The organism is Allofranklinella schreckenbergeri (assembly GCF_003703475.1).
GTDB lineage: Bacteria > Pseudomonadota > Gammaproteobacteria > Burkholderiales > Burkholderiaceae_C > Lampropedia > Lampropedia schreckenbergeri.
In genome coordinates this window covers 166,165-221,755 of record NZ_RDQM01000003.1, presented here as the reverse complement: position 1 = coordinate 221,755, position 55,591 = coordinate 166,165, and the positions used below count along the sequence as shown (strand labels likewise).

General features: G+C 64.3%; 52 protein-coding genes, 1 tRNA gene and 1 pseudogene (1 of these 54 cut by a window edge). 40 read left to right on the top strand and 14 right to left on the bottom strand.

The genetic code is table 11. The features are described from left to right. Nucleotides 1-137: 137 nt before the first annotated feature. The 7 genes from EBQ26_RS03725 to EBQ26_RS03695 form a co-directional block, all read right to left on the bottom strand. Nucleotides 138-909, bottom strand: a protein-coding gene (locus tag EBQ26_RS03725; RefSeq protein WP_238944119.1) for an IS5 family transposase whose coding sequence is annotated in 2 segments (ribosomal slippage) — nucleotides 138-552 and nucleotides 551-909 — 774 coding nt in all. Because the reading frame shifts where the segments join, the coding sequence is not laid out codon by codon here. A gap of 231 nt (nucleotides 910-1,140) precedes the next feature. After that, entirely contained in the window at nucleotides 1,141-1,449 is a 309-nt protein-coding gene (locus tag EBQ26_RS03720; protein WP_122237673.1) for a helix-turn-helix domain-containing protein, read from the bottom strand. A 3-nt stretch (nucleotides 1,450-1,452) separates the two neighbouring features. Beyond that, nucleotides 1,453-1,581 carry a type II toxin-antitoxin system RelE/ParE family toxin gene (locus tag EBQ26_RS03715; RefSeq protein WP_122237672.1) on the bottom strand — a complete coding sequence of 43 codons (129 nt, stop codon included), beginning with the start codon at nucleotides 1,579-1,581 and terminating at the stop codon, nucleotides 1,453-1,455. A gap of 3 nt (nucleotides 1,582-1,584) precedes the next feature. Further along, complete coding sequence (locus EBQ26_RS03710) at nucleotides 1,585-3,351, bottom strand: ABC transporter ATP-binding protein (protein WP_122237671.1); 1,767 nt, start codon at nucleotides 3,349-3,351, stop codon at nucleotides 1,585-1,587. After that, nucleotides 3,348-5,156 (bottom strand): ABC transporter ATP-binding protein, encoded by a 1,809-nt coding sequence (locus EBQ26_RS03705; RefSeq protein WP_238944117.1) that lies wholly within the window; start codon nucleotides 5,154-5,156, stop codon nucleotides 3,348-3,350. The genes EBQ26_RS03710 and EBQ26_RS03705 overlap by 4 nt, the downstream gene beginning before the upstream one ends. Nucleotides 5,157-5,158: 2 nt before the next feature. Beyond that, a complete protein-coding gene (locus tag EBQ26_RS03700) occupies nucleotides 5,159-6,433 on the bottom strand; it encodes an MFS transporter (protein ID WP_122237669.1) in 1,275 nt (424 codons plus the stop codon). Then, nucleotides 6,423-8,474, bottom strand: a complete 2,052-nt coding sequence (locus EBQ26_RS03695; RefSeq protein WP_122237668.1) for a TonB-dependent receptor — start codon at nucleotides 8,472-8,474, stop codon at nucleotides 6,423-6,425. The genes EBQ26_RS03700 and EBQ26_RS03695 overlap by 11 nt, the downstream gene beginning before the upstream one ends. A 106-nt stretch (nucleotides 8,475-8,580) precedes the next feature. Between EBQ26_RS03695 and EBQ26_RS03690 the strand changes: the two genes are divergently transcribed. Both EBQ26_RS03690 and EBQ26_RS03685 read left to right on the top strand, forming a co-directional pair. After that, nucleotides 8,581-9,495: a helix-turn-helix domain-containing protein gene (locus EBQ26_RS03690; protein WP_122237667.1), complete on the top strand. Its 915-nt coding sequence runs from the start codon at nucleotides 8,581-8,583 to the stop codon at nucleotides 9,493-9,495. Between the two features lie 86 nt (nucleotides 9,496-9,581). Beyond that, nucleotides 9,582-10,198: pseudogene (locus tag EBQ26_RS03685) on the top strand (IS5 family transposase). Between the two features lie 120 nt (nucleotides 10,199-10,318). On the opposite strand, the gene pyk reads toward EBQ26_RS03685, so the two are convergent. Next, a complete protein-coding gene (gene pyk / locus EBQ26_RS03680; protein WP_122237701.1) occupies nucleotides 10,319-11,803 on the bottom strand; it encodes a pyruvate kinase in 1,485 nt (494 codons plus the stop codon). Nucleotides 11,804-11,994: 191 nt separating this feature from the next. Between pyk and EBQ26_RS03675 the strand changes: the two genes are divergently transcribed. The 8 genes from EBQ26_RS03675 to EBQ26_RS03640 all read left to right on the top strand — a co-directional run bounded on the left by EBQ26_RS03675 (nucleotide 11,995) and on the right by EBQ26_RS03640 (nucleotide 20,543). Continuing rightward, the gene (locus tag EBQ26_RS03675; RefSeq protein WP_122237666.1) at nucleotides 11,995-14,772 is read left to right on the top strand and encodes a cation-translocating P-type ATPase; all 2,778 of its coding nucleotides are present in this window, start codon (nucleotides 11,995-11,997) and stop codon (nucleotides 14,770-14,772) included. Continuing rightward, a complete protein-coding gene (locus EBQ26_RS03670; RefSeq protein ID WP_122237665.1) occupies nucleotides 14,769-15,758 on the top strand; it encodes a calcium/sodium antiporter in 990 nt (329 codons plus the stop codon). Before EBQ26_RS03675 ends, EBQ26_RS03670 begins: the two co-directional genes overlap by 4 nt. Nucleotides 15,759-15,890: 132 nt before the next feature. Next, nucleotides 15,891-17,009, top strand: coding sequence for an NAD(P)/FAD-dependent oxidoreductase (locus EBQ26_RS03665; RefSeq protein ID WP_122237664.1), 1,119 nt, complete (start codon nucleotides 15,891-15,893; stop codon nucleotides 17,007-17,009). Nucleotides 17,010-17,173: 164 nt separating this feature from the next. Continuing rightward, complete coding sequence (gene efp, locus EBQ26_RS03660; RefSeq protein ID WP_122237663.1) at nucleotides 17,174-17,728, top strand: elongation factor P; 555 nt, start codon at nucleotides 17,174-17,176, stop codon at nucleotides 17,726-17,728. Between the two features lie 118 nt (nucleotides 17,729-17,846). Next, nucleotides 17,847-19,190, top strand: a complete 1,344-nt coding sequence (gene gdhA / locus EBQ26_RS03655) for an NADP-specific glutamate dehydrogenase (protein ID WP_122237662.1) — start codon at nucleotides 17,847-17,849, stop codon at nucleotides 19,188-19,190. A gap of 144 nt (nucleotides 19,191-19,334) precedes the next feature. Then, complete coding sequence (folK, locus tag EBQ26_RS03650) at nucleotides 19,335-19,901, top strand: 2-amino-4-hydroxy-6-hydroxymethyldihydropteridine diphosphokinase (protein WP_122237661.1); 567 nt, start codon at nucleotides 19,335-19,337, stop codon at nucleotides 19,899-19,901. Nucleotides 19,902-19,920: 19 nt separating this feature from the next. Then, on the top strand, nucleotides 19,921-20,259 hold the full coding sequence (locus EBQ26_RS03645; protein WP_122237660.1) for a type II toxin-antitoxin system RelE/ParE family toxin: 339 nt from the start codon (nucleotides 19,921-19,923) through the stop codon (nucleotides 20,257-20,259). Next, on the top strand, nucleotides 20,256-20,543 hold the full coding sequence (locus tag EBQ26_RS03640; protein ID WP_122237659.1) for a helix-turn-helix domain-containing protein: 288 nt from the start codon (nucleotides 20,256-20,258) through the stop codon (nucleotides 20,541-20,543). Before EBQ26_RS03645 ends, EBQ26_RS03640 begins: the two co-directional genes overlap by 4 nt. 42 nt (nucleotides 20,544-20,585) lie before the next feature. On the opposite strand, the gene prmC is transcribed toward EBQ26_RS03640, so the two are convergent. Then, nucleotides 20,586-21,464, bottom strand: coding sequence for a peptide chain release factor N(5)-glutamine methyltransferase (prmC, locus tag EBQ26_RS03635; RefSeq protein ID WP_122237658.1), 879 nt, complete (start codon nucleotides 21,462-21,464; stop codon nucleotides 20,586-20,588). Here prmC and EBQ26_RS12570 point away from each other — a divergent pair. From EBQ26_RS12570 to pbpC, 7 genes are all read left to right on the top strand, one after another. Further along, the gene (locus EBQ26_RS12570; protein WP_147473993.1) at nucleotides 21,463-21,744 is read left to right on the top strand and encodes a hypothetical protein; all 282 of its coding nucleotides are present in this window, start codon (nucleotides 21,463-21,465) and stop codon (nucleotides 21,742-21,744) included. The genes prmC and EBQ26_RS12570 overlap by 2 nt on opposite strands. Nucleotides 21,745-21,847: 103 nt before the next feature. Then, nucleotides 21,848-22,471 (top strand): nitroreductase family protein, encoded by a 624-nt coding sequence (locus tag EBQ26_RS03630; protein WP_122237657.1) that lies wholly within the window; start codon nucleotides 21,848-21,850, stop codon nucleotides 22,469-22,471. A 121-nt stretch (nucleotides 22,472-22,592) separates the two neighbouring features. Next, nucleotides 22,593-23,255 (top strand): Yip1 family protein, encoded by a 663-nt coding sequence (locus EBQ26_RS03625; RefSeq protein WP_238944116.1) that lies wholly within the window; start codon nucleotides 22,593-22,595, stop codon nucleotides 23,253-23,255. Between the two features lie 32 nt (nucleotides 23,256-23,287). Further along, on the top strand, nucleotides 23,288-24,094 hold the full coding sequence (locus tag EBQ26_RS03620) for a cytochrome C assembly family protein (protein WP_122237655.1): 807 nt from the start codon (nucleotides 23,288-23,290) through the stop codon (nucleotides 24,092-24,094). Next, nucleotides 24,091-24,330 carry a hypothetical protein gene (locus EBQ26_RS03615; RefSeq protein ID WP_122237654.1) on the top strand — a complete coding sequence of 80 codons (240 nt, stop codon included), beginning with the start codon at nucleotides 24,091-24,093 and terminating at the stop codon, nucleotides 24,328-24,330. The genes EBQ26_RS03620 and EBQ26_RS03615 overlap by 4 nt, the downstream gene beginning before the upstream one ends. Continuing rightward, nucleotides 24,327-26,045, top strand: coding sequence for a sensor histidine kinase (locus EBQ26_RS03610; RefSeq protein ID WP_122237653.1), 1,719 nt, complete (start codon nucleotides 24,327-24,329; stop codon nucleotides 26,043-26,045). The genes EBQ26_RS03615 and EBQ26_RS03610 overlap by 4 nt, the downstream gene beginning before the upstream one ends. A gap of 5 nt (nucleotides 26,046-26,050) precedes the next feature. After that, on the top strand, nucleotides 26,051-28,498 hold the full coding sequence (pbpC, locus tag EBQ26_RS03605; protein WP_122237652.1) for a penicillin-binding protein 1C: 2,448 nt from the start codon (nucleotides 26,051-26,053) through the stop codon (nucleotides 28,496-28,498). A 62-nt stretch (nucleotides 28,499-28,560) separates the two neighbouring features. On the opposite strand, the gene queG is transcribed toward pbpC, so the two are convergent. Beyond that, nucleotides 28,561-29,649 carry a tRNA epoxyqueuosine(34) reductase QueG gene (gene queG, locus EBQ26_RS03600; protein WP_122237700.1) on the bottom strand — a complete coding sequence of 363 codons (1,089 nt, stop codon included), beginning with the start codon at nucleotides 29,647-29,649 and terminating at the stop codon, nucleotides 28,561-28,563. A 249-nt stretch (nucleotides 29,650-29,898) separates the two neighbouring features. Here queG and tsaE point away from each other — a divergent pair, with 249 nt between their 5' ends. From tsaE to EBQ26_RS03580, 4 genes are all read left to right on the top strand, one after another. Beyond that, nucleotides 29,899-30,429 (top strand): tRNA (adenosine(37)-N6)-threonylcarbamoyltransferase complex ATPase subunit type 1 TsaE, encoded by a 531-nt coding sequence (gene tsaE, locus EBQ26_RS03595; protein WP_122237651.1) that lies wholly within the window; start codon nucleotides 29,899-29,901, stop codon nucleotides 30,427-30,429. After that, the gene (locus tag EBQ26_RS03590) at nucleotides 30,426-32,078 is read left to right on the top strand and encodes an N-acetylmuramoyl-L-alanine amidase (RefSeq protein ID WP_238944115.1); all 1,653 of its coding nucleotides are present in this window, start codon (nucleotides 30,426-30,428) and stop codon (nucleotides 32,076-32,078) included. Before tsaE ends, EBQ26_RS03590 begins: the two co-directional genes overlap by 4 nt. Nucleotides 32,079-32,187: 109 nt before the next feature. Further along, a complete protein-coding gene (locus tag EBQ26_RS03585; protein ID WP_122237650.1) occupies nucleotides 32,188-33,489 on the top strand; it encodes an aspartate kinase in 1,302 nt (433 codons plus the stop codon). A gap of 52 nt (nucleotides 33,490-33,541) precedes the next feature. Then, a tRNA-Ser gene (locus EBQ26_RS03580) sits at nucleotides 33,542-33,634 on the top strand. 102 nt (nucleotides 33,635-33,736) lie between these two features. On the opposite strand, the gene EBQ26_RS03575 is transcribed toward EBQ26_RS03580, so the two are convergent. After that, nucleotides 33,737-34,309: a helix-turn-helix domain-containing protein gene (locus EBQ26_RS03575; protein ID WP_122237649.1), complete on the bottom strand. Its 573-nt coding sequence runs from the start codon at nucleotides 34,307-34,309 to the stop codon at nucleotides 33,737-33,739. A gap of 73 nt (nucleotides 34,310-34,382) precedes the next feature. Between EBQ26_RS03575 and EBQ26_RS03570 the strand changes: the two genes are divergently transcribed. Then, entirely contained in the window at nucleotides 34,383-35,825 is a 1,443-nt protein-coding gene (locus tag EBQ26_RS03570; protein ID WP_122237648.1) for an L-lactate permease, read from the top strand. Nucleotides 35,826-36,018: 193 nt separating this feature from the next. Here EBQ26_RS03570 and EBQ26_RS03565 read toward each other — a convergent pair whose 3' ends face one another. After that, on the bottom strand, nucleotides 36,019-37,008 hold the full coding sequence (locus EBQ26_RS03565; RefSeq protein ID WP_122237647.1) for a bile acid:sodium symporter family protein: 990 nt from the start codon (nucleotides 37,006-37,008) through the stop codon (nucleotides 36,019-36,021). Between the two features lie 110 nt (nucleotides 37,009-37,118). Between EBQ26_RS03565 and EBQ26_RS03560 the strand changes: the two genes are divergently transcribed. The 6 genes from EBQ26_RS03560 (at nucleotide 37,119) to EBQ26_RS03535 (ending at nucleotide 42,416) form a co-directional block, all read left to right on the top strand. Next, on the top strand, nucleotides 37,119-37,571 hold the full coding sequence (locus EBQ26_RS03560; RefSeq protein ID WP_238944114.1) for a DNA polymerase III subunit chi: 453 nt from the start codon (nucleotides 37,119-37,121) through the stop codon (nucleotides 37,569-37,571). Continuing rightward, nucleotides 37,564-38,256: a hypothetical protein gene (locus EBQ26_RS03555; RefSeq protein ID WP_238944113.1), complete on the top strand. Its 693-nt coding sequence runs from the start codon at nucleotides 37,564-37,566 to the stop codon at nucleotides 38,254-38,256. The genes EBQ26_RS03560 and EBQ26_RS03555 overlap by 8 nt, the downstream gene beginning before the upstream one ends. Before the next feature lie 48 nt (nucleotides 38,257-38,304). Then, complete coding sequence (locus tag EBQ26_RS03550) at nucleotides 38,305-38,784, top strand: Fur family transcriptional regulator (protein WP_390614162.1); 480 nt, start codon at nucleotides 38,305-38,307, stop codon at nucleotides 38,782-38,784. A gap of 47 nt (nucleotides 38,785-38,831) precedes the next feature. Next, on the top strand, nucleotides 38,832-40,109 hold the full coding sequence (locus EBQ26_RS03545) for a phospholipase A (protein WP_122237644.1): 1,278 nt from the start codon (nucleotides 38,832-38,834) through the stop codon (nucleotides 40,107-40,109). Nucleotides 40,110-40,209: 100 nt separating this feature from the next. Continuing rightward, a complete protein-coding gene (gene hemW, locus EBQ26_RS03540) occupies nucleotides 40,210-41,484 on the top strand; it encodes a radical SAM family heme chaperone HemW (protein WP_122237643.1) in 1,275 nt (424 codons plus the stop codon). Between the two features lie 56 nt (nucleotides 41,485-41,540). Further along, a complete protein-coding gene (locus EBQ26_RS03535) occupies nucleotides 41,541-42,416 on the top strand; it encodes a LysR substrate-binding domain-containing protein (RefSeq protein WP_122237642.1) in 876 nt (291 codons plus the stop codon). Nucleotide 42,417: 1 nt separating this feature from the next. Here EBQ26_RS03535 and EBQ26_RS03530 read toward each other — a convergent pair whose 3' ends face one another. Continuing rightward, nucleotides 42,418-43,404, bottom strand: a complete 987-nt coding sequence (locus EBQ26_RS03530) for a DMT family transporter (RefSeq protein WP_147473992.1) — start codon at nucleotides 43,402-43,404, stop codon at nucleotides 42,418-42,420. 139 nt (nucleotides 43,405-43,543) lie between these two features. On the opposite strand from EBQ26_RS03530, the gene EBQ26_RS03525 reads away from it, so the two are divergent. The 9 genes from EBQ26_RS03525 (at nucleotide 43,544) to mmsB (ending at nucleotide 50,508) form a co-directional block, all read left to right on the top strand. Continuing rightward, a complete protein-coding gene (locus EBQ26_RS03525) occupies nucleotides 43,544-44,293 on the top strand; it encodes a TFIIB-type zinc ribbon-containing protein (protein ID WP_238944112.1) in 750 nt (249 codons plus the stop codon). Nucleotides 44,294-44,567: 274 nt separating this feature from the next. Then, nucleotides 44,568-46,088, top strand: coding sequence for a CoA-acylating methylmalonate-semialdehyde dehydrogenase (locus EBQ26_RS03520; protein ID WP_095542346.1), 1,521 nt, complete (start codon nucleotides 44,568-44,570; stop codon nucleotides 46,086-46,088). Nucleotides 46,089-46,221: 133 nt separating this feature from the next. Continuing rightward, nucleotides 46,222-46,533, top strand: a complete 312-nt coding sequence (locus EBQ26_RS03515; protein WP_095551668.1) for a hypothetical protein — start codon at nucleotides 46,222-46,224, stop codon at nucleotides 46,531-46,533. Between the two features lie 13 nt (nucleotides 46,534-46,546). Continuing rightward, nucleotides 46,547-46,942 (top strand): lysozyme inhibitor LprI family protein, encoded by a 396-nt coding sequence (locus EBQ26_RS03510; protein WP_122237640.1) that lies wholly within the window; start codon nucleotides 46,547-46,549, stop codon nucleotides 46,940-46,942. A gap of 40 nt (nucleotides 46,943-46,982) precedes the next feature. Beyond that, complete coding sequence (locus EBQ26_RS03505) at nucleotides 46,983-47,435, top strand: DUF441 domain-containing protein (protein ID WP_095538459.1); 453 nt, start codon at nucleotides 46,983-46,985, stop codon at nucleotides 47,433-47,435. 86 nt (nucleotides 47,436-47,521) lie between these two features. After that, nucleotides 47,522-48,682, top strand: coding sequence for an acyl-CoA dehydrogenase family protein (locus EBQ26_RS03500; RefSeq protein ID WP_122237639.1), 1,161 nt, complete (start codon nucleotides 47,522-47,524; stop codon nucleotides 48,680-48,682). A gap of 25 nt (nucleotides 48,683-48,707) precedes the next feature. After that, the gene (locus tag EBQ26_RS03495; RefSeq protein ID WP_122237638.1) at nucleotides 48,708-49,118 is read left to right on the top strand and encodes a TfoX/Sxy family protein; all 411 of its coding nucleotides are present in this window, start codon (nucleotides 48,708-48,710) and stop codon (nucleotides 49,116-49,118) included. Then, complete coding sequence (gene crcB, locus EBQ26_RS03490; RefSeq protein WP_095538456.1) at nucleotides 49,115-49,555, top strand: fluoride efflux transporter CrcB; 441 nt, start codon at nucleotides 49,115-49,117, stop codon at nucleotides 49,553-49,555. The genes EBQ26_RS03495 and crcB overlap by 4 nt, the downstream gene beginning before the upstream one ends. Nucleotides 49,556-49,611: 56 nt before the next feature. Continuing rightward, nucleotides 49,612-50,508, top strand: coding sequence for a 3-hydroxyisobutyrate dehydrogenase (gene mmsB, locus EBQ26_RS03485; RefSeq protein ID WP_122237637.1), 897 nt, complete (start codon nucleotides 49,612-49,614; stop codon nucleotides 50,506-50,508). A gap of 249 nt (nucleotides 50,509-50,757) precedes the next feature. Here the strand turns inward: mmsB and queF are convergent, their stop codons facing one another. Continuing rightward, nucleotides 50,758-51,669, bottom strand: coding sequence for an NADPH-dependent 7-cyano-7-deazaguanine reductase QueF (gene queF / locus EBQ26_RS03480; protein WP_122237636.1), 912 nt, complete (start codon nucleotides 51,667-51,669; stop codon nucleotides 50,758-50,760). 284 nt (nucleotides 51,670-51,953) lie between these two features. On the opposite strand from queF, the gene EBQ26_RS03475 reads away from it, so the two are divergent. From EBQ26_RS03475 to EBQ26_RS03465, 3 genes are all read left to right on the top strand, one after another. After that, complete coding sequence (locus EBQ26_RS03475; protein ID WP_122237696.1) at nucleotides 51,954-53,540, top strand: ABC transporter ATP-binding protein; 1,587 nt, start codon at nucleotides 51,954-51,956, stop codon at nucleotides 53,538-53,540. Between the two features lie 149 nt (nucleotides 53,541-53,689). Beyond that, nucleotides 53,690-54,841, top strand: a complete 1,152-nt coding sequence (locus EBQ26_RS03470) for an ABC transporter permease (RefSeq protein ID WP_122237695.1) — start codon at nucleotides 53,690-53,692, stop codon at nucleotides 54,839-54,841. After that, nucleotides 54,841-55,591, top strand: the 5' portion of a protein-coding gene (locus EBQ26_RS03465; protein ID WP_122237635.1) for an ABC transporter permease. It continues 170 nt past the right edge of the window; the window shows 751 of its 921 coding nt (coding positions 1-751); it begins with the start codon at nucleotides 54,841-54,843; the stop codon falls past the right edge of the window. Before EBQ26_RS03470 ends, EBQ26_RS03465 begins: the two co-directional genes overlap by 1 nt.

The following is a 55,591-nucleotide window of genomic DNA, read 5'->3' as shown; positions in this document are numbered from 1 at the left end:
CAGATAAGGTGCGACAAAGCTCCATTCTTCATCGCTGACATCACTGGGGTAAGGCTTGCGAGACATGCTGGCACTGTATCCAAGCTCAGCACCACCTCTCGGAAAAGTGCATAACACGCTCTAGGCCGAATCGACATTCACCCCACCCACAAGGGAATCGATGCGAGGTAGAGGAAGGCCAGGAAGTGGGAGGGCTTGCGGTCGAAGCGAGTGGCGATGCGGCGGAACTGTTTGAGCCTGGCAAAGCAACGCTCGATGCGATTGCGTAGCCGGTAGAGTGCCTTGTCGTAGGCGCGCGGTTGCTGGCAGCTGCGAGGCGGGATCACCGGCTGGGCGCCGAGCGAGTGGATCAGCGCCACCAGTTGCCGGCTGTCATAGCCTTTGTCGGCCAAGACGTACTTGGGCTTGAACCCGGCCAGCAGCGCCGGGGCTTGCGTGATGTCGTTACGCTGGCCACCAGTGAGGATGAATCGCACCGGTCGGCCCTGGCCATCTGTCGCCATGTGGATCTTCGTGCTCAGACCTCCTCGGCAACGCCCCAGAGCCGGGTGCGCCGCCCCCTTTTCCGGTCGCCGCCTGTGCGTGCGCCCGGACAATGCTGCTGTCGATCATCAGATACTCGTTGCTTCGATCCTGAATCAGGGACTGGAACACCAGCTCCCAGATGCCCTTGGCCGCCCAGCGGGTGAAGCGCTTGTGCACGCTCTTGTAGGCTCCGTAGCGCGTGGGCAGATCGCTCCAGCGCGCCCCGGAGCGCAATACCCACAGCACGCCATTGACAAAGCTGCGGTTGTCCGCTGCCGTACGCCCAGGGTCACCGATCTTACCTGGGAGCAGGTCTTCGATCCGCTCCCATTGGGTTTGGGTCAATTCGTAGCGGCTGGGCCGCGGATGCTTGGTCTTGGACATCCGCCGAAGATACCGGATGAATGTCGATTCGGCCTAGTGCGCTGTCCCACAGGTTACTGTGGGCTGCCCTCGCCTGAGAATGAGCGCAGCGCAAGAAGGCCCATGAGGACAATCTCAAAGACTTGGCGCAGAGCCTGCACGGAGGCACAGGCCATCATCAATGGGCAGGCCAAGCCATCGCCCCCATCCACACTGTGCACGCCAATATGATGAAGCCGCCCGATACAGCCATCAGCCCAAGCGCAACTGGGGTCGCAGCCCCGCGCGCGCAGCCAGCGTCACCAGCATGTCCAGGCTGAAATCCTCCACCTTGCCCTTGATCAGGCGCGAAACCCTGGGCTGCGTGATGCCCAAATGGCAAGCCGCTTCGGCCTGCGTCCAGCCTTTGTCCTTGAGGTGCTGCGCGGTCAGAATCATCACCTCTGCGCGCAGGCGCATCACCTCCACCTCGGCCGGGCCGAAGCCCAAGTCGAGAAACACATTGCCGCTACCCTGCGTGCGGCTGGCATCCTCCCAGCGGGCGTCTTGTGTTTTTTTCATGGCTCACACTCCTATCGTTTTGTGACGCCTGGCGGCTAGGTCGAGATCGTACTGGGCTGTCTTCTGCGTCTTCTTCTGGAAGGCGTGCAGCACATAAACCGCATCGGCGTCTGGGGGATTGGGGAGGGAGATTTTTCAAGAAGAGCGCTGCGCCGCGCCAACGCGCCAGTCCTGCGCCGCCTGCTGCCGTGACCACAGTCGCGCATACAGGCCGTCCAGCGCCAGCAGTTCGTCATGCCGCCCCTGCTCCACCACGCGTCCGTGATCCATCACCAGAATGCAGTCGGCGTGGCGCACACTTTTGAGCCGGTGTGCAATCACGACCACTGTCCGGCCTTGCGCCAGTTCGGCAATGGCGCGCTGGAGCTGCGTTTCGGCCGATGGATCGACGCTGGCTGTGGCCTCGTCCAGCAGCAGCACAGGCGCGTCTTTTAGCAGGGCGCGGGCGATGGAGATGCGCTGGCGTTCGCCGCCGGACAGCGACGCGCCGCCTTCGTCGAGCACCGTGTCGTACCCATCGGGCAATGCACTGATGAAGTCATGCGCCTGAGCGCGCCGCGCGGCGGCGATGACTTCTTCCCGGCTGGCGTCGGGCCGACCGATGCGCAGGTTGTCGAGCACCGAGCCGGAGAACAGCAGGACATCCTGGAAAACCATCGCCACGTGGCGGTGCAGCGCGTCGGTGCCGATCTCGCGCAGATCAGCGCCGCCGAGCCGAATCGCGCCCGCATCCACGTCCCACAGCCGGGCGATCAGATGCACCAGCGTGCTCTTGCCAGCGCCGCTCGGGCCAACGATTGCCGTCAGGCAGTTGGCCGCAATCTCGCATGACACATTGTCAAGAACGGCCGCGCCGCCTTGGCGATGCTCATATGCGAAGCGCACCTTGTCGAACACGATGTCATGGCCTTGCGGGACGGCCGCCTGTGCCGGTTCGGCCAAAGCCTGCTCGGCCAACACGTTTTCGATACGCGCCAGAGCGCGCCGCGCAAAGCGCAGCAGCATGGCGGCCAGCCCCACCTCGAACAATTGGCGGTACACCGGCAGCGCCAGCACCAGAAAGGCAATCAGCACCTCGGGCGAGAGCGTGCCGCCCGCAAGCCACCACGCGCCAGCCAGCGCCAGACTGACATACCCCGTTTCCAGCAGAAAACCGTAGGCCACCAGCCACGGCGCGGGTTTGGTTTCGGCTGCCAGCAGGGCCGCGTGATGTTCCTCCAGCGCGGCTTCAAGGCGTTGCCATGCATCGCCGAAGCGGCCGTAACCACGCACGACGGCGATGCCTTGCACATACTCCAGCAAGGCCGAATGCGCTGCGGCGTTGGCCGCCATCAGACGCTGGCCAGTGCGCGCCGCAACGTGCTGTGTCCAGGCCAGCGCCAACAGCGCCAACGGTATGCCAGCCAGCGCGATCAGGGCCAGCCGCCAGTCCAGCCACAGCAGAAACAGCATCAAAAAAGCGGGCATCGCCAGGCCCGAAACGAACACGCCGAGAAAGTGCGACCACAGGTTCTCGACCAGCGCCAGATCGGAAGTCAGTCGCGCGCTCAGGTCGCCGCCCCGCTGCTTGCCGAACCAGCCCATGGGCAGGCGGCGCAGGTGATCGGCAACACGCAGCCGCGCCTCGCCCATCATCGCGTAGGCGCCGCTGAACACCAGCGGCATGCCGACTGCGCCAGCGGCAATGCGCGCCAGCAGGCAGGCAGCCATCGCCGCCCCGTACCCCAGCGCAGTCGCCGATGTGATGCGGCCGGTAAACACCGCGTGCAGCAGCAGATAGAGCAATGGATATGGCGCGGCGGCGAACAGTCCTTCCACGACCGACCAGCGCAGGCCGCGCATCAGGCGCGGATCACGCGTGCCCGAGAGGCGAAAGCCCGACTGGACCAGTTCCCGGATCATGCCCCGGCCTCCCGCTGCGCCGCATCCGTGGGCATTGCCAGCGACCATTCCCTGACCTGTTCATGGTCGCGCCACAGGCGCTGGTAAGCGCTGCATTCGCGCAGCAAGGTTTCGTGCCTGCCCTGTCCTGCCACGCGGCCGGCCTCCATCACGACGATGTGGTCGGCATGCATGATCGTGTGCAGTCGATGGCCGATCATCAGCACCGTGCGATTCGCACACAGCGCATCCAGCGCTTGCTGGATCAAGGCTTCGTTCTCGGCGTCGACGCTGGCGGTTGCTTCGTCCAGCAAAAGAACGGGCGCGTCCTTGAGCAAGGCGCGGGCAATCGACAGCCGCTGGCGCTCGCCCCCCGAAAGGCGCGCGCCACGCTCGCCCAGCGGCGTGTCATAGCCCTGTGGCAAGGCCATGATGAAGTCGTGCGCGCAGGCGGCACGGGCGGCGGCCTCGATGGCCGCGTCGCTGGCTTCGGGCCGCGCGATCTTCAGGTTGTCGCGCACCGTGCCGTGAAACAAAAACACGTCCTGGAACACGATGGCCAGCTTCGCCAGCAGCGCATCGAGCGGCCATTCGCGCACATCCGCGCCGCCCACGCGCAGGCTGCCGGCGTCGAACTCATACAGCCGCGCCACCAACCGCACCAGCGTACTCTTGCCGGAGCCGCTTGCTCCCACCAGCGCGGTCAATTGCCCGGCCTTGGCCTCGAAGCTCACCTCATCGAGCGCCAGCCGCTGGCCGTAGCGGTGGCACAGCTTCTCGAAGCGGATGTCCAGTGCGCCATCGGGCGCTTTCGCCGCACGGGACTGGTCCAGCGGCGGCGCAGCCAGCACGTCGCTGATACGGCGCATCGCTTCGGCGCGCTGCATCTGCTCGCCAATGGCAAAGGTCAAACGCAGCAATGGCGCGAGGACAGCCGGGGCCACCAGCAAAAACAGCACATAGGTGGGAGCGTCGAGGCTGCCGCGCGCATGCAGCCAAGCGCCGAAAGGCGCCACCACCACCAGATTGGCCGACAGCAATCCGGTGAACCACACCCATCCGCGCGCGCTCCCCCGGGCATAGTCTTCCACCCAGCGCACCGCGCCACGCACGGCATCGGACAGCTCGCCGAACGAGCGCGCCGCAAGCCCGAAGCTCTTGACCACATGCACGCCGCGCACGTACTCCCCCACCTGGTTGGCAATGCGTTCTTGCAAGGCGCTCCACTCGCGCATGCGCTCGCCCATGCCACGCATCGACCCCCACTGCACCAGCAGAACCACCGGCAGCGGGCTGAGCGCGGCCAGCGCCATGCGCCAGTCGGCCACGAACAGCAGCACGGCCGCCGCCAGTGGCACGGCAGCGGCGGCTACCGCGTCGGGCACCATATGGGCGAAAAAGCCCTCCATGCTGTTCACATCATCGGTCAGCGTGCGGCGCATGCTGCCCGAGCCGCGCGCGGCAAAGAACGACAGCGGCACTTCTCCAAGACGTCGCGCCATCGCTATGCGCAGCCGGTGCTGGATGGCGAAAGCGCCGGTGTGCGCGAACACATGGCTGACCGCCATCAGCGCCCAGCGCAACAGCAACAACCCCATGGCCCACCAGGCCAGCCGCCGCACCGTGGCGATGTCGGGTTGCGCGCCGAACAATTCGACGCTGATGCGGTAGATGAACCAGAACGGCGCGATGCTCAATGCCGCCGAAGCGACGGCAGTGATGACCGCCGATCCGAGCAGCCATGGAGCCACGCGCATCAGGCTACCAAAGCGCACCGGCGCAGGAATGGATTTTGGACCTGGCGATTCCGTGATCGATGGCTTCATGCTCACCCCTCGGTCTGGAGAACCAGACGCGGCAGACACAGGGCGATCAGGACCAGCACAAGGCCCGCTGCGCCCCACACCAGTGCAAAAGCGTTGGCGTAGCCCAGCATCTGGCCCAGCCCGCCAATGGCGCCGACCGCCATGGCGTTGGCAATGTTTTCACCACATTGCATGGCCGTGAAATCCGTTCCTGGCGAGTGTGGCGAAGACCAGTTCATGAACACTGCCCAGACCGACACGAACAGCGCGCCCTCGAAGACCCCCTGCGTGCAAAAAGCCAGGTAGTAAGCCCATTGGGCATGAACGCCGCACCGCTCCAGCCCCCAGGCCATCCCGAGCATCAGCGCCGCCATGGCAAAGCTCGCCAGCACCGCACGCCGATTGCCCAGCCGCCGCACCAGCGGAATGCCCAGAACGACGCCCCCGCATGCGGTTGCCAGCATCACGGCCATCTGGATATACCCGATGGCATCCAGACCCAGCCCCCGATCCACCAGCCAGGGCTGGATCAGGGTGCTGACGGCCGTACTGGGAAACTTGAACAGCAGAACCAGCGCCAGCGCCCACCCAAGATCACGATGGCGCAGCAGATCGCGCAGCCGAACCTTGGCGGCTGCACCGGCGCTTGAATCGACACATGAGCGGCCACTTGATTCGGCGCTGGCCAGCGGCGCCTGCCAGCGTTTGTCCAGCCAAAGCAGCACACCGATCAAGGCAATCAGACCGGCCAGAATCGCCATCGTGGCGCTCCAGCCCAAATGATCGTGAACGATCAACAATCCGCCGCCGCCCAGCAGCATGCCGACGATGAAGCCTGCGATCTGGATCGCATTGGCCACGCCAGCGGCCTTGCCTTGCAGGCGCGATACGGCATAGGCATTGGTGGCGATATCCTGCGTGGCGCTGATGAAGTTGAGCGCAACCAGGCCAGCCAGCGCCAAGCCAAGGTGCGCGCCGATCGACAGCGGCATCAATGCCAGGCAAGTCAGCGCCGCAGCCGTCTGGCCGATGAAGATCACCCGCGGATAACGCCAACGGATGCAGGCATTGTCAATGCAACTCGCCCACAGGAACTTGAGCGCCCAGGGCAGAATGGTCAGGCCGACCAGGCCCACATGCGCCACGCTGTAGCCGCCAGCGCGGATGAGCGTCCCCAGTGCATGAAAAGCCAGCCCCGCTGGCAGGCCCTGGGTGATGTACATCAGCGCCAGCGCCCGGTACTCGCTGGCGCGCACGGCCGCCAGCGCCGCTGGCCCGCGTTCTTCCTCAGAAGTCATAGGCCAAGCGAACCCCCACGGTACGCGGCGCACCGGCAGTCACCAAAGTGCCGCCCCGGCCATCGCCAATCGCCCGGGTGAGGTATTTCGCGTCGGTCAGGTTCTTGCCGTACAGGCCCATCGTCCAGTTTCCGTGATACCAGGACAGGTGCGCATCCACCAGCGTGTAGGCCTTGTCCGCCTGATCGTTGGCTTGCAGATAGACCTTGCCGATCCGGCGGGCGGCAACGCCCAGTTCCCAGTTTTCGGCAGGCCGCCAAACGGCGGACACGCCAAAGCTGGTGCGCGGCGTTGCCGAGAACTGCCGACCCGCGTAGTCAGTGCCACCACGCACATAGTCGTCATAAACCGCCTTGACGTAACCCAAGTGGCCGCGCAGTTCCAGCGCGCGCGCAGGCCGCCAGGCGGCATCCAGTTCAATGCCCTGAATGTGCGAGCGTCCTGCGTTATCCGTCATCGTGGCGCCCCCCAGCCCCTCGATCACGACTTGCTGATTGCGCAGGCGGGAGTAGAAAGCCGCCGCACCAAATTCCCAGCGATGGTTGGCATCCTTGACCCGATAACCGATCTCGGCGTGATGGGCGTACTCGGGTTCGTAGGGGTTGCCGGCCGCTGCGGATTGGGTCGCATAGACGTTGAAACCTGCGGCCTTGTAGCCGCGCGACATCTTGAACCACGCAAACTGTTGCTCGTCGGGGCGGTATTCCAGCGCGAGCTGCGGCAACCACACCGTGTTGTTGACCTTGCGTTCCAGACTTTCGACCGAGCCGTTCTGGTTGCTGCTCCAGGCCATTTCACGGCGGTCTCGCGTCAGGCGCAGCCCAGCGCCCAGGCGCCAGCTCGGCGCGAAATGCCAGCCAGCTTCGCCAAACAGCGCCACCGTCGTGCCGTCCACCTGTGAGGCGGTGGCGCTGCGGAAGAACGGCGCGTAGTCGTACAAGTAGGGGCGATTCATGTCGGTACGCGAGGCATGAAAGCCAGCCATCCAGTCGAACGGGCTTTGTGCCGTGGCCTTGCGCTGGATGCGGGCTTCGGCGTTGTAACCCTTCAGCTTGAGATCGAAGCCGTTGGTGGCTCCGAGCAAGGAGACCGGCGTCCAGTAGCTCCACCGGGCATCGCTGGCGCCAACAGCCACGGTCAGGCGCGTATCGGCATCCAGCGGGCGGGTGTACTCGCCGCTGAACAAGGTGTAGCTGATGTCGTTGGTTCCGCTATCGCCTTCGACCGACTCCCGCTGTCCGGCGCCCGCCTGCCTGAGGAAAAAGTCGCTGCCGCCGTTGCGGTCCAAATGATGCAGACCCAACCGAAGCTCGCCGCCCGCATCGTCATGGTGCAACAGCTTCAGGCGCGCGAAATTGCTGCCCCAGCCGCTTGTGTCCTTGCGGTTCAGCGTCACGTTTCTGACATGGCCATCACTTTCATCGCGCCCGGCCGTGATGCGTACCGCAGTCCGCTCCCCGAGCGGCACATCCAGCCCCAGACCGGCGCGCCGCCGGTTGTCAGTCCCGAAGTTGAGCTGTGCAGAACCGGCGAACGTCATGCCGGGATCCCGGCTGCGAATCGCGATCAGGCCGCCGATATTGCCCTGACCGTGCAGCAGGCTCTGCGGGCCGCGGAGGATTTCAACCTGCTCCAGATCGAACAGGTTTCCGATCACGCCGGTCAGCGGCAGCGGTACGCCGTCGATTTGCACCCCGATGCTGGCGACATCCGACTCTTCGTCGCCATTGCCCATGCCCCGGATAATGATGGTGCCCAGCCCGCCAACGAAATCGGTGAAATAGACGTTGGGCAGTTGCTGCGCAGCGTCATTCAGGTGTTGCAGGTCTTCGCGCTCGACCGCATCGCCATCGATCACGCTCACGCTGGCAGGCGCGTCGAACGCGGCGGTTCCCCGCTTGGTGGCCGTGACGGTGATAGTCGCAAGCGTGGTGGCTTTCGGCTCCCCATTGGCATCGCCGGTTTGCGCCCAAGCGCTCTGCGAAGCAAGAAGGGATAGCGACAACGATAAGGCGAGCGGTGTGCGCTTGTTGGATGTCATGATGAAAACCGAGAAGAGTTAATCTATACCCCTCGACTTTAGTGATTCTCATCCGCATCTATATGCCCTCAAAGGCAGACTTCATACCCGCAGCGGGAGTTTTTTTATGTCGCGCAACTCATTCATCGACGTGGCGAGCTATCTGCCTTCCGCCAGCAAGCCATCGGTTGACGCTTGGCCGGCTGGGCCACAACAAAGCGGCGCCCATGTCACCCAATACGGCTTGTCTGCATTCGCCAGTCGCAGCGAATACCGGGAGCCCGTGCGCCTCACGGTGACGGACTCCGAGAACCGCCTGCATCTGTCGGTGTGGCTGCGCGATGGGCCGGACATCAACCTTGATGGCCGCCAATTCAGCGTATCTGGCCGCCAAACCGTGGTCGGCTATTTGCCGGATGTGCCCTGGAAAACCCAGTGGCGCGGCCGTGCGCATCAGGTTGGGCTGCTGTTGCCCCTGGACGCGCTGCCGGAGCTGGCGGGCGAACAGGGTTTTCTGTTCGCCGAGCGATTGCGCCGCGCCAGCAATCTGCGTGTCGAGTCCGCACATGCCAAGGTGTTGCGCGCCGCCCATGAGCTCGATGGCATCCTGACTTCCACGGCAAGCAGCGCCCTGCTGCGCGAAGCCAAGAGTCTTGAATTGCTGGCCCTGCTGATCGACAGCACCATCGATGACAGGCGCAACGTCTTTACCCGCGCCCAGCGCGCGCGCCTGGAACTGGCGCGCGCCTTGCTGTTGGCGCGTATCGACTGCGCCCCCACCATTGCCGAGCTGGCCCGTGCCTGCGGCATGAACACATTCCAGCTCAAACAAGACTTCAAGCGCATGTTCGGCATGTCCGTGCATGCGCTTTATCAGCAAGAACGCATGCATCATGCATGGCAACTCATCGAGTCCGGCAAAACCAGTGCAGCAGAGGCAGGCCGACAAGTCGGATACACCAACCTGAGCCATTTTGGCGCAGCGTTCCAGAAACAGTTCGGAATACTTCCCGGCGAACTCAAGCGCCGGCCCATGGTGTAGATGAAGCGCTATCGGGATTGAATCCAAGCCAATTATTGGGAAACGACATCTAGGCCGAATCGACATTCATCCGGTATCTTCGGCGGATATCCAAGACCAAGCATCCGCGGCCCAGCCGCTACGAATTGACCCAAACCCAATGGGAGCGGATCGAAGATCTGCTCCCAGGCAAGGCCAGTGACCCTGGGCGAACGGCAGTAGACAACCGCAGCTTCGTCAATGGCGTGCTGATCGACAGCAGCATTGTCCGGGCGCACGCACAGGCGGCGACCGGAAAAGGGGGGCAGCGCACCCGGCTCTGGGGCGTAGCCGAGGAGGTCTGAGCACGAAGATCCACATGGCGACAGATGGCCAGGGCCGACCGGTGCGATTCATCCTCACTGGTGGCCAGCGTAACGACATCACGCAAGCCCCGGCGCTGCTGGCCGGGTTCAAGCCCAAGTACGTCTTGGCCGACAAAGGCTATGACAGCCGGCAACTGGTGGCGCTGATCCACTCGCTCGGCGCCCAGCCGGTGATCCCGCCTCGCAGCTGCCAGCAGCCGCGTGCCTGCGGCAAGGCACGTTACCGGCTACGCAATCGCATTGAGCGTTGCTTTGCCAGGCTCAAACAGTTCCGCCGCATCGCCACTCGCTTCGACCGCAAGCCCTCCCACTTCCTGGCTTTCCTCTACCTCGCATCGATTCCCTTGTGGGTGGGGTGAATGTCGATTCGGCCTAGGGCCGCCATCGCGACATTTTTATTTCAAAGGGAAAAATCACCTCAATAACAAAATGCCGAAATTGGTTTGTTTATTTGATTATTGATTTAGAATTAACAAGCTCTAAAGCCCATTGCCACCCTCCACGCGCGCAATGCGCAGCAAATTGGTCGTGCCCGGCGTGGCAAAGGGCAGGCCGGCGGAGATGACGATGTGATCGCCCTCGCGGGCAAAGCCGCGCTCCAGCGCGACTTGTCTGGCCATGTCGGAGATCAGCTCCACGCTGACATCGGCGGCCAGCTCGGGCGAGATCACCGGGTGCACGCCCCACACCAGGGCCAGGCGGCGCGCGGTGGCCAGGTGCGGCGTCAGGCCGATGATCGGCGCGGCGGGGCGTTCGCGCGCGGCGCGGATGGCGGCAAAGCCGGAGCTGGTAAAGGCCACCGTGGCCGCGGCCTGGAGCAAGGCGATGGTGTGGCGCATGGCCAGGCCGATGGCATCGGCGGAGGTCGGTTGCGGCGGCACGTAGGCCACGTCCATGGCGTCGCGCCAGGTGGGGTCGGCCTCGCTTTGGCCGATGATGCGCTGCATCATTTCCACCGCCTGCACGGGGTAGCGCCCGGAGGCCGATTCGGCCGAGAGCATGACGGCATCGGCCCCTTCGTAGATGGCGCTGGCCACGTCGGAGGCTTCGGCCCGCGTGGGCACGGGCGAGGCGACCATGGATTCGAGCATTTGCGTGGCCACGATGACGGGCTTGCCCATGCGGCGGCAGGCGCGCACGATTTGGCGCTGGAGGGAGGGCACTTGCTCGGCGGGCATTTCCACGCCCAGATCGCCGCGCGCGACCATGACGGCGTCGGTCTCGGCCACGATGGCTTCCAGCGCGGCGATGGCGGCGGGTTTTTCCAGCTTGGCGACGATGCCGGGGCGGCTGGCGGCCTGGCTGGCTGGTTGGGCCGGGTGCGCAAAATGGGTCTGGATGAGCTGGCGCAGCTCCTGAATATCCTGCGCGCGCTGCACGAACGAGAGGGCAATCCAGTCCACCCCCAAATCCAGCGCAAAGGCCAGATCGGCGCGGTCTTTTGCCGTCAAGGCGGAAATGGGCAGCAGCACGCCGGGCACGTTCACGCCCTTGCGGTTGCTCAAGCGCCCGCCGATGACGACGGTGGTATCGGCAAAGTCCGCCCCGCAGCGCTGCACGCGCAGGCGCAAGCGCCCGTCGTCGAGCAGCAGCTCGGCCCCGGCGTGCAGGGCGGCAAAAATTTCCGGATGCGGCATGGCCACGCGCGTGGCATCGCCCAGGCGCGCCGTATCGAGATCGAGCCGGAAGTCCTGCCCGGCGTGCAGCTCCACCGCATCACCCTCGAACGCGCCCACGCGCAGCTTGGGGCCTTGCAAATCCACCAGCACGCCGATGGGCTGGCCGGTTTCGGCCTCGATTTCACGAATCCAGGCGTGGCGCTGCTGGTGGTCGGCATGCGCGCCGTGGCTGAAGTTGAGCCGGAAAACATCCGCGCCCGCCTCCCAAAGTGCGCGGATGGCGGCTTTGTCGTTGGTGGCAGGGCCAAGGGTGGCAACGATCTTGGCCTGGTTGCGCGGGGGCATGGTGAGGGTGTGCGTGGTGTTCATGGTGTGAAAAGTGGGGGAGCCAGAGCACGCTATTGTGAATCAGCCCAGCGCCGCCGCATCAGGGTAGCCACGCGCACAAACTTGCGTTTTGCAAGCGTCGGCCAGGGTTTTCCATAGGTTGCCAGCGGGCACAATGTCACACGGGTCAACCGTCTTTTTCCGCCAAGATGCCGCACGCAAGCCAACGCCCTTCGCCCTCCTCCCCGCCCGACTGGCATTTGCTGGACGCAGACGAGGCGCTGCGCGCCCAGCGCAGTGATGCCGCCTGCGGCCTCAGCGTCGATGAGGCCGCGCGCCGCCTGGCCGCGCATGGCCCCAATGCCCTGGCTACGCAGCAGGCGCGCTCCTGGCCCGCGCTGTTGCTGGCGCAGTTTCAGGATTTCATGATTGTGGTGCTGCTGGCCGCTGCGCTGGTTTCGGGCGTGCTGGGCGAGTGGGTGGACGCGCTGGTCATCGCCGTCATCGTGCTGCTCAACGCGGTGATTGGCTTTACCCAGGCGCGCCGGGCAGACCAAGCTATTGCCGCGCTGCGCCAGCTTGCGGCGGCGCAGGCCCAGGTGTTGCGCGACGGTCAGCCGCGCACGGTGCCCGCCAGCGAGCTGGCGCCGGGCGACATCGTGCTGCTGGAGGCGGGGCGGCAAATCCCCGCCGACTTGCGGCTGCTGGAGGTGGCGCAACTGAAGGTGGATGAATCGACGCTCACGGGCGAATCCGTCACCGTGGAAAAAAGCGTTGCGGCGCTGCCTGCCAATGGCGCAACGCTGGCCTTGGGCGACCGCATCAACCTGGGCTTCAAGGGCACGATGGTCACCCACGGCCGTGCACTGGGCGTGGTGGTGGCGACCGGCATGCAAACGGAGCTGGGCCGCGTCGCTGGTTTGCTGAGCGATGCCATCGATCGCCGCACGCCTTTGCAACTGCGGCTGGCCCGCTTTTCCCGCCAGCTCTCGCTGCTGGTGCTGCTGATCTGCCTGGGCCTGTTCGGCCTGGGGCTGGCGCGTGGCGAGCCACCGTTGGTGATGCTGCTGACGGCTATCAGCCTGGCCGTGGCCGCTATTCCTGAAGCGCTGCCCGCCATCGTCACCGTATTGCTGGCCGTGGGCGCGCGGCGCATGGCCGATTTCAATGCGCTGATCCGCCGCCTGCCTGCGGTGGAGACACTGGGCTCGGTCAGCGTGATTTGCTCGGATAAAACCGGCACGCTGACGCAAAACCGCATGCATGCCGAGCTGGTGCTTGCTGGCGGCCAAGCCTGGCGCCCGAATGACGTCAAAAATGACGCCCAAAACCGCACCGCAGACCACGCCGCAGCCCCTCTGCCCTCGCACCATGCCTTGCTGCGCGCCGCCGCGCTGTGCAACGACGCCACTCCCCTCAACCCAGACGAGGCCCGAAACCCCACGGGCTGGCAGGGCGACCCGACTGAAACCGCGCTGACCGCCGTGGCCACGCAAGCTGGCTGGTTCAAGCCCGAACTGGAAGCGGCCATGCCGCGCGTGCTGGAGCTGCCTTTTGATTCCGACCGCAAGCGCATGACCACCTTCCACCGCGACGGCGACCCAGGTGGCGGCCCAGGCGGCGACCAGGGCCACGGCAGCTTCATTGCCTACACCAAAGGCGCGCCTGAGAGCGTACTGCCGCGTTGCACCGGGCAATGGACGCCCGAGGGCGTGCAAGCGCTGGATGCCCGCGCGATGCTGGCCGAGGCCGAACGCCTGGCCGCGCAGGGCCTGCGCGTGATGGCCCTGGCCTGCCGCGCCTGGCCCGCGCTGCCGACCGCACCACAAAGCGTGGCCGCCACAGAAGCCATCGAAAACGAGCTGGCGTTGATCGGCCTGATCGGGCTGATCGACCCGCCGCGCGAGGAAGCCGCCGCTGCCGTGCGCGACTGCATCAGTGCCGGCATCCGACCGGTGATGATTACCGGCGACCACCCGGCCACCGCACTGGCCATCGCCCGCCGCCTGGGCATCGTGGGCACAGAGGAAGCTCAAGTGCTCACCGGCGCGGCGCTGGCCGCGCTGGATGACGTGGCGCTCCAGGCCCGCGTGCAGGACGTTCGCGTGTACGCCCGCGTCGATCCGGCGCAAAAGATCCGCATCGTGCAGGCCTTGCAAGCGCACGGCCAGTTCGTCGCCATGACCGGCGATGGCGTCAACGACGCGCCCGCGCTCAAGGCCGCCGATATCGGCGTGGCCATGGGCAAAGGCGGCACCGATGTGGCGCGCGAGGCCTCCGCCCTGGTGCTGCTGGACGACAACTTCGCCACCATCGTCGCCGCCGTGCGCGAGGGGCGGCGCATCTACGACAACATCCGCAAATTCGTGCGTTACGCCATGACGGGCAACTGGGCCGAGGTGCTCACGCTCTCGGCTGCGCCGCTGCTGGGGCTGCCCATGCCGCTGCTGCCCATCCACATCCTGTGGGTCAACCTCGTCACCGACGGCCTGCCCGGCTTGGCGCTGGCGGCCGAGCCAGCCGAGCGCGGCATCATGCGCCGCCCGCCGCGCCCGCCTGGCGAAAGCCTGTTCGCCCACGGCATGGGCTGGCACGTGCTGCTGGTGGGGGCGCTGCTGGCTGTGCTGTGCCTGGGCTTGCAGCACTGGGCCATCACCAGCGGCCAGGGGCACTGGCAAACCATGGTCTTTACCGTGCTCACCCTGGGCCAGATGGCGCATGTGCTGGCCATCCGCTCCGAAACCGAGCCGCTGTGGCGCCTGGGCCTGGGCAGCAACCGCCCCCTGCTGGGGGCCGTGGCCCTGACGTTTGCCTTGCAAATGGCGACGATTTACGTGCCCTGGCTCAACCCGGTGTTCAAAACACAACCGCTGGCCGCTCCCGAGTTGGCCCTGTGCCTGGCACTGGCGGCATTGGTCTTTGTCGCCGTCGAGCTGGAAAAAGCCTGGCGGCGGCGCGCCCGCACTTTTGCAAAGAGCTTGCCATGAGCAGTATTTCCCCCGCATGGGTGTTTCTGGGCGGCTTGGCTTTGGTCGTGCTGGGCGCCGAGCTGCTGCTCAAAAGCGCCACGCGCATCGCCAACTTGCTGCATATCAGCCCCATCGTCATCGGGCTGACGGTGGTGGCCATTGGCACGAGCCTGCCCGAGCTGGCAGTGGGCATCACCGCTGCTACCGAGGGCAAAGGCGCGCTGGCGGTGGGCAACGTCGCGGGCGCCAACATCATGGTGTTGCTGCTGGTGCTGGGCCTGAGTGCGGCCATTGCCCCTCTGCCCATCCACCCGCACAGCCTGCGGCTGGAAGTGCCCGCCATGATTGGCGCGGCCCTGGCACTGCTCATCATGTCCATCGACGGCCAGCTCACCCGCACCGAGGGCGCGCTGCTGGTGCTGGCTGCGGGCTTTTACACCGCGCTGATCGTGCAATCGAGCCGGCGCGATCGCCGCGCAGTGGCGGCGGAGTTCATCCACGAATTCGCCAATACCCCCCTGCCCCCGCAGGCGCAGCGCCGCCAGTCTTTCATCGGCCACACGGTGCTGCTGGCACTGGCGATTGGATTGACCATCGTGGGCGCCGATTGGCTGGTAGCAGGCGCCTCGGCCCTGGCCCAGGCTTTTGGCGTCTCGGACGCGGTGATCGGCCTGAGCATCGTGGCGCTGGGCACCTCCTCGCCCGAACTCATCACCACCGTGGTCGCCACGCTGCGTGGCGACCGCGACGTGGCCATCGGCAATTTGCTGGGCAGCGGCGTTTACAACATCCTGGCCATCCTGGGGGCCGTCATGCTGGCCGCGCCCCAACCCATCGACGTCAGCCGCGAGCTGCTGTTGATTGATATGCCCGTAGCTGCGGCAGTGGCGTTGGTCTGCCTGCCCGTGCTGCGCAGCGGGCACCGGATTTCACGCCTGGAAGGGCTGGGGTTTGTCATGGCTTACCTGGCCTATATGGGGTTGCTGCTGTTGACACGCACTTGAGAGCAGCGCACTGCCAGTGTGCATTGCGCAACCCGAGGTTTTTCATTTTTACAAATCAATGTAAAAACAACATCAACCGTAAATTGCCGAAACAATGCAATTTTTATCCCTTTTGAAATGGAATAAAACTCCGTGAACACCCTCCGAAAACCCCAAACCGCCCTCGTCATTGGCGCGGGCGTCATCGGCCTGGCGACGGGCCGGGCGCTGGCTCTGGCAGGCCATGAAGTCATTGTGCTGGAAACGGCCCGCGCCGCTGGCACGCAAACCAGCTCGCGCAGCAGCGAAGTCATCCACGCGGGCATTTACTACCCGCCCGGCTCGCTCAAAGCCGCGCTGTGCGTGCAAGGCAAAGAAATGCTGTACGAATACTGCGCCGCCCGCCACATCGCCTGCCAGCGCCTGGGCAAGCTCATCGTCGCTACCACGCCTGCGCAGCAGGCCCAGCTCGAAGCCATCGCCCAGCGCGCATACGCCAACGGGGTGGACGATTTGCAGCCGCTGACCCAAGCCCAGGCCCAGGCGCTGGAGCCAGCCCTGCATTGCGAAAGCGCGCTGCTCTCGCCCAGCACCGGCATCATCGACAGCCACGCCCTCATGCTCGCCCTGCGCGGCGACCTGGAGGACGCTGGCGGCATGATCGCCTTCATCTCCCCCGTGCAAAGCATCGACTGCACCCACCCCGACGGCCGCAAGCGCCTGCGCACCGAGGATGGGACGGTGATCGAGGCCGATATCGTCGTCAACGCCGCAGGCCACGGCGCCATCCCGCTGGCCCAGCGCACACAAGGGCTGGCCGCGCAGCACATCCCCAAAGCCTGGTTCGTCAAAGGCCAGTACTTCACCCTCAGCGGCCCCGCGCCCTTCTCGCGCCTGATTTATCCCGTGCCGCAAACGGGCGGGCTGGGCATCCACCTCACGCTGGATCTGGGCGGTCAGGCCCGCTTCGGCCCCGATGTGCAATGGGTGGAGCACGCCGACGATTTGCACGTGGACCCTGCCCAGCGCGAGCGCTTTGCCCAGGCCATCCGCAGCTACTGGCCTGCGCTGGATGCGCAGCGCCTGCAACCGGGCTACGCGGGCATTCGCCCCAACATCGGCGGCCCGGGCGAAGCCGCGCCGGACTTCATCATCCAGGGCGCCTCCGTCCACGGCATCGCCGGGCTGGTCAACCTCTTTGGCATCGAATCGCCTGGCCTAACCAGTTGCCTGGCCATCGCGCAGCGCTGCGCGCAGGCCGTGACCGACTGAATTTCTCCCGCCCACCAAGGGAAAACGCCTACAAAAGCCGATAGAATCCACGCCCCGGGCGTTTTGCCAAGCGGCCTTGGGCGTTTTCCCCCCGCCGCGGCCCCACACTGCCCCCTTCTTCTGCCCGCAAGGCAGGCTCCTTTGATCTCAAGACATTTCTGTTTATGAAAATCGCGCAAGAAATCCGCGCCGGCAACGTCATCATGCACGGCAAGGATCCGATGATCGTCCTCAAAACCGAATACGCCCGTGGCGGCCGCGGCGCAGCCACCGTGCGCATGAAGCTCAAAGCCTTGCTCTCCAACATGGGCACCGAAGTCGTGTTCAAGGCCGACGACAAGATCGACAACGTCATCCTCGAGAAGAAAGAGTGCACCTACTCCTACTTCGCCGATCCGATGTACGTGTGGATGGACACCGAGTTCAACCAGTACGAAGTCGAAGCCGCCAACATGGGCGATGCCCTCAACTACCTGGAAGACGGCATGACCGCCGAAGTCGTGTTCTACGACGGCAAGGCCATCTCCGTGGAGCTGCCCACCATCGTCGAGCGCGAAATCACCTGGACCGAGCCTGGTGTCAAAGGCGACACCTCGGGCAAAGTGCTCAAGCCCTCCAAAATCGCCACCGGCTTTGAAGTGGCCGTGCCGCTATTTGTCAACCAGGGCGATCGCATCGAAATCGACACCCGCACCGGCGAATACCGCAAGCGCGTCTAAGGGCCATCGACACAAGCACAGCACACCCACACCTGAAAAGCTCCATCCCTAGGGAAGGGGCTTTTTTTTGCCGTGCTTTCACTTTTTTCATTCACCCATCAGCAGTAAAGGATTGTTCATGTCTGATCTGTCTCTCCAGCAATTTCTCGACCACATCGCCCAGCGCAACCCCGGTCAGCCCGAATTCCAGCAAGCGGCCACCGAAGTGTTCGAGAGCCTCTGGCCTTTCATCAGCAAGCACCCGCAATACGCCGAACAAAACCTGCTGGAGCGCCTGGCAGAGCCTGAGCGCATCATCATGTTCCGCGTCTGCTGGGTGGACGACGCGGGCAAGGTGCAAGTCAACCGCGGCTACCGCATCCAGCACAGCATGGCCATTGGCCCCTACAAGGGCGGCCTGCGCTTTCACCCCTCGGTCAACCTCTCGGTGCTGAAATTCCTGGCCTTCGAGCAAACCTTCAAAAATGCGCTGACCACCCTGCCCATGGGTGGCGGCAAAGGCGGCTCGGACTTCGACCCCAAGGGCAAGAGCAATGGCGAAATCATGCGTTTCTGCCAGGCCTTTGCCGCCGAGCTGTACCGCCACGTCGGCGCCGACACCGATGTGCCTGCGGGCGACATCGGCGTGGGCGGGCGTGAGATCGGCTACATCGCCGGCTACATCAAAAAGCTCACCAACCGCGCCGACTGCGTGCTCACCGGCAAGCCGCTGAACCTGGGCGGCTCGCTGATCCGCCCCGAGGCCACCGGCTACGGCACCGTGTACTTTGCCGAAGCCATGCTCAACGAGGCGCGCAACTCCTTCCAGGGCATGAAAGTGGCCGTCTCCGGCTCGGGCAACGTGGCGCAATACGCCATCGAAAAAGCCATGGCACTGGGCGCCACCGTCGTCACCTGCTCGGACTCCAACGGCACCGTCTATGACCCCGCAGGCTTCTCGCCCGAGAAACTCGCCATCCTGATGGACATCAAGAACGTGCAGTACGGCCGCGTCAAGGACTACGCCGCCAAGGTCGGCGCCGAGTACATCGAAGGCAAGCGCCCCTGGCACATTCCGGCCGAGGTCGCCCTGCCCTGCGCTACGCAGAACGAACTGGACGAGAACGACGCCAAGACGCTGATTGCCAACGGCGTGGTCTGCGTGGCCGAGGGCGCCAACATGCCCTGCACCATCGAAGCGGCCAAGGCGTTTGAAGCCGCTGGCGTGCTGTTCGCGCCCGGCAAGGCCAGCAACGCCGGCGGCGTGGCCACCTCCGGCCTGGAGATGAGCCAGAACGCCATGCGCCTGGCCTGGACGCGCCAGGAAGTGGATCAGCGCCTGTTCGGCATCATGCAAAGCATCCACCAGGCCTGCCTGGAGTACGGCCGCCGCGCCGACGGCAAGGTCAGCTACATCGACGGCGCCAACATCGCCGGCTTCGTCAAAGTCGCCGACGCCATGCTGGCCCAAGGCGTGGTTTAAGCCTTTTCAAGCCCCTGAGCACGATCTGCGTGCCGAGCCGGATGGCGGCCTTCTGCCATCCGGCTATTTTCATATCAAGATAAAATTAATTTGAATACCATCATGCCGAAATAGGCATATTTTTTTGCCTATTGAATGATAAAAATGAATAAAATCGCCGCCCAACCCACCGCTTCAGCTCCTCAAAACAGCGACGCCCTGGCCTGGATCGGCCTGGGCGGCAACTTGGGCGACGCCATCGCCACCTTGGAGCACGCCGCCCACGCCTTGGCCCACCTGCCCGACACCCGGCTGGAAGCCGCTTCCCCCCTCTACCGCAGCGCCCCCGTCGATGCCCAGGGGCCGGACTTCATCAACGCCGTTGTGCGCCTGCGCACCCGTCTGGCGCCCCTGCCCCTGCTGCGCGCGCTACTGGCGCTGGAACGCGACGCAGGCCGCCAACGCCCCTGGCGCAACGCCCCGCGCACCCTGGATCTGGACCTGCTGCGCTACGAACACGCTGGCGCCGCCCTCACCTGCGACAGCGAGGAGCTCACCCTGCCCCACCCCCGCATGCAGCAACGCGCCTTCGTGCTGCGCCCCCTGGCCGACATCGACCCCACCCTTGCCCCTGCAACCGCCCTGGCCGCCGTCGCCGATCAAGCGCTGGAGCGCCTGCCCCAGGCACAGCAATGGGCATGGAGCGGGCAGCCACCCAAGGGCTGTATATAAAATTTCGTATCATGCCCGCATGATCGAACCCAAGCCCATTGCATTCAGAGGCAGCGCATTGGAAGACCTGCGCGCCTTTCCTCTTGCCGCCAGACGCGATGCGGGCCACCAACTCGACCGCATTCAAAACGGGCATGAGCCAGACGATTGCAAACCCATGCGCACCGTGGGGCCGGGGGTGAAAGAAATCCGTATCCGCGATTCCGACGCCGCTTTTCGCATCATTTACGTTGCCAAATTCGCCGATGCCATTTACGTGCTGCACTGCTTTCAGAAAAAAACACAAAAAACCAGTCAAGCCGATCGGGACTTGGCTGTCCGCCGGTACCGCGATTTGTTAAAGGAGTTAGAGCGATGAGCCAATCACACCGCTTTGCCAGCGTCTGGGACGCGCTGGAAGACACACCACAAGAAGCCGAAAACATGAAACTGCGCTCAACCCTGATGACAGCGCTGCGCAGCCACCTCGAACGCAATGGCATGAGCCAGACGCAGGCGGCCGCTCTTTTCGGCGTGACACAACCGCGCGTTTCCGATCTGATGCGCGGCAAGATCAACTTGTTCAGTCTAGATACGCTCGTCAATATGGCCGCGGCTGCGGGCTTGAACATTGAACTGCGCGTGCTCGAAGCAGCAATTTGAGCGCTTCTTGGGCACCGGGCTACGCCAGGCCCGCAAGTCCACTCACTCCCGCATCCCGCCCGTGCAACGCGTATGCCCGGCCAAATCGCAGCGGTGGCTAATGTGGCGCAGGCCCGCCTGGGCCAGGATGGCGGCTACGGCGCTGGCCTGATCCCAGCCGTGTTCCAGTAGCAACCATCCCCCCGGGGCCAGCCAAGTGGGGGCAGCCTGGGCGATTGCACGGATATCGGCCAAACCATCGGCACCGCTGACCAGGGCTTGCCGAGGCTCATGCTCCAGAGCGGGCAGATGGGGATCCGCTGCGGCGATATAGGGCGGGTTGGAAACCAGCACATCCCATTGGCCTGCGCCGGGCAAGAGCGGGGACTGCACGGGTGATGGCCCGTTATCGGCCGCTGCATCGAACCAACTGCCTTGCAGCCAATGCACTTGCAGCCCCAAGGCCTGGCCGTTTTGGCGGGCCACGGCCAGGGCGCTGGCGCTTTGATCGCTGGCCCAAACCTGGGCATCAGGCCGCTGGCTTTTGATGGCCAGGGCAATGGCGCCGCTGCCTGTGCCCAAGTCCCACACGCGCGGGTTGGTGCGCGGGGCCAATGTTTGCAGTGCCCACTCCACCAGGGTTTCCGTATCAGGGCGGGGGTCGAGCACGTCGGGGGTGATGCTCAACTCCAGGCCGAAAAAGCCTTTGCGCCCGGTTAAGTAGGCCACCGGCACACCCTGCTGGCGCTGGGCCAGCAGGTGGGCAAAGGCGGTTTGCTGTGCAGGAGTGAGGGGTTGCTCATCGTGGGCAATAAGCCAGGCGCGGCTGCGCTGGGCTTGTCCAAGCGCATGCAACAACAGCAGTTGCGCGTCAATGCGCGCCAGGCCCCGCTGGGCGGCATCGCGCAAAGCAGCGGCAATCGTGGGGAGGGCTACAGGCATGGCATTCACACTCGGGGTTGTTGAAATTGGGTTTGCGAAACGGTTTTTCGAGACAAAAGCCGCAGATGCAAGGCGAAAACGCGCACAAGGCGCGAACAGCTTGCAAGCGTTTTCAACGCCGCAGATGCACAGTTTTGACCGAAAACAACGCCGCAATACTGAATCTCAACAAGCCCTCGGTCGGGCATCGCAATCGCTGCACAACGAGGGCCGCAAAGGCGGCTGCGCGCCGGTTGAAAGGGGTGGGATCGACAGCCAATTTTCCGGGCTTTTGCATTGATAATCCGGCGCTTTTGCGCTTTTTCCGCGCGCTTTTTGCCTGAAGCAGGTGCGCTGCGGTTTGTGCAGCACAGCTTCAGCCATTTTTTTCAAAGGGGGTTTCATTGACTCAAGCCACCACCGATACAGCCGCACCGGCCGCTTGGCCTGATGAGCCGATGCGCCAGCAGGCGCTGCAATACCTGACCACGCGCCGCTCGCGCTGGCCGCTGCAAGAGCCGGGGCCGGACGATGCGGCGCTGGCACAGATTTTCGCGCTGGGCGCTTGTGCGCCCGATCACGCTGGCTTGTATCCGTGGCGCTTTCAATATGTGCGCGGCGCGCAGCGCGAAGTGTTGCTGGAGCGGGTTATGGCGCACCCCGATGCGCAGTCTCCCGAGGTGCAAGAGATGCGCAGCAAGTTCGCACGCAAATTGACAACCGCGCCGGTGGTGATGGTACTGGCCATCCGCGTGGCCGAGCATCCCAAGGTGCCGGAGTTCGAGCAGTTCCTCTCCTGCGGCGCGGCGGTTATGAATATGCTCAACGCCGCGCATTGCCTGGGCTTTCAAGGGTTTTGGTCCACCGCGCCCGCGCCGCTGGATGCGCTGCTGCGCAGCGTGATGGGCTTTGAGGCGCAAGATCGGATGGTCGGCATACTCAATTTCGGCACGGCAGCGCAGCCCCCCTCCTCCCCGCTGCGCCGTGTGGAGCCCGAAGCTTTTGTGCGCGCCTGGGATGGCGCTTGAAATAGAGGGCTTGCGCCCGCTTGTCTCGCAAGACTGCCCTCAAGAATGGCGCTGCACGAGGATTTCAAGGACAGATTCTCCCCCGCCAGCCGCCCCCAGCGCTGGCACAATGCGCCCTCCTATGCAGCCACCGTCTCACTCCCCTTTCGACCTTCAACGCATTGCCCGGCTGGCGCTGTACGTCATCGTGCGCCCGGCGGAATATTTCCGCACCATGCCCCGGGGCGGGCCGCTTGTTGAGCCTATGGTTTTCACCGCCGTGCTGAGCCTGGCGGGTGCCATCGTCTTTGCCCTGATTTCCTGGCCCCTGACGGGGCAGCTTCCCGCATTGGGCAGTTTGCTGATCGTGCCGGGGCTGGTCTGCGGGGGGGCCTTATTCGTTGCTTTGATTTTGATGCTGCTGTGGAAGCTGCTGGGCTCACAACAGAGCTATGCCACGGCCTTTCGCTGCGTCGCCGCGACCATGGCGGTCGTGCCCTTGACTGCCTTGCTCACACCCCTGCCCGATCTCAGCCTGATCGTGAACGCCAGTTGGAGCATTTATCTGCTCTACGTTGCCAGTCTGGAGGTGCATGGCATAGGGCGGCCCAAAGCCTTGTTGCTGCTGGCCTTGCTCACGGGCGTCATGGGCGCCAGCCTGTGGTCTAACCACACGTTTCAAACGCTGGTGCGTGAGCAGCGCCAGCAATTGGGCGTCAGTGAGCAGGCTTATGAGCAAATGAGCGAGCAAGAACGGCTGGAGGTCGACCGGCGCGTGCTTGAGCGCCTGCGCCAGCGCCCCTGAAGCCCCCCCTCCACGCCTGAGAGAACACCACCATGCTCAGCCCTGCCGCTTCCCTTGGCCCCAGCGCTTGGTTGCTGCCCTGGGCAGCGCTGGCTGCGCTGGCCTATGGTGCAGCGATGGTGTGGCCCCGCGCCCATCAAAGCCATCCGCCGCGCCTGCTGCTGCTGGCGGCGTGGTGTTTGCATCTTGCGAGCATTGCTTGCGGCCTGCTTTTGGCCGTGCCCACGTTTGGCTTTGGCCCGGCGCTTTCCATCACCGGCTGGCTGGCTTTCACCGTTTACGCCATCGAATACCAAGTGCTGCCGCGCTTGCCGCCGCAACGCTGGCTGTTGGCTGTAGCGGCCGCCTCGGCGTTGCTGGGCGCGCTCTACCCTGGCCCGCCCCTGCCCGATCGCCATAGCCTTTGGATGGCTACGCACATGGCGCTGGGCATTTCCTCCTACGGCTTGTTTGCTGCCGCCGTCTTCCACGGCTGGCTGATGCGGCGCGCAGAAAAGCGCATGCGCAGCGCCTCTGCGCTGGATGCTGGTGATGACTTGCCCCTGCTGGCTTTGGAGCGGCTGACTTTCCGTTTCGCCCAAGCGGGCTTTGTGTTGCTCACCGCCACGCTCATTGCCGGGCTGTTGTTCCGCGATACGGTCTATGGCCAAGCCTGGGCCTGGCGGCACAAAGAGGTGTTCTCAACGCTGGCGTGGATGACCTTTGCCGCTTTGTTGCTGGCGCGCTGGCGCATGGGGCTGCGCGGCAAAAAGGCCGTGCGCATTCTCAATGCGGGGGCAATTTTGCTGCTGCTGGCCTACGTCGGCTCGCGTTTTGTCATGGAGGTGATATTGGCATGAGCAAGTGGCTCATTCTTGCCCTGGTTGTTGGCGTGCTCGTCTGGCGCTGGTCGCAACGCCGCACCGCCCGCATGGCGCCCCCCACTGTCCGCGCGGGCGCTGCCCCGCAACCGATTGCCATGGTGCCTTGTGAAGTGTGCGGCGTGTTGATGGATGCTCGGCTGGCCATCCGCAGCCCCACTGGCCACCTTTGCCACACGCATCGCCACGGTGCACACCCGCCTGACGCATCATGAGTTTCTGGCGCACCGCCTGGGGCTTGTCGCGCTCCATTGAAGCCGCACCGGGGCCGTTTCAGCGCCTCTGGCGGGGCTTTCTCATGGGCCGGCTCATGCTGGCCTTTGCGCTGCTGTTTTTGCTCAGCACCGAGCGGCTTCTCACAGGCGCCGTGCCCTCGCGCGTGCTGTGGCTGGCGCTGGGCTACATGCTGCAAACGGCCCTCATCCGCTGGCTGTGGGGGCGCCAGCAGCCTCGACGCAAGCCTGCCTTGCACTGGGTGTTCACACTGGCGGTAGATATTGGCGTGTGCGCGCTGCTGCTGAACTGGCACACCAGTGGCTTCAGTTTGATTCCGCTGTTTGGGCTGCCGGTGCTGATGGCCGCAGCCTTGGGCAATTTCACCGTGCTCATCGGCACTGTGCTGGGCGTGATCGCTGCGCTGGCCTGGGTCACGCTCTCGCCTGCCACCAGCGACATCCGCCCGCCCGAAGTTTTGCAATCGCTGCTCAGCGGCATGGGTTTTTTGGTCTTGGGGCTGCTGGTGCATGAAATGGCCTCGCGCCTGCTGGGCGAAGAGCAGGAAAACCGCAAAAGCCGCGAAGCTGCCTTGCTGCAAAGCCAGGTGAACGCCCTGGTCATCTCGCATTTGGAAGATGGCGTGCTTGTCGTGGACGCCAACATGGTCGTGCACTCCGCCAACCCCGCCGCCCTGGATATTCTGGGCCTGCCCGCCAATGTCCCGCTACCGCTGGATTTGCAGCAGGACCCGGCCTGGCACCCATTGGTGGCCATGGCCAAAATCACCATCCGCCGCGGCACCCCGCAAGTGGCCGATCTCACCTTGCTCAAGCCCGGTTGCAGCCCCGTGGGCGTGCACGCGCGCTCGTGGATCACGCAAGGCCCCCAATCGCGCCGCCGCCTGGACGACCGCCAGGTGCACTGCGTCGTTTTCCTGCACGATTTGCGCAAGGCCGAAGCGCAAGTGCGCACGGAGAAACTCGCCTCCATGGGCCGCATGTCGGCTGCCGTGGCGCACGAAATCCGCAACCCGCTCACCGCCATCATCCAGGCCAACACCTTGCTGGCGGAAGATTCGCAAGACGCCGCCACCCAGCGCCTGACGGAGATGATCCGCCAAAACGCCGAGCGCCTGCGCCGCATTGCCGAAGACATCCTCGACGTGGCCCGCGTGCAGCGCCAAACCGATGACGATGCCCGCCATGAAGCCCTGGCGCTGGACGAGTGGAGCAGCGAATGCGTGCGCGACTGGCAAGCGCAAGAGCCTGCCGTGCGACTGGTGCAAATGCAGTTGGGCGCGCCAGAGGCCATCGTCGCGTTCGATCGCGACCACCTGCGCCGCATCCTCGTCAACTTGCTGGACAACGCCTTGCGCTACATGGGGCCGCACGACGACTCGTTGCAGGTACTCACCGAGCAAAGCGCCAATGGCCAGGCGCGGCTGACCGTCTGGAGCGATGGCGCGCCGCTGGAAAAAAGCGTGGAACAGCACCTCTTTGAACCGTTTTTCTCCTCCGAAAGCCGCTCCTCGGGGCTGGGCCTGTTTCTCTGCCGCGAGCTGTGCGAGCGCCACGGCGCCACCATTGGCTACCAGCGCATGGAGCTGGCTACCGCGCGCGGCGTTTTGGCGGGCAACGCCTTCACCGTGCTTTTCAAGCGCCCCGTCAAAAGCCGGCACGGCCAAGCCCCCATGCTGGACGAGTTGGTAATTTGACAGCCATGGCCCTGGCGCTCGCTCGCTCGCATGCCCTGCTTGCCGGGGCGCTGGTGGCCGCGGTACTGGGCAGCGCCCCAAGCGCCTCTTGCGCACACACCCTGCCCAGCTTTGCCCAGGTGCGCGCAGACTTTCACAGTTCAGAAACCTGGCTGCTCGATCGCCAAGGCCAGCGCATCCAGCGCGTGCGCACCGACTTCCAAGCCCGGCGCGGCGACTGGACTGCCCTGGAGGACATCTCCCCCGCCCTGCTGCACGCCATCCTGCTCACCGAGGACAAGCGCTTTTACGAACACAGCGGTGTGGATTGGGCCGCCGTCGGCTCCGCCGCCTGGGGCAACTTGTGGAACGAGCGCACCCGTGGCGCCTCCACCATCACCATGCAACTGGCGGGCCTGCTCAACGCCGAGCTGCGCGCCCGCACAGGCGGGCGCACCTGGCGGCAAAAATGGCGTCAGCTCTGGAGCGCGCGCGATTTGGAGGCGCACTGGAGCAAGGCCGAAATCCTGGAGGCCTACGTCAACCTCGCCCCCTTTCGCGGCGAGCTGATCGGCATCGACAGCCTGGCGCGCAACACCTTCGGCAAAGCCCCCAGTGGGCTGGATGCGCGCGAAGTCGCCCTTACCGCAGCCCTGCTGCGCGCGCCCAATGCCCCCGCAACCCGGGTGGCCGAGCGCGCCTGCCTCATCCTCGCCCAGGCCCAATCGCCCTGGGGGCAAGATTGCCGTGCCCTGCGGCTCTACACCGAAGCCGCGCTCAGCCGCCCCGCCCAACGCGCCACCAGCGGCGACGCCCCGCACTTCGCCCGCTACGTCATGCGTGGGGCGGCACAACCGCAACCGGTACAGCCTGCCCAGCCAACGGCCACCCACGATCACACCCCACCAGCCAACGCGGCCCGCGTGCGCGAAGTACGAGAAGTACATGCAGTGCGCGAAATCCCCAGCAGCCTTGATAGCCGCCTGCAACGCCACGCCGCCCAAGTGCTGCAACAGCAGGTGCAAGCCCTGACCCGACACAACGTGCACGACGGCGCCGCGCTCGTGCTTGACAACGCCAGCGGCGAAGTGCTGGCCTGGGTCGGAACCTCGGGCTTGAGCCGCTCGCCCGAGGTGGACGCCGTGCTCGGCCTGCGCCAGCCCGGCTCCACCCTCAAGCCCTTTCTCTACGCCCAGGCCATTGCGCAAAAACGCCTCACCGCCGCCTCGCTGCTGGAGGATTCGCCCACGCGCATCCCTACCGCCTTCGGCCTGTACGCGCCCGAAAATTACGACCAAAGCTACAAAGGCTGGGTTTCCGTGCGCCAGGCCCTGGGCAGCTCGCTCAACATCCCCGCCGTGCGCACGCTGCGCATGGTCTCGCCCGAATCCTTTGCGCAACTGCTGCGCGCGCTGGAGTTGCACCTGCCCGAGCCAGCAGGCTATTACGGCTATGCCCTGGCCCTGGGCGGCGTGGACGCCAACCTGCTGCAACTGACCAACGCCTACCGCACCCTGGCCAACGGCGGCCTGCACAGCCCCATCCGCACCCAGGTGCAGCCTCTGCCCACAACAACGCAAGCGACCCACCCAGGCGCCAACGCGGCCCTGCCCGTCACATCGCCCACCTTATCGCTCGCCCTATCGCCCGACAGCCGCCGCGTGCTCGATGCGCCCGTGGCCTACATCGTCGGCGACATCCTCTCCGACCGGCACGCGCGGCTGCTCACCTTCGGCACCGACAGCGCCCTGGCCACACGCTTTTGGAGCGCCGTCAAAACCGGCACCAGTCAAGACATGCGCGACAACTGGGCCATTGGCTACACGCCGCACTTCACCATCGGCGTGTGGGTCGGCAACGCCGATGGCTCGCCCATGCACAACGTCAGCGGCATTGCGGGCGCGGCCCCCGTCTGGGCCAGCATTGCCGCCTTCGCCCACCGCCTGCGCCCCGGCCAGCGCCCCGCCCCGCCGCCAGAGCTGGTGCGTCTGCGTGTGCGCTACCTGGCTGAAAACACCGGCGAGAACGATCGCCTCAGCGCCGCCCCCTCCCCAGCGCTCTTGCTGGAAGCCGAACGCGATGAATGGTTTTTGCCCGGCACCGAGCAAGCCCAATTCACCCTGCGCCGCGCCCCGGCGCCCGCACTGGCTGCGCCCTCGGGCACTGGCGCTGGCGGGCGCGATCCAACCCCGGCCCGGCCCGACGCGCGCATCCTGGAGCCTGCCGACGGCACCATCCTCGCCCTGGATCCCGACATCCCCCCCACCAACCAGATGCTGCGCATTGCCAGCAACCACCCCGCCCCCAGTTGGTGGCTTAACGGCCAGCGCGTCAGCGGCTTGCAGCCAGGCCATCGCCACTGGTACTGGCCCCCCACGCCCGGACGCCACACCATCGAACTGCGCAGCGCCAGCGGCCAGCGCGTCATCGACCGCGTGCGCATTGAAGTGCGCGGCGCCAGCCTCAAGCCCTGAAATTCAATATACCAATCAAAAGAAAATTGATTTTATATATAACATGCCAAAACAAGTTATTTTTATTTCCTATTGATTTGTAAAATGAGACGCTCAGGCGCCGCCAGCGCCCAGGCGATGTGCTCTTGCACCAGCGCTGAAGTGGCCGCATCCGCTTGCCACTGGGCCAGCGCCTGGCGCACTTGCTGCGCCAACGCGGGCGGCAGCTCTGCACTGCGCAGCGCATTGCCACTGACCACGGCCAGGTTGCGTTGCCAGCGCTCGTAGCCAATGCGGCGAATGGGGCCGCCTTCGGTGCGCTGGAGGAACTCTTGCTCGCTCCAGCGCAAAAAATCGAGCAGCCCGCTCTGCGTCAGCGCAGGCCGGGCGTCAAAGTCCGCCAGCGTGGCGGGCTGGGCAAACTTGTTCCAGGGGCAGGCGGTTTGGCAATCGTCACAGCCATACAGGCGTTGGCCGATCAGCGGGCGCAAATGCTCCGCAATGGGGCCGGGGTGCTCGATGGTCAGGTAGGAAATGCAACGCCGCGCATCCACGTGGCCGGGTGCGACGATGGCATCCGTGGGGCAGGCCGCCATGCAGGCGTGGCAGGAGCCGCAATGCCCCGTCACAGGCGGCGTGGGCGGCAGCGCCACATCCAGAAAAATCTCCCCCAGAAAAAACATCGACCCCGCATCGCGCGAGAGCAGCAGGCTGTGCTTGCCGCGCCAGCCCAGGCCGCTGCGCTTGGCCAGCTCGGCTTCGAGCACGGGCGCCGAATCGGTAAACACACGATGCCCCAGCGGCCCGATCTGCGCCTGAATGCGCTCAGCCAGCTTTTGCAAACGCGCGCGCAGCACTTTGTGGTAATCGCGCCCACGGGCATAGACGGAGACGATGGCCTCGCCCGGCTGCGTCAGGCGCGCGCGTTCGCGCTCGGCCCAGTTGGGCGGGGTATCGCGGGGCAGGTAATCCATGCGCGCGGTGACGATGCTGACCGTCCCCGGCACCAGCTCGGCCGGGCGCGCGCGCTTGAGGCCGTGGCGGGCCATGTAATCCATCTCGCCATGAAAGCCCTGCGCCAGCCACGCCAGCAAGCCCGCTTCGGCATCGCGCAGGTCCACGCCCGCCACGCCGATCTGGGAAAATCCCAGCTCCCGCGCCCACAGGCGTATTTGCGCTACCAGCGGCTCCCCTGCCAAGCTGGTCGGCGCACTGAAGCGCGAATTGGGCAGCGGCCCGCTCTCACAGCGCTGGCTGCGGCCCTCCTCGCCGAGGCGGCGGCTTGTTTGCTCGTGCTTTGTCATGCGTTGGCCATTGTAGGCAGGCGTGTTGCACGGCGCAGGCACAGCGCCCTTCATTGCGCTGCGCTGCTCTCCATAACCCTTGCGCGCCCTGGCAGCAGGCCGCGCCATCGAACTGCCATGCCCCCCTCCCCAGCTATTCATGAACACACCCTGGCGCTGCCCGATGAACTGGCCAGCGCCGATCTGGCCCGCCGCTTCGCCCAATTCCCGGCTTTGCTGGCCCAGGTGCGCATCGACCTTTACGGCACGCTGGGCGCTGGCAAAACCACCTGGGTGCGCCACTTGCTGCGCGCCTTGGGCGTGCAGGGGCGCATCAAAAGCCCCACCTACGCACTGCTGGAGCCTTATGCCCTGCCCGATTGGCCGGGGGAGATTTTCCACTTTGACCTGTACCGCTTGGAGTCCGAAGAAGAATGGCTGGCTTCGGGCTTGCAAGAAACCGCACAGAGCAGCGGCCTGCGGCTGATTGAGTGGCCGCAAAAAGCTGGCCCCGCGCTGGGCCAGCCCGATTTGGCATTGGAGTGGCACATCCCCGCTGGCAACGACGGCAGCGACGGCGACAACGGCGAAGCCCGTCAAGTGCAGTTGAGAACATACACGAGCATAGGCCGGGAACTGCTTGAAAATGTGCTGAAATGCGCCCCATGAAGCCGATCTTGCCGCCCGCCGCCCCAACCGATTCCACCCCAAAAGCCGCAGCCCCCGCCAGCGCAATCGACCGCCGGGGGCTTTTGCGCGCAGGCACACTGCTGTGCCTGCTGGGGGTGCAGCATCTGGCACAGGCGCAAAAGCATTCGCCACGGATGGAGCCGCTGCCTGAGCCGCAAACAGGCGGGAAAAGAAACGGCGCCAAGAACGGGAGCGCCAACGGCGGCAAAGACGGCATCGTGGCCGTGCGCATCTGGCCCGCACCAGAGTATTCGCGCGTCACCATCGAATCGGACGAAAAGCTCCAGGCCAAACACGATTTCGCCGCCGACCAACCGCCGCGCCTGTACGTCGATTTCCAGAACATGCGCATGGGGCAGGAGCTGCGCAACATCGCCACCAAGGTGCAATCCGAAGACCCCAACATCGCCGGCATCCGCATCGGGCAGCACTCGCCCACGGTGGTGCGCATGGTCATTGACTTGAAACAGCCCGTACGCCCGGAGGTCTTCACCCTCAAACCCGTGGCGCCTTATCGGCACCGACTGGTGTTTGATTTGTATCCGCTTCACGCCGTCGATCCCATGGCCAAGCTGATTGAGGAGCGGCTGCAAACCATCGCCCAGGCGCCTGGCATGGAAGCATCGGTTCCCGAAGCACCACCCACCGTAGTGCCACCTGCAGCGCCTCCTGTGGCGCCCCCCACCAGCAGCGGCGCTGACCCGCTGGGCGACTGGATCAACCGGCACAACGGCACAACGCCTGCCCCGCCGCTGCCACCACCCCAACAACCCCCAGCGCGCCCGGTGCAGCCTCCCAAGCCAGCGCCAGTGCCTGTCGTGCCGCCCAGCCCACCGCCGCGCCCCGAGCCACCTGCCCCGCCCATGACGCCCCGGGTCAGCCCGCGCGCCACGCGCCGCCAAACCGACCGCATCTACATCGTTGCGCTGGATCCTGGCCACGGCGGTGAAGACCCCGGGGCCATCGGCCCGGCACGCGTGTATGAGAAAAATGTGGTGCTGGCCATTGCTTTGCAGGTGCGCGAGCGCATCAACCGCACTCGTGTGGGCGGCGTGCCGCTGCAAGCCTTCATGACGCGCGACCGGGACTTTTTCGTTCCCCTGGCCTCACGGGTGGGGCGGGCGCGGCGCGTGCAATCCGATTTGTTCGTCAGCATCCACGCCGATGCCGCCCTCAACCCCAATGCGCGCGGCGCCAGTGTTTACGCCCTCAGCCGCCGAGGCGCCACCAGCACCATGGCGGGCTTTCTCGCAGAGCAGGAAAACCGCGCCGACTCCATCGGCGGTCTCAACATCCGCACGGCCGACCGCCACGTGCACAACACCTTGGCGGACATGAGCACCTCCGCCCAAATCCGCGACAGCCTGATGCTCGGCCAATACATGCGCACCCAGTTGGGCCACGTCACCCGCGTGCGCGGCAGCAAGGTCGAGCAGGCCAACTTCGCCGTACTGCGCAATCCCGACACCCCCAGCGTGCTGGTGGAAACCGGCTTTATCAGCAACCCCGAAGAAGAACGCCTGCTGGCCTCCGCCGCCCACCAGGCCCGCCTGGCCGACGCCATTACCGCAGGCATCGTGCAGTACTTCCAGCAGCACCCGCCCTTGCCACGCGTGCGCCGGGTGTAAGCGGCCTGTTTAAGGCCGCCGCTGCATTGCGGGATTACCCCATGCAACACACCGTAGAATGCGCAGCTTTTGCGTTGAGCCAACGCCCTCACTCCTTAAAACCTGAAACATGGCATTGATCGTCCATAAATACGGTGGCACCTCCATGGGTACCACCGAGCGCATTCGCAACGTCGCCAAGCGTGTAGCCAAATGGGTCCGGGCCGGCCACCAAGTCGTGGTGGTTCCAAGTGCCATGAGCGGCGAGACCAACCGCCTGCTCGCCCTGGCTGCCGAACTCGAACCTGCCGAGCGCAGCACCGCCACGCGCCGCGAGCTGGACGCGCTGGCCGCCACCGGCGAACAAGCCTCCTCGGCCCTGCTGGCCATTGCCTTGCAAGCCGAAGGGCAGCCCGCCATCAGCTTCACCGGCTGGCAAGTGCCCGTGCGCACTGACAGCTCCTACATGAAGGCGCGCATTGAATCCATCGATGGCCAGCGCATTCACCAGGAACTGGCCGCAGGCCGCGTCGTCATCGTCACCGGCTTTCAAGGCATTGATGAACAAGGCCATATCACCACGCTTGGGCGTGGCGGCTCGGATACCTCCGCCGTGGCCATCGCTGCGGCCATCCAGGCCGATGAATGCCTGATCTACACCGATGTGGATGGCGTTTACACCACTGACCCGCGCGTAGTCCCCAACGCTCAGCGCCTAAAAACCATCAGCTTTGAGGAAATGCTCGAACTCGCCAGCCTGGGCTCCAAAGTCTTGCAAATCCGCTCCGTCGAGTTTGCTGGCAAATACCGCGTGCCCCTGCGCGTGCTCTCCAGCTTCACCCCCTGGGATATCGACCTGGCCGAAGAAGCGCGCTCAGGCACACTCATCACTTTCGAGGAAGACGAAAAAATGGAAAAAGCAGTCGTTTCAGGCATCGCCTTCACGCGCGATGAGGCCAAGATTTCCGTGCTGGGCGTGCCCGACACCCCCGGCATTGCCTACACCATCCTGGGCCCCGTAGCCGACGCCAATATCGATGTGGACGTCATCATCCAGAACCTGAGCAAAGAAGGCAAAACCGACTTCAGCTTCACCGTCAGCCGCGCCGATTACGACCGCGTGGTGAAGGTCATCAACGAAACCGTCTTGCCCAAACTCGGCGAAGGCGCCAGCCTCAGCAGCAACACCCAAATCAGCAAGGTCAGCATCGTGGGCATCGGCATGAAAAGCCATGCAGGCGTTGCCAGCACCATGTTCCACACCCTCAGCAAAGAGGGCATCAACATCCAGATGATCTCCACCTCCGAAATCAAAACCTCCGTGGTGATTGACGAGAAGTACGTGGAATTGGCCGTGCGCAGCCTGCACACCGCCTTTGGCCTGGACGGCCAATCGCACATCGAAGTGCCCAAACGCAACGACGAAAAATAAGCCCGTTTTCAAAAAACCGCTGCAAATTCATGCATAATGGCGGGCTTGCAACGGAGACGTGACCGAGAGGCCGAAGGTGCTCCCCTGCTAAGGGAGTATGCGGTGATGAGCTGCATCGAGGGTTCGAATCCCTCCGTCTCCGCCAGATCAAAAGCCTAAGCAGTCAAGCTGCTTAGGCTTTTTTTCTTGCCTGCCTTTCTCATGCAAGCCACTCGAAGACAGGCGAAAGCCCCCACCGACGAAAACTTCAAGCATTTCGCTGCGTTGAGATCAGCAGCATGAAATGGGCTTGCTCGTCACCAATATTGCGAAAGCCGTGGGGCACGTCGGCGCGCAGCGTGGCCGTATCGCCAGCGCTGAGGGTGAAGGATTCCTCTGCCATGTGGATTTGCACTTGCCCTGCAATGATGTGAAAAACCTCTCGCGTGCCGCTGGGATGGGGTGCGAAATGGCTGCTTTGCGCGCCGGGCGGCAGTGTGTAGGCCACCCATTCCATGCCCGGTGCGGGGCGTGCGAGGGCCAGGCGCTGCACGCCTGAGGCTGGATCGGTGTAGCGCGTGACATCGGCAGCGCGGGTGATGCGCGCCGCCTCCTGCACGACCAGTTCCGCCAGATCACAACCCAAGGCCTGGGCAATCGCCAAGCCGTAATTCAGGCTGGTGCCCAATTCATCGCGCTCAATGCGCGAGAGCGCGCTGCGAGAAATGCCCGTGGCCTGGGCCAGTTGTTCCAAAGTAATGCCCATCTGGGCGCGCCGCGCTCGCACGGCCGCGCCAAAGGCCGCGTCACGGCGGGGAAGATCGTCGGATGGAGTGCGCATAAGGGTTTATTCGGCCCTTCAATTCCTCTATTTGCAATAAAATTTGCAAATCAGGGAATTTTGGAGATTCATCATGTTGGCTTGGGCGGCATTGTTACCCGTGCTGGTGGTGCTTGGGGGCTTGTTCCTGGGGATTTCATCGCTGCGCGCGGCCTGGATGGGGTTGGCATTGGCGCTGGGCCTGGCGGCATGGGGCGGCTGGATGGGGGCCTATGCCTTGCCTGATGCGCCAGCGCTCCAAGCCGCTGCACTGCACTGGCTGCCCGTCGTGCTGGAGGTGGTTTGCATCATCGGCGGCGGGTTGGCTTTAAGCCACTTGTTGCAGGCCAGCGGGGCGCAAGCGGCCTTGGCGGATTGGTTGCGCCAGCGCGCAGGCTCGGGCGTGGCGGCGGTGTTGCTGGTGGTGCATGGGGCCACGCCGTTTGCCGAATCGGTCACCGGCTTTGGCATTGGGGTGACGGTGGGCATTCCGTTGCTGTTGCATTTCGGGCTGTCGCCCGCACGGGCGGCGCTGGTGGGGTTGCTGGGCTTGTGCACCGTGCCTTGGGGGTCGATGGGGCCGGGTACTTTGATTGCGGCGCAGATGGCGGGGGTGCCGGTGGATGCCTTGGGTGTGTCCTCGGCCTGGTTGAGTTTGCCCCCCTTCATAGTGGCGGGCTGGGTAGCGGCCTGGCTGGCGAGCGGGCCTGGGCAACGCTGGCAGGCGCTGGGTCTGGCCAGCGTTTCGGCCCAGGTTTTATGGCTGGCGGTGCTGCTGGCCAATAGCCTGGCGGGCACGCCGCCTGCGGGTGCTTTGGGCGCGTTGGCGGTGATGGGGTTTCACCTGGCCTTTCGCCCCGGGGCCTGGCCTGCCTGGCCACCTTTGGCCAAACCGGCTTTGCAAGCGTATGCCATTGTGCTGGGCGGCTTGCTGCTGGCCCGCTATGGCTTGCATGTTGGGGGCTGGCATGGCGGCGCAGGCGCGGTGCTGACTTCGCCCGCCTGGTGGCTGTGGATGGCCATTGGTTTTGTGCTGTGGCGCACAGGCGGGCATGGCTGGCGGCAAACCGCGCGGGCGCGGCTGGCCCGCGCGGTGCAGGGCTGGGGCAATGTGGCTTTGGTGGCTGTGCTGTACATCGCGTTGGGGCTGGTGCTATCGCTCTCGGGCATGGCGGCGCGGCTGGCGCAAGCGCTGGCATCGCTGGGCGGCGGCTATGCGCTGCTCGCGCCGTTTGTGGGCGCTTTGGGTGGTTTTGTCACAGGCTCGAACACTGGCGCCAATGCCATGCTGGCCGATACCCAGGCGCGCATGGCTTTGCAAATCGGCGCGCCGTTGCTGCCGTTCATGGCCACGCACAACGTCAGCGCGGCTTTGCTGTTGATGGCTTCACCTGCCAAGGTGGAGATGGCGGTGCGGCTGTGCCCGCTGCAAGCGGCCCAGCAGCGGGCCTGGGTGCAGCGCATGGTGCTGCTGGCGGCGCTGCCTTCGGTGCTGGCGATGGCTGCGCACAATGCGATGATGCTGTGGGGCGGGTAGGCGGCACGCCTGCTTTTATCAATCAAAGGAAATGGCGCATCATGCCTATCAAGCCATAAAACGGCATTTTTCAAGCCTTTGATTCACAAAATCCAATTTACAGCATTATCCATCAAAAGAAAACCACACCATTGCCCATCAAGCCGAAACAGGGTGATTTATTTTCTTTTTGATATGTAATTCCCGATCCGCATCATTCATCTTCCGGCCGTTGCGAAAAACGCTGCGCCAGCACGGCGCAGACCATGAGCTGGATTTGGTGAAAGATCATGATGGGCAGCAGCATCGCCCCCATGGAGCTGGCCGAAAACAAAACCTGGGCCATGGGCACGCCCGTCGCCAGGCTTTTTTTCGATCCGCCAAACAAAATGGTGATGCGGTCGGCCAAGTCAAAGCCCAGCGCCTTGGCAACAAACCACACCAGCGCCAGCACGATAGCCAGCATGACGCAGCACAGCACCAGCAACGCCACCAGATTGACGGCTGGCACCTGCGCCCACAGCCCCTGGTTGACGGCCTGGCTGAAGGCGGTATAGACGACCAGCACGATGGAAGTCTGATCCACATTTTTGAGCCAGTGTCGGTTGCGCGCCACCCAGTCGCCAATCCAGCGCCGGGCGATTTGCCCTGCCACGAAGGGGATCAGCAGTTGCACCACGATTTTGCGAATCGCCTCCAGCGTGCCCCCGCCAGCGACCTGATCGCCGCCCGCGCCCAGCAGCCACAGCACCAGCAGCGGGGTGAGAAAAATCCCGATCAAACTCGAAGCCGCCGCGCTGCAAATGGCCGCAGGGATATTGCCGCGCGCCAGCGAGGTGAACGCAATGGCCGATTGCACAGTCGCTGGCAGCGCGCACATATACAAAATGCCCATGTACAGCGACGGCCCCACCAGCGGCTCGGCCAGCGGCTTGAGCAGCAAGCCCAGCAGCGGAAACAGCACAAACGTGCACGCAAAAATCACCAAATGCAGCCGCCAATGCGTCATCCCCGCGATCACCTGCTGGCGCGACAGCTTGGCCCCGTGCATGAAAAACAGCAAAGCAATGGCAGCGTGCGTGAGCCAGCGAAACCCCTCCTCGGCCCGGCCTTGCGCCGGCAAAAGCGTGGCGAGCAACACCACGCCAATCAAAATCAGCGTGAACGGATCAAGCAAAGCCCGAAGGCGGCGTGCAGCAAACATGGGGGAACCTGGTCACAAAACTTTGCATTTTCCCTTTTTTTGCCCGCAACACCGCAAAGCCGGCCAGGGCGCCAATGCAGCAGCCAGCGCTGACCGATAATCGCCCCCTTATGACGGACGTGCATTTCTACTTCAACGTACCTGACAAGCTCTCCTTTGCCTGCCGCTTGGCGCGCAAAGCCTTGATGCAAGCGCGCCCCATCTTGCTGACAGCGCCTGACCCCACATTGCAAACGCTTGACGACATGCTCTGGCACATGAATGCCAGCGACTTTGTCGCCCACAACTGGCTGCCAGCCCCCACCAACGCCCAGCCCCCCCAGGCGCCATCGCCCATCTGGCTGTGCGCGAATATGGAAGCCGAGCCGCCCGAGCACCCCAACACCTTGCTCACCCTGTGGGACGAAGTACAGCCCGCCTTCAGCCGTTTTGAACACGTCTATGAACTCGTGCTGCGCCACGACGAGGCCGACCGCCAGCGCGCACGCGCGCGCTGGCGCTATTACCAGCAGCGCGGCTACGCCTTGCACGGACATGATTTGGAGGCCAACCCCCATGGATGAATCCAGCAAGCGCGCAGACGGCCAGGCCGCCGTGCCCGCCGTGCGCGCCGTGCGCTTTGTGCCCACGCTGACGGAAGTGGTCGAAGGCGTGGGCAAAGAGCCAGCCCCAAAGCGCGAGCCTGCCGACGCGCCCTCTTTTGCATCCGCCCCCGCCTCAGACGCCCTGCAAGCGCCGCAAATCGGCCGCTTGCTGCGCCGCCCCGATGCCCCCGCGCAGCCAGAAGCCCCGCCGCCGCCCTACATCCCCACCCTCAATGCGGTGGTGACCGATGAGCCCATACCGCCGCCAGCGCCCGCACAACCGGCCCCCGTACAGCCAGCGCCCATTGCCATGGATTGGGACAAGCTGGAGCTGGGCGACTGGATCAACCATGCCGATCAAGCACCCCCAGCGGCCCCACCCCAGAGCGCCGTGGCCCCAGCCGCTTACGCCACCGCCCACATCCGCGCGCTTTTTCCGCCCGATTTTGAGGAGCAATTGGTGCATCGCGTCGTTCAGCGCGTTGACAGCCTCATGGCAGCGCGCATCGGTGAAGTCATCGCCACCGTCGTCGAACGCCAAACACGCGCCCTGCTGCCCACCATTCGCAAAGAGCTGGAATTTGCCATCCGCAAAAGCGTTTACGAAGCCATGGCCGATGAGTTGAACGACATCGCCGACCAGACGCCAGATACGCCCCTCTGAAGCGCCGCCATCGCCCCCGACTGCAACCGATTTCCCCCACCCGCTTGCATGAAACCCACCCCTCACACCTGCCCATCGCACTCCTGCGACCCTATGGCGCACCCAGCCAGCCCCGAAGCGCGCCCAAGAGAGCGCTCCACCCGCCAACGCGCTGCCATTCGCGCCGCCATGGCCGCCGAAGGCCGCCCGCTCTCCCCGCCGGAAATACTGCAAGCGGCCCAGAAAATCGTCCCCCGCCTGGGCATCGCCACCGTCTATCGCAACATCAAAACCATGGTGGAGGCTGGAGAACTCAGCCTCGTACCCCTGCCAGGCGACAGGCTGTACTACGAACTGTCCTGCAAAGGCCATGAGCACCACCACCATTTCTGCTGTGAAAGCTGCGGCAAGGTGTTCGACGTCGGCGGCTGCCACGAAACCTTCGCCGCCCTGCTGCCCCAGGGCTTCGTGCTCAAAGCCCATGAATTGACGCTGTATGGCACATGCGATCACTGCGCCAATACAGCCGCCGCAACACCCGCGCCCTGAATGCATAGCCGCCTGCACGCGCGCCGCCCAGTCTTCAAGCTTCAAAAATGAAAACCCTTTTCGATTTGGAAAACACCCCAGCTGGACAACCCGCCTCGCCACGCCTGCGCTGGCCCCTTGCGCTGCCTGCCGCGCTCAGCCTGGGCCTGTTCACCCTGCCCGCGCTGGCCGCCGCCCCAACCAGCAACCCAACGCCCTCCCTCCCCGGCGCTGCGCGCTGGCAAGCCTGCGCCGCCCTGCCGGACGACACCCAGCGCCTGGCCTGTTACGACCGCTGGGCCAGCGGCCAGCGGCCCGAATCGGCCCCCACTGCGCCTGTGGCAGCCACAACCGCCCCGCAAGACGCGCCCCTTCATGCCGATAGCGCTGATAGCGCCGAAAACACCCCAATCCCCACCCACACCACTGCTGCCGGGGCAGACACCAACGCCCCCTCGCCCGCCCAGCTCATCATTGCCAGCAACGACGGCTGCCGCAATCCCGCCTTCGACCGCACCTCGCGCTTTTGGGAGCTGAACACCGATACCGATTGCGGCAACTTCCGCTTTCGCGGCTACCGCCCCCTGACCATTGGCGCGGCCTGGAGCAACCGCATCAACCGCCAGCCCCTCAGCCCCTCGCACGGCCTGGCCGAGTGGCGCGACTACCAGCGCCACGAACTGCGCCTGCAACTGTCGGTGCGCACCAAGCTCGCCAGCGGCCTGCTCACCTTTGGCCACCCCAGCAAGCGCGACTCGCTCTGGTTTGGCTACACCCTGGGCGCAAGCTGGCAAGCCTTCAACGGCGATCTCTCGCGCCCCTTTCGCAACACCGACCACGAGCCGGAGCTGATCTACGTCTATCCGCTCGAATGGTCGCTGCCCGGCGGCGTGCGCCTGCGCTATGCGGGCCTGGGCATCAACCACCAATCCAACGGCCAAAGCATCCCCCTCTCGCGCAGTTGGAACCGCTACTACGCCATGCTCGGCGCCGACCTCACCCCCCACTGGACTGTGCAAGCGCGCTTCTGGAAGCGCCAGCGCGAGAAAAACATCAAAGACGACAACCCCGAGATCAGCGACACCATCGGCCGCGCCGAACTCATCAGCCTCTGGGAACTCAGCAGCCGCAACAGCCTGCAACTGACGCTGCGCCACGCCATGCGCGACAAAGCCCGCGGCTCGGCCAGACTCGAATGGAGCCACGCCCTGGGCCAAGGCTTCGCGGGCGGCAAAAGCAACCTGCGCCTGGTCACCGGCCTGTTCCACGGCTATGGCGACAGCCTGATCGACTACAACAGTCGCCGCACCGTTTTCTCCGTCGGGCTAAGCCTGCTCGATTTTTGACCAATCACATCAAAGGAAAACTCACTTCAAACCTATCATGCCGAAAAAAGCATATTTATTTTCCTTTTGATTTGTAAAAATAAACACCAAAAACTGCCGCATGCCCCTTCCCAGCATCGTTGGCGCCGAGTCGGCGGCATCCGGCCAGCGCCCCGCCGGCATCCAGCACTACCTGCGCCCCGGCATCTTGCAACTGCACGAGCTGCCGCCGCTGGCGCTCTACATCCACCTGCCCTGGTGTGTGCGCAAATGCCCTTATTGCGACTTCAACTCCCACGCCAGCCCTCGGGCACAAACGCCGGCGTCGGCCCTTGATCCCGCCCTCATCGGGCGCTATTTGCAAGCGCTCGAAGCCGATCTGGACGCCGCCCTGCCTCTCATCTGGGGCCGCCAGGTCATCAGCATCTTCATCGGCGGCGGCACCCCCAGCCTGTTCTCTGCCGCGCACATCGACAGCCTGCTCGCCAGCGTGCGTGCGCGTCTGCGGCTGCTGCCCGGCTGCGAAATCACCCTGGAAGCCAACCCCGGCACCTTCGAGACGGACCGCTTCGCCGCCTACCGCGCCGCAGGCGTCACGCGCCTGTCCATCGGCGTGCAAAGCTTTAACGATACCCTGCTGCAACGCCTGGGCCGCATCCACAACCGCGCCCAGGCCCTCGCCGCCGTGGAAGAAGCCCGCGACGCCTTCGAGACCTTCAACCTCGACCTCATGTACGCCCTGCCCGGCCAGGACATGGCCGCTTTTGCCCAGGACCTGCACACCGCCCTGGCCCTGCAACCGCCGCACCTGTCCGTCTATCACCTCACCATCGAAGCCAACACCTACTTCGCCAAATACCCGCCCCCCGCCCTGCCCGACGACGACCTGGCCTATGACATGCTCGACGCCATCACCGCTGCCACCGCCGCAGCAGGGCTGGAACGCTACGAAGTCTCCGCCTACGCCCGAGGCGGCCACACCTGCCAGCACAACCTCAACTACTGGCAATTTGGCGACTACCTGGGCATCGGCGCCGGCGCGCACAGCAAACTCAGCTTCGCCCACCGCATCGTGCGCCAGGTGCGCCTGCGCGACCCCCAGCGCTACACCGCCGCCGCCCTGCAAGGCGCCCCCATCGCGCAAGAGAGCGACATCCCCCGCCGCGAACTGCCCTTTGAATACATGCTGTGCGCCCTGCGCCTGCGCCAGGGCTTTGCACTGCAAGACTTCCACGCCCGCACCGGCCTGCCCCTCTCCAGCGTGCAACCGGCCATTGAGCAAGCCATCGCCCGCGGCCTGCTCGAGCAACCCCACCCCGGCCACATCCGCCCCACCGCGCGCGGTTTTGATTTCCTCAGCGATTTGCAGCAATCGTTTTTGCCGGAAGAAACATGAACTGCAAAACCGCGCAGCCCGCGTGAAAATCAGGCATTCCATATTTCCCCGCAAATATGCGCAATATTCCCCCCATTCACCTGATCGTCGCATTCGATGCCGTCGCACGGCTGCAAAGTTTCACCGCTGCCAGCCAGGAACTGCACCTTTCCAACAGCGCCATCAGCCACAGAATCCGGGAACTTGAGCAAATCCTGAAAACCACGCTGTTCCATCGCACCACCCGCAACGTCACCCTCAGCCCCGAAGGCGCTTATTTACACCATCAAGTGCGCGCATCGCTGGCCAGCCTCGAAACCGCCTTCAGCAACCTGACGCTGGAGCGCGATGTGGTGCGCATCAGCGCGCTCCCGTCTTTTGCAAGGTTTTGTTTACTCCCCGCATTAACGAATTTTCATAAAACCCACAGCCGCATCTCCATCACCCTGCATCCAACCACCCAAATCGCCAATATCGACCAAGGCGAAGCCGATATTGCCATCCGGTTTTCCAGCAAAACCCCGCAAGCGCATTATTGCGAGCTATTGCTCAAAGACGAGTGGTTTCCCGTTGCCGCCCCCCGATATCTCCAGCAACTCGGCCACGGCAGTCTCTGCGAGCTTTTCGAACGTGCAGACCTGCTCACGCACAGCCGCCAACCATGGCAACCCTGGATGCAAGCCGCTGGCATCCCTGTTTCTGCCCTCCAGCGCAATATCACCTATTCCGATACCGGATTTTTGCTTGATGCAGCCCTGAATCTGCAAGGTATTGCGCTGGGCAGGCGCTCACTCGTCCAGCGCCTGCTTCAAGACGGCAGCCTCGTTCGCATTTCCGACGTGGCCATTCCCTCCGCGCAATCCTATTTTCTGCTGGCCTCGGAGCGCGCCATGTTGTCGCGCTATGGAGAAACTGTCATTCAATGGATTCGCTCCATTGCTGCCAGCGGATAAATCAGTGCAAAACGGTTAATGCAATGCCCAGCAAAACACCCAAAATCGCCACCACTTTCTGGGGAATGTAAAGCTCCCGAAAGAAAATGGCCGAAAGCAGGAAAACCATCACCAAATTCGTGCGGCGCAAAACCGAGATGACGGAAATCATTGCCCCATCCTGACGCACGGCTGCCAGGTAAATATATTCAGCCAGCACATAAGCAAAGGCGATTGCGGGGATCGCCCAATTCCTGCGCAAAAGGCTTAATGCCTCCACCTCTCTGAAAATCCAGGGCAGCAGCAACAAAGCCAACCCGCCGCGTTGAAGCGCCGAATACGCCTGCACCGCCGCCAAATCCAGATGCAAAGTCGAGAGAATGTATTTGTCGTACAAGGCATTGGCCGAAGACATCAAGGTGGCTGCCAGCATGCACAAAACCCACACATTGCGCCCAAAGGAAATCCCCTCCTTTTTCCCTATAAGGGAAAACAGATAATAAGAGGCCATCGCCACGGCAAGCCCCAGCCACTGCGTCCAACTCAAAACCTCTGACAAAAACAGCATGGCGCCCAAAGCCGTCCATAACGGGCCGCTGGCCCTGACTCCCGCCGAAATGGAAAGGGGCAAGAACTTGACCGAATAATAAGAAAGCACCCAGGTCGCCACCATCAAAATGGATTTGGGCAATACGGCCATCTGCTGCGCCACCGTCAAATCCTGCGGTGACAAATGAAATGCCTGCAAAGCATCTTTATATGATGTCGGGAGAATAAAAAACGGCAACCACATCAGCCCCCCGAGCACGGAGCACCAGAAAACAACCTCCAGAACGCCTTTTTCCTTCAAGGCAATCTTCGTCAAAAAATCATAAGTACCCAGAATAATGCCCGCCAGCAAGCCCAGAGAAACCCACCCCATGCCTGAATCCATCATGCGATATTCAACCAAAAAAACCTGCGACAACCAAAAACAAAACCATTCAATGTTAATGAATTCCCCTTCCACGGATTGGTGAATATTTTGAATAAATGGTTGAAAACTGCTGCAAAATCAACCCTTATTGCAGGCTGTGCCATTCCGATTCAAGCATTTGGGGCGCAGGCTGCATCCGAGCGTGTTATGAACTTTCCGCCCCCTTCACACCATGACCACTCCCTTGCACACCCCCGCCTGCCCTTCCTGCCGCCAGCCCATGCAAGCACTCAGCCTGGAGGCCCGCAACGGCCCGGTGGAGCTGGATTTGTGCTTTGCCTGCCACGGCATTTGGTTTGACCGGCTGGAAAGCCTGCAATTGAGTGCGCGCAGCGTGTTGGCGCTGTTCAAAACCCTGCACGCCCACCGCGATGCGCCGCACAGCCCGCTCAGGGAACGCATGCATTGCCCGCGCTGCGCCGAGCCGCTGGCGCGCGGCAGCGATCGCACCATCAGCGGCAGCTACATCGTGTACCGCTGCGCGACGCACGGGCGGTTTTCCACTTTTTCCTCCTTCATGGTGGAAAAGGGCTTTGTGCGCCACCTGGCCCCGGCGGAGATTGAACGGCTGGCACAGAAGGTGCGCACTATCCATTGCAGCAGTTGCGGCGCTTCGGTCGATTTGCGCCGCGACCATGCCTGCCCGTATTGCCGCTCGGCCTTTTCGCTGCTGGATCCGCAAGCGGTGGAAAAAGCGCTGGAGCGCTACCAGCAAGCGCCCGCGCCGGTCGATCCGCACGCCCGTGTGGATGAAACCAGCGCCGCCGTGGTGCTGGCCAAGGAGCGCATGCACCAGCAAAACCGCGAACGGGAGCGCCAGCGCCGCCGCGAGGAGCCGGGGTGGACGGAGATGTTCCAGGACGAACTCTGGTCCGCAGGTCTATCCCTGCTGCTGCGCAGCCTTGCCCGCTGGCTGAAGTAGCGCGCCCAATACCCAATTCATCCAATCAAAGGAATCATCACTTGATGTATATAAAGCCGAAACATGGCAATTTTTATTCCTTTGATTGGTAATTTATCCTCCCTGAAGCTTGGCTCGCCGTATTTCAGGGCAATCTCCTTTGTGCAAATTTGCAAAGAAACATTGCAACATCTCCACTTGATGGAGCAAATTTGCAAATTAAGATAGCGCCGCTTACGGGTGGCGGTCGCAATCCCGCGCACCGCATCCGTTTTGCCTACTCTGGAGACAACGCATGAACGCTATCAGCGAACAGGGCCTGAAGGCCCCTACCGTCAAACTGCTCATCAACGGCCAGTTTGTCGAATCCAAGACCACCGAATGGCGCGAAGTCATCAACCCCGCCACGCAAGAGGTGCTGGCCCGCGTGCCCTTTGCCACGCAGGACGAAATCAACCAGGCCGTGGCCGCTGCCAAGGAAGCCTTCAAGACCTGGCGCAAAACCCCCATCGGCGCACGCGCACGCATCTTCCTGAAATACCAGGAGCTGATTCGCGCCAACATGAAAGAGCTGGCCGCGCTGCTGACGGCCGAGCAAGGTAAGACCCTGCCCGACGCCGAGGGCGATGTGTTCCGCGGCCTGGAAGTGGTGGAGCACGCCGCATCCGTGGGCAACCTGCAACTGGGCGAGCTGGCCAACAACGTGGCCAACGGTGTGGACACCTACACCCTGCTGCAACCGCTGGGCGTGTGCGCAGGCATTACGCCGTTCAACTTCCCGGCCATGATCCCGCTGTGGATGTTCCCCATGGCCATTGCCACGGGCAACACCTTCGTGCTCAAGCCCTCCGAGCAAGACCCGATGGTGACCATGCGCCTGTGCGAGCTGGCGCTGGAAGCGGGCATCCCCGCCGGCGTGCTCAACGTCATCCACGGCGGTGAGATGGCCGTCAACGCCATCTGCGATCACCCTGATATCAAGGCCGTGTCTTTTGTGGGCTCCACCAAGGTCGGCACGCACGTTTACAACCGCGCCAGCCTGGCTGGCAAGCGCGTGCAGTGCATGATGGGCGCGAAGAACCACGCCATCGTGCTGCCCGATGCGAACAAGGAGCAAACCCTCAACGCCATCGCCGGCGCATCGTTTGGCGCCGCAGGCCAACGCTGCATGGCCCTGCCGGTGGTAGTGCTGGTGGGCGAGGCGCAAAAATGGCTGCCCGAGCTGGTGGAAAAGGCCAAGACGCTCAAGGTCAGCGCCGGTACCGAGCAAGGCGCCGATCTGGGCCCGGTGATCTCCTGCGCCGCGCTCTCGCGCATCGAAGGGCTGATCGAGCGCGGCGTGGCCGATGGCGCCAAGCTGGAGCTCGACGGCCGCAAGCCCAACGTGCCTGGCTTTGAGAAGGGCAACTTCGTTGGCCCCACCATCTTCAGCGGCGTCAAGCCCGGCATGGCCATTTACGATCAGGAAATCTTCGGCCCCGTGCTGTGCGTGGTCGAGGCCGCTACGCTGGAAGAGGCCATCGAGTTCATCAACGCCAACCCCAACGGCAACGGCACGGCCATCTTCACGCAATCGGGCGCGGCGGCGCACAAGTTCCAGGAGGACATCGACGTCGGCCAGGTCGGCATCAACGTGCCCATTCCCGTGCCCGTGCCCCTGTTCTCGTTCAGCGGCTCGCGCGCGTCCAAGCTGGGCGATCTGGGCCCATACGGCAAGCAGGTCATCCTGTTCTACACACAGACCAAGACGGTGACGGCGCGCTGGTTTGACGACAAGTCCACCGGTGGCCTGAACACCACCATCAGCCTGAAGTAAGCACGGGCTGCAGCGGCCAGCAACCCCAAAGTTGCTGGCCGTTTGCGGTGGGTGCACGGCACGCCTGTGTGCCCGCATCCACCGCATTTGCCATCATGCATGCCCCGCATTGCCATGCCCGCAGGATTTGCCGATGTTCGTCACCGTCACCACTTTTGCCCTGCCCCAGCCCGTCACGCGGCAGGAGGCCCAGCGCATTTTCGAGAGCACCGCGCCCAAGTACCAAAGCGTGGCCGGGCTGCTGCACAAGCGCTACATCGTCAGTGAGGATGGACGCACCGCTGGCGGCATCTACACCTGGCAGAGCAAGGCCCATGCCCAAGCGCTGTACACGGAGGAATGGAAAGACTTCGTGCGCGACAAATACCACTGCGAGCCGCAGATTGCCTGGTTCGACAGCCCCGTGGTAGTGGACAACGAGCGCGGCGAGATCCGCACCGACTGACCGCTTCACCGCCATGCGCCTGCGCCCGCCCCTGTTTTTTGTTGCCATCGCCGCCCTGGCCTTGAGCGCCGCTGCGCCACTGGCCCAGGCGCAAGCGCTGGCCCCGGCCTCGCCCGCTTGCACCGCCGCCACCTGCACGCTGCAAGACTTCGAGGCCGTGCGCGATGCCACCGAAACCCTGTATGGCGACGTGCTGCTGGTGCTCTCGGCCCATGAACGCCCCGCCCTGCGCGGCAACCAGAACAAATGGCGGCGCACCGCGCGCCAGCATTGCCAGCAAGCAGCCCCCGCCGGGCCAGACCTGCACGCGCCCGCAGCCAGCGCACACCACGCCTGCATGATCGAGCAGCACGCCCTGCGCCGCCAAGCCCTGCGCCACTGGCTGATGCACGGCTACAGCGTGGAATGAGCGCACGCGATGCCCATTGCGATGAAGATTTTTTGCGCCCATGCCCGCCTTCGACCCCGTTTTGCTGTTGTTGCTGGCCATCGCCGCCCTGGGCATCGTCAGCCAGAACCACAGCATCACCTACGCCATGCTGGCCCTGCTGCTGGTGCGCATGACGCCCTTGCAGCAGTACTTTCCCTGGATCCAAAAGCACGGCCTGAATCTGGGCATCACCATATTGTTCATCGGCGTCATGGCGCCCATTGCCAGCGGCAAAATCGCCCTGGCCGATGTGCTGCGCAGCTTCACCCACTGGCAATCGCTGCTGGCCGTGGCGGTGGGCGTGCTGGTGGCCTGGCTGGGCGGGCGCGGCCTGCCGCTAATGATGGAGCACCCCGGCCTAGTGCCTGGCCTGATGGTGGGCACCGTCATCGGCGTAGCCTTCTTCAAGGGCGTGCCCGTCGGCCCGCTGATTGCGGCGGGCATGCTGGCCGTTGTCATAGGCAAATGGTAAGCCGGTAGGCTGGAGAGACCGGGCCAGCCGCAGCGACTGAAAAACCAACGCATCCCTCAAACCACAACAACCCAAGGAGACACTCCATGCACTTTGAACCCACCGAAGACCAACTGGCCTTTGCCGAAACCGCGCGCGCCTTCGCCCAGGCCGAGCTGGCCCCCTACGCCGCGCAATGGGATGAGGAAGGCCACTTCCCCAAGGAAACCATTGCCAAGTCCGGCGAGCTGGGCTTTTGCGGCCTGTACGCGCCCGAATCCATCGGCGGCCTGGCCCTGCCGCGGCTGGATGCCACCTTCGTGTTTGAAGAAATGGCCGCGGTCGATCCCTCCACCACCGCCTTCATCACCATCCACAACATGGCCACCTGGATGCTGGGCACCTGGGGCGGCGACGAAGTGCGCAAGGAATGGGGCGAGCAGCTCACCAGCGGGCAAAAGCTCGCCAGCTACTGCCTGACCGAGCCGGGCGCAGGCTCTGACGCCGCCTCGCTCAAGACCCGCGCCGAGTTGGTGGGCAACGAATACGTCATCAACGGCAGCAAGGCCTTCATCTCGGGCGCGGGCAGCACCGACGTGCTGGTGCTCATGGCGCGCAGCGGCGGCCCCGGCGCATCGGGCGTTTCGGCCTTTGCCGTGCCCGCCAACGCCGAGGGCATCAGCTACGGCAAAAAAGAGCAAAAAATGGGCTGGAACAGCCAGCCCACGCGCACCATCAGCTTCGACAACGTGCGCATCCCCGCGCACAACCTGCTGGGCAACGAAGGCGAAGGCTTCAAGATCGCCATGAAGGGGCTGGACGGCGGACGCATTAACATCGCCACCTGCTCGGTCGGCGGCGCGCAGGGCGCGCTGGCCCAGGCGCAGCGCTACATCCAGGAGCGCCAGCAGTTCGGCAAGGCCATCTCCACCTTCCAGGCGCTGCAATTCAAGCTGGCCGACATGGCCACCGAACTGGTGGCCGCACGCCAGATGGTGCGCCTGGCCGCCAGCAAGCTCGACCGCCAGGACCCCAACGCCACCACCTACTGCGCCATGGCCAAGCGCTTTGCCACGGACTTTGGCTTCAAAGTCATCAACGAGGCGCTGCAACTGCACGGTGGCTACGGCTACATCCGCGAATACCCGCTCGAGCGCCTGCTGCGCGACGCGCGCGTGCACCAGATTCTGGAAGGCACGAACGAAATCATGCGCGTCATCATCGCCCGCCGCATGCTCGACGGCGACGCGCCGGATGTGATCCGCTGAGCCAACGCAGCCGCTGCCCCGCCGCATGGCCGCCCGCCCCCTCGACCCGCACACCCTGCAACGCATCGACGCCGTGCGCGATGCCTTGCTGGCCTGCGCGCCCAGCGCCGAAGTGGCAGAAAAAACCCTGTTCGGCGGCTACGCCTTCATGGTCAACGGCAAGCTGTGCCTGGGCGTGGGCGAGGACGAGCTGCTGTGCCGCATCCACCCCGAGCAACACGACGCCGCGCTGGAGCGCCCCGGCACGCGCGAAATGCGCCACGGCCAGCGCGTCATGCGCGGCTATGTGTTCGTGGAATGGGCCAGCTTGCAAACCAAGGCACAGTTTCAGACCTGGATCGAGCAGGCCCTGGCCTACAACCCGCTGGCCAAGGCAGCGCCCCGTCAGCGAGCACGGCAACAGGCGGGTCAGCGGACAAAAGGACTGCGCGCATGAGCACGCCGCTGCACACCGCCTCCAGTGCCGCCCTGCCCTATTGGATGTGGGTCGGCCTGGGCGGCCTGCTGGGTGCTATCGCCCGCTACGCCCTGAGCCTGCGCCTGAGCGCTGCCACCGCGCCCTCGGCAGGGCTGGCGCCGCTGCCCTGGGGCACGCTGGCGGTCAATCTGCTGGGCTGTTTGGCCATCGGCCTGCTGGCGGGCCTGGCGCTGCGCGGCGATTGGCTTGGCCCCGCGCTGCGGCTGTTTCTGTTCACCGGCGTGCTGGGCGGCTTCACCACCTTTTCCGCTTTCGGGCTGGAGGCGCTGACGCTGCTGCTCCAGCGTCAGTGGGCGCTGGCCTTGGGCTATGTGCTGGCCAGCGTGGGCCTGGGCCTGCTGGCCGTGGCCGCCGGGCTATGGGCTGGCGGCGGCGCGGCCGCATTGCGGCATTGACGCTCTTTCACCCCTTTTTCCCTCAACTCTCAACAACCCTTTCCAAGGAGACTCTCATGAAAATCGCATTCATCGGCCTGGGCAACATGGGCAGCGGCATGGCTTTGAACCTGCACAAGGCAGGCCACGAAGTCAGCGGCTTTGACCTGTCCGAAGCGGCCAAGAAGTTCCACGCCGAGCAAGGCATCCGCGTCGCAGGCAGCGCCAAAGAAGCCGCCGCAGGCGCCGAGGTCGTCATCACCATGCTGCCGGCCAGCCAGCACGTCGAAGGCATGTTTATTGGCACCGCCGAGCAGCCCGGCCTGCTGGCCGACATGCCTGCGGGCACGCTCATCATCGACAGCAGCACCATCGCCGCCGACACCGCCCGCAAAGTGGGCAAGGCCGCCGCTGCCAAGGGCGTGGACTTCATCGACGCGCCCGTCTCCGGCGGCACCGCAGGCGCGGCCGCGGGCACGCTGACCTTCATGGTCGGCGGCAGCGACGCCGCGCTGGAGCGCGCCCGCCCGCTGCTGGAAAAAATGGGCAAAAACATCTTCCACGCCGGCAACGTGGGCGCGGGCCAGACCGCCAAAATCTGCAACAACATGCTGCTGGGCATCTTGATGATCGGCACCAGCGAGGCGCTGGCGCTGGGCATGGCCAACGGGCTGGATCCGAAAGTGCTCTCTGAAATCATGCGCCGCAGCTCCGGCGGCAACTGGACGCTGGAGGTCTACAACCCCGTGCCCGGCGTGCAAGAGGCATCGGCCGCCACACGCGGCTACACCGGCGGCTTCGGCACCGACTTGATGCTCAAGGACCTGGGCCTGGCGCTTGAGAACGCCGTCACCGCCAAGGCCAGCACCCCGCTGGGGGCCATGGCCCGCAGCATCTACGCCGCCCACAGCATCGGCGGCCACGGCGGCGAGGATTTCTCCAGCATCATCAAGATGCTGCAAAAGCAAGCCTGATCAGCAAAGCCCATCGGCCTTTGCCATGACAAAGCCCTGCGTTGGAAGCCAGCGCAGGGCTTTTTTCATGCAGCATGATTATTCACATCAAAGGAAACCCAACCCCTGAACCATCAAGCCGAAACAATGCAATTTTATTTCCTTTGAAATATAAAAAGAAATTCATGTATTACACATCAAAGTAAAACAGCATAGCCATACAACAAGCCATAGCAAGGCCATTTTTTTGCTTTTCGATATGAAAAATAACTACTGCCGCGCCGTGCGCACGTTGCGCGGCAGGGCCTGGGGCTGGCTGCTGCGAAAAGGGTTGATGTCCAGTCCGCCGCGGCGGGTGTAGCGCGCCCAGACGCTCAGTTGCACGGGCTGGCAGCGCTGCCAGATGTCGACAAAGATGCGCTCGACGCAGTTTTCGTGAAAGCCGGTGTGGTTGCGAAAGCTCACGATGTATTGCAGCAGCGTGGCCTGGTCGATGGGGTGGCCGTGGTAGGCGATTTGCACGCTGGCCCAGTCGGGTTGGCCGGTGACGGGGCAATTGCTTTTGAGCAGGCGGCTGGTGAGGGTTTCGCTGACGTGGGCCTGGCTGCGGTCGCTGTGCAGCAGCTCGGGACGGGGGTGGTAGTCGCTGCACTCCACATCCAGGCGGTCCAGATCCAGCCCGTCGAGTTCGGCCAGCGGCTCGGCGTCGAAGTCTTGCGGCGGCACCAGGCGCACGCCCAGGCTGGCTTGCACGGGCGCGCCGCGCCAGGCGGCTTCGGTCAAATCGGTCAGCAGGGTTTGGCGCAGAGCGTCGGCGCTGTCGAAGCGGGTGTTGTTGAAGCTGTTGAGATAGAGCTTGAAGGATTTGCTCTCGATGATGTTGTGCGTTTCGGCGGGAAAGTGAAAGTGGCCGATGGCGATTTGGGGTTTGCCACGCGAGTTGAGCCAGCTCAGCTCAAAGGCCGTCCAGCTATCGGCGCCGACAAAGGGCAGCCGCCCGCGCAGGCCCAGGGCTTCGCGCTGAGCAGCGCGCGCGATGGGAAAGAGCAGGCCGGGGTCGTAGCGGTCGGGGTAGGCGACGTCGCGGCCGAGCGGATTGGCGCGGGCGGTGGCGTGGGGGTTGTCATGGGGATCGGCGCCTGGGGCGCTCGGCTGGGCCTGAGGCAAAGTGGTATCGGACATGGGGTTTCAAGGGAGTAGGCAAAGAGGGCGGGAGAACGGATGCGAGAGAAAAGCCCGCTCGGAAAAAAGGCGCAGCGCAATTGGGCAGGAAAGCAAAAAAATGCAAAAAAAGCACCGGCAGACGGCCCCTGCAACAGACCGCAACCGATTCCGCAAGGAGCGGGGCGGGGATAATACGCGGCTGCGCCCGGCCTTGTCTGTTCATCGTCTGCCGGGCGTTAATGCTTTGACAAACCGTGTCCAGACCTGTTTCCCCGCCTCCCCCTGCGCGCCCGCTCTCCGAGCTGGAATCGGCGGAGCTGTCCCAGCTCAATTCGCCCCAGCCGCCCCGCCTGCAATTGCGCGGCATCACCAAGACGTACCCCGGCGTTGTGGCCAACGATGGCATTGATTTGTGCGTCGAGCGTGGCCAGATTCACGCCATCCTGGGTGAAAACGGCGCTGGCAAGTCCACGCTGATGAAGATCATCTACGGCGCCACCGCGCCGGACGCGGGCGAGATCGTCTTTGACGGCCAGCCCGTGCACATGCGCTCGCCCCAGCATGCGCGCCATTTGGGCGTGGCGATGGTGTTCCAGCACTTCAACCTGTTCGACTCGCTCACCGTGGCCGAGAACATCTGGCTGGGCCAGGAGTGGAGCATGAGCCGCGAGATGCTGGACGTGCTGCTGGATGAAGCCGCCACCGTGTTCGGCCTGGATCTGGAGCACGACCGCCCCGTGCACACGCTCAGCGTGGGCGAGCGCCAAAAGGTGGAAATCCTGCGCGCGCTGGTGGCGCATCCCAAGCTGCTGATTCTCGATGAACCCACCTCCGTGCTCACGCCACAGGCGGTGCAAGGGCTGTTCAAGGTGCTGCGCCGCCTGGCCGATTCGGGGTGCAGCGTGCTCTACATCAGCCACAAACTGCATGAAATCCGCGAGCTGTGCGACGTGTGCACCGTCATTCGCCAGGGCAAGGTGCGCGGCGTGGTCAATCCGCGCCAGCAAAGTGATGCCTCGCTGGCGCGCTTGATGATTGGCATTGAGCCGCCGCGCGCGCAACCGCGCCAAAGCCGCATCGGCGCCAACGCGCTGGAGGTGCACGGCCTGAGTCTGCCCAGCACGCATGTGTACGGCACCGATTTGCACGATGTGCATTTGCAGGTGCGCGCGGGCGAGGTGGTGGGCATTGCGGGCATTTCCGGCAACGGGCAAAACGAGCTGCTGCAAGTGCTCTCGGGCGAGGACGTGCGCGCCCTGCCCGGCAGCGTGCGCCTGTTCGGGCAAGATGCCGCCGCCCTGCCCCCGGCCCAGCGCCGCCGCCAGCACGGGCTGCACTTCGTGCCCGAGGAGCGCCTGGGCCGCGCCACCGTGCCCAGCATGAGCCTGGCGCACAACCTGCTGCTCACGCGCGGGCTGGAAAAGCCCCCGCTGGGCTGGCTCAGCCCGCGCGCGCTGGGCGCCGCCGCGCAATCCATCATTGCCGACTTCGGCGTGCGTGCAGCAGGCAGCCATGCAGCGGCGCGCTCGCTCTCGGGCGGGAATTTGCAAAAGTACATCCTCGGGCGCGAAATGGGCGCGCAGCCGCGCATTCTGATCCTCGCGCAGCCAACCTGGGGGGTCGATGTGGGCGCTTCGGCGCAAATCCGCGCCCAGATTCTGCGCATGGCCGACCAGGGCTGCGCGGTGCTGGTCGTCAGTGAGGAGCTCGATGAGTTGTTCGAAATCAGCGACCGCCTGTATGTGATCTCCAAAGGTACACTCTCGCCCTCGTTGCCGCGCGCGCAGGCCAGCGTCGAGAAAATCGGCCTGTGGATGAGCGGGTTGTGGACGCAGGACGATCCGCAAACCGCCCCCTCCCTCCCGCTGGAGATTGCCACTTTGGTCTAACCCTCTTGTGAACCCTTTTCGCGCTGCTCGATGGCATTCAATTGCAAATCAAAAAGAAACAAAACTTTGCCATTTAGGCAAGTTAGAAATAAAGTCATTTTTCTTTTTGATTGAAACAAAACCACTCGCAGCCCCACACTTTCAACGGCATGAGACTTACCCTTGAGGCCCGCCCCCAACCCTCGCGGCTGTGGGCGTACCTGTCCCCCTTTCTTGCGCTGGCGCTGACCATGTTGCTGGGTGCGGCGCTGTTTGCGCTCTCGGGCAAATCGCCGCTGCAAGGCTTGTACGCCTTCTTCTGGGAGCCCATCAAAAACGCCTACGCCTGGGGCGAAATCATGCTCAAGGCCACACCCCTGCTGCTCATCGCCCTGGGCCTGGGGCTGTGCTTTCGCTCCAACGTCTGGAACATCGGCGCTGAAGGCCAGTTCGTGCTGGGCGCCATCGCCGGCGGCTGGGTGGCCTTGCAGGCCGGGCCGAATACGGGCGGCTGGATCGTCGGGCTGATTTTGCTGGCGGGCTGCGCGGGCGGCATGCTCTGGGCCGGCATCGTCGCCCTGCTGCGCGACCGCTTCAACACCAATGAAATTCTGGTGAGCCTGATGCTGGTGTACGTCGCCGTGCAGCTGCTCAATTACCTGGTGTATGGCCCCTGGAAAGATCCGGCAGGCTACAACTTCCCGCGCACGCCCAGCTTCGAGGCCGTCACCCAATTGCCTCGGCTGATGGCTGGCTCGCGCGCCAATGCGGGCCTGTGGATTGCGCTGCTGGCCGGGCTGCTGATGTGGCTGTTTCTCTTTCGCACCAAGGCCGGTTTTGCCCAGCAAGTGGGCGGCCTGGCGCCCGCAGCGGCGCACTACGCGGGCTTTTCCGCCCGGCGCGCCCTGTGGACGGCGCTGCTGACCTCGGGCGCCCTGGCGGGCTTGGCGGGCGCGCTGGAGGCCATCGGCCCCGTCGGCCAGCTCAACCCGCACATCCCCGTCGGCTATGGTTTTACGGCCATCATCGTGGCTTTCGTGGGCCGCCTGCACCCCTTTGGCATGGTGTTTTCCGCCGTGTTGCTGAGCATGTTCGTCATCGGCGGCGAAGTCTCGCAATCGCAGTTGGGGCTGCCCAAATCGCTCTCCAGCATGTTCCAGGGGCTGCTGCTGTTTTGCCTGCTGGCGTGCGACACGCTCATCAACTACCGCGTGCGCCTCAAGCCCCGCCCGCTGGCCGCCGCTGCGCAGGCTCTCAACCCTGCGCCAGCCGCCAGCGCGGCCCAGCCCCCTGCCCCCTCGCCCACGAAAGGAACGCCGTAATGGACGCCCTCAACTGGCTTGTTCCCCTGGCCGCCACGCTCAACGCAGGCACCGTGCTTGCTCTGGCCGGGCTGGGCCTGCTGATCAACGAGAAGGTCGGCATCATCAATCTGGGCGCCGAAGGCATGATGCTGTGCGCAGCCATTGCCGCCTATGCCACCGTGGTGCACAGCGGCAGCTTTGCGCTGGGGCTGCTGGCAGGCGCTGCCGCCGGGGCCGTACTGGCGGCGCTGTTTGGCCTGCTGGTGATTTTCCTGCACACCAACCAATACGCCAGCGGCTTGGCGCTCAGCCTGTTCGGCATGGGCTTTTCGGCCTATGTGGGCCGGGGCTATGTGCAAGAGAGCCTGCCTGGCTCGATCGACTTCGCCATTCCCCTGCTGGCGGATTTGCCCCTGGTGGGGCCACTGTTCCAGTTGCATCCGCTGGCCTATCTCACCATCGCGCTGGCCTGGGCCATGATGCATTTCTACACCCGCACACGCCCCGGCCTGCTGCTGCGCTCCATTGGCGAATCGCCCGAGGCCGCCCACGCCCTGGGCTACCACGTGCGCGGCATTCGCCTGCTGTGCACAGCCTTGGGCGGCGCACTGTGCGGGCTGGCGGGCGCTTATCTGTCCACCGTCTATAGCCCGCTGTGGGCCGAAGGCATGGTGGCCGGCCAGGGCTGGATCGCACTGGCGCTGACCGCCTTTGCCACCTGGCGCCCAAGGCGCATCTTGCTGGGCGCTTACCTCTTTGGCGGCATGA

What these genes read in the sequence shown, in the direction of transcription:
- EBQ26_RS03720 (WP_122237673.1), bottom strand. Translation starts at nt 1,449, where the DNA reads ATGAAAAAAACACAAGACGCCCGCTGGGAGGATGCCAGCCGCACGCAG.
- EBQ26_RS03710 (WP_122237671.1), bottom strand. Translation starts at nt 3,351, where the DNA reads ATGATCCGGGAACTGGTCCAGTCGGGCTTTCGCCTCTCGGGCACGCGT.
- EBQ26_RS03705 (WP_238944117.1), bottom strand. Translation starts at nt 5,156, where the DNA reads ATGAAGCCATCGATCACGGAATCGCCAGGTCCAAAATCCATTCCTGCG.
- EBQ26_RS03700 (WP_122237669.1), bottom strand. Translation starts at nt 6,433, where the DNA reads ATGACTTCTGAGGAAGAACGCGGGCCAGCGGCGCTGGCGGCCGTGCGC.
- EBQ26_RS03695 (WP_122237668.1), bottom strand. Translation starts at nt 8,474, where the DNA reads ATGACATCCAACAAGCGCACACCGCTCGCCTTATCGTTGTCGCTATCC.
- EBQ26_RS03690 (WP_122237667.1), top strand. Translation starts at nt 8,581, where the DNA reads ATGTCGCGCAACTCATTCATCGACGTGGCGAGCTATCTGCCTTCCGCC.
- pyk (WP_122237701.1), bottom strand. Translation starts at nt 11,803, where the DNA reads ATGCCCCCGCGCAACCAGGCCAAGATCGTTGCCACCCTTGGCCCTGCC.
- EBQ26_RS03675 (WP_122237666.1), top strand. Translation starts at nt 11,995, where the DNA reads ATGCCGCACGCAAGCCAACGCCCTTCGCCCTCCTCCCCGCCCGACTGG.
- EBQ26_RS03670 (WP_122237665.1), top strand. Translation starts at nt 14,769, where the DNA reads ATGAGCAGTATTTCCCCCGCATGGGTGTTTCTGGGCGGCTTGGCTTTG.
- efp (WP_122237663.1), top strand. Translation starts at nt 17,174, where the DNA reads ATGAAAATCGCGCAAGAAATCCGCGCCGGCAACGTCATCATGCACGGC.
- gdhA (WP_122237662.1), top strand. Translation starts at nt 17,847, where the DNA reads ATGTCTGATCTGTCTCTCCAGCAATTTCTCGACCACATCGCCCAGCGC.
- folK (WP_122237661.1), top strand. Translation starts at nt 19,335, where the DNA reads ATGAATAAAATCGCCGCCCAACCCACCGCTTCAGCTCCTCAAAACAGC.
- EBQ26_RS03645 (WP_122237660.1), top strand. Translation starts at nt 19,921, where the DNA reads ATGATCGAACCCAAGCCCATTGCATTCAGAGGCAGCGCATTGGAAGAC.
- EBQ26_RS03640 (WP_122237659.1), top strand. Translation starts at nt 20,256, where the DNA reads ATGAGCCAATCACACCGCTTTGCCAGCGTCTGGGACGCGCTGGAAGAC.
- EBQ26_RS12570 (WP_147473993.1), top strand. Translation starts at nt 21,463, where the DNA reads ATGGCATTCACACTCGGGGTTGTTGAAATTGGGTTTGCGAAACGGTTT.
- prmC (WP_122237658.1), bottom strand. Translation starts at nt 21,464, where the DNA reads ATGCCTGTAGCCCTCCCCACGATTGCCGCTGCTTTGCGCGATGCCGCC.
- EBQ26_RS03625 (WP_238944116.1), top strand. Translation starts at nt 22,593, where the DNA reads ATGCAGCCACCGTCTCACTCCCCTTTCGACCTTCAACGCATTGCCCGG.
- EBQ26_RS03620 (WP_122237655.1), top strand. Translation starts at nt 23,288, where the DNA reads ATGCTCAGCCCTGCCGCTTCCCTTGGCCCCAGCGCTTGGTTGCTGCCC.
- EBQ26_RS03615 (WP_122237654.1), top strand. Translation starts at nt 24,091, where the DNA reads ATGAGCAAGTGGCTCATTCTTGCCCTGGTTGTTGGCGTGCTCGTCTGG.
- EBQ26_RS03610 (WP_122237653.1), top strand. Translation starts at nt 24,327, where the DNA reads ATGAGTTTCTGGCGCACCGCCTGGGGCTTGTCGCGCTCCATTGAAGCC.
- pbpC (WP_122237652.1), top strand. Translation starts at nt 26,051, where the DNA reads ATGGCCCTGGCGCTCGCTCGCTCGCATGCCCTGCTTGCCGGGGCGCTG.
- tsaE (WP_122237651.1), top strand. Translation starts at nt 29,899, where the DNA reads ATGCCCCCCTCCCCAGCTATTCATGAACACACCCTGGCGCTGCCCGAT.
- EBQ26_RS03590 (WP_238944115.1), top strand. Translation starts at nt 30,426, where the DNA reads ATGAAGCCGATCTTGCCGCCCGCCGCCCCAACCGATTCCACCCCAAAA.
- EBQ26_RS03585 (WP_122237650.1), top strand. Translation starts at nt 32,188, where the DNA reads ATGGCATTGATCGTCCATAAATACGGTGGCACCTCCATGGGTACCACC.
- EBQ26_RS03575 (WP_122237649.1), bottom strand. Translation starts at nt 34,309, where the DNA reads ATGCGCACTCCATCCGACGATCTTCCCCGCCGTGACGCGGCCTTTGGC.
- EBQ26_RS03570 (WP_122237648.1), top strand. Translation starts at nt 34,383, where the DNA reads ATGTTGGCTTGGGCGGCATTGTTACCCGTGCTGGTGGTGCTTGGGGGC.
- EBQ26_RS03565 (WP_122237647.1), bottom strand. Translation starts at nt 37,008, where the DNA reads ATGTTTGCTGCACGCCGCCTTCGGGCTTTGCTTGATCCGTTCACGCTG.
- EBQ26_RS03560 (WP_238944114.1), top strand. Translation starts at nt 37,119, where the DNA reads ATGACGGACGTGCATTTCTACTTCAACGTACCTGACAAGCTCTCCTTT.
- EBQ26_RS03555 (WP_238944113.1), top strand. Translation starts at nt 37,564, where the DNA reads ATGGATGAATCCAGCAAGCGCGCAGACGGCCAGGCCGCCGTGCCCGCC.
- EBQ26_RS03550 (WP_390614162.1), top strand. Translation starts at nt 38,305, where the DNA reads ATGAAACCCACCCCTCACACCTGCCCATCGCACTCCTGCGACCCTATG.
- EBQ26_RS03545 (WP_122237644.1), top strand. Translation starts at nt 38,832, where the DNA reads ATGAAAACCCTTTTCGATTTGGAAAACACCCCAGCTGGACAACCCGCC.
- hemW (WP_122237643.1), top strand. Translation starts at nt 40,210, where the DNA reads ATGCCCCTTCCCAGCATCGTTGGCGCCGAGTCGGCGGCATCCGGCCAG.
- EBQ26_RS03535 (WP_122237642.1), top strand. Translation starts at nt 41,541, where the DNA reads ATGCGCAATATTCCCCCCATTCACCTGATCGTCGCATTCGATGCCGTC.
- EBQ26_RS03525 (WP_238944112.1), top strand. Translation starts at nt 43,544, where the DNA reads ATGACCACTCCCTTGCACACCCCCGCCTGCCCTTCCTGCCGCCAGCCC.
- EBQ26_RS03520 (WP_095542346.1), top strand. Translation starts at nt 44,568, where the DNA reads ATGAACGCTATCAGCGAACAGGGCCTGAAGGCCCCTACCGTCAAACTG.
- EBQ26_RS03515 (WP_095551668.1), top strand. Translation starts at nt 46,222, where the DNA reads ATGTTCGTCACCGTCACCACTTTTGCCCTGCCCCAGCCCGTCACGCGG.
- EBQ26_RS03510 (WP_122237640.1), top strand. Translation starts at nt 46,547, where the DNA reads ATGCGCCTGCGCCCGCCCCTGTTTTTTGTTGCCATCGCCGCCCTGGCC.
- EBQ26_RS03505 (WP_095538459.1), top strand. Translation starts at nt 46,983, where the DNA reads ATGCCCGCCTTCGACCCCGTTTTGCTGTTGTTGCTGGCCATCGCCGCC.
- EBQ26_RS03500 (WP_122237639.1), top strand. Translation starts at nt 47,522, where the DNA reads ATGCACTTTGAACCCACCGAAGACCAACTGGCCTTTGCCGAAACCGCG.
- EBQ26_RS03495 (WP_122237638.1), top strand. Translation starts at nt 48,708, where the DNA reads ATGGCCGCCCGCCCCCTCGACCCGCACACCCTGCAACGCATCGACGCC.
- crcB (WP_095538456.1), top strand. Translation starts at nt 49,115, where the DNA reads ATGAGCACGCCGCTGCACACCGCCTCCAGTGCCGCCCTGCCCTATTGG.
- mmsB (WP_122237637.1), top strand. Translation starts at nt 49,612, where the DNA reads ATGAAAATCGCATTCATCGGCCTGGGCAACATGGGCAGCGGCATGGCT.
- queF (WP_122237636.1), bottom strand. Translation starts at nt 51,669, where the DNA reads ATGTCCGATACCACTTTGCCTCAGGCCCAGCCGAGCGCCCCAGGCGCC.
- EBQ26_RS03470 (WP_122237695.1), top strand. Translation starts at nt 53,690, where the DNA reads ATGAGACTTACCCTTGAGGCCCGCCCCCAACCCTCGCGGCTGTGGGCG.